Origin of the sequence: Treponema lecithinolyticum ATCC 700332 (assembly GCA_000468055.1) — a bacterium.
Lineage (GTDB): Bacteria > Spirochaetota > Spirochaetia > Treponematales > Treponemataceae > Treponema_C > Treponema_C lecithinolyticum.
Map to the genome: position 1 here is coordinate 251,218 of KI260554.1, position 57,671 is coordinate 308,888.

The 57,671-nt window shown below is 44.1% G+C and carries 51 protein-coding genes, 2 tRNA genes and 1 other RNA gene (1 of these 54 running past the window's edge); 21 read left to right on the forward strand and 33 right to left on the reverse strand.

Going from position 1 to position 57,671, the window contains the following annotated elements; genetic code table 11:
* The first annotated feature begins 113 nt into the window (after nt 1–113).
* Both HMPREF9193_RS01780 and ffs read left to right on the forward strand, forming a co-directional pair.
* A tRNA-Ser gene (locus HMPREF9193_RS01780) sits at nt 114–198 on the forward strand.
* A gap of 35 nt (nt 199–233) precedes the next feature.
* Nucleotides 234–331, forward strand: an RNA gene (gene ffs, locus HMPREF9193_RS10665) — signal recognition particle sRNA small type.
* 58 nt (nt 332–389) lie between these two features.
* On the opposite strand, the gene HMPREF9193_RS01785 is transcribed toward ffs, so the two are convergent.
* Genes HMPREF9193_RS01785 through HMPREF9193_RS01795 form a run of 3 tightly spaced genes read right to left on the reverse strand, consistent with a single transcriptional unit; the run spans nt 390 to nt 3,114 of the window.
* Complete coding sequence (locus HMPREF9193_RS01785) at nt 390–1,751, reverse strand: PFL family protein (RefSeq protein WP_021686329.1); 1,362 nt, start codon at nt 1,749–1,751, stop codon at nt 390–392.
* A 3-nt stretch (nt 1,752–1,754) separates the two neighbouring features.
* On the reverse strand, nt 1,755–2,855 hold the full coding sequence (locus HMPREF9193_RS01790; protein ID WP_021686330.1) for a glycosyl hydrolase family 18 protein: 1,101 nt from the start codon (nt 2,853–2,855) through the stop codon (nt 1,755–1,757).
* The gene (locus HMPREF9193_RS01795; protein WP_021686331.1) at nt 2,836–3,114 is read right to left on the reverse strand and encodes an ACT domain-containing protein; all 279 of its coding nucleotides are present in this window, start codon (nt 3,112–3,114) and stop codon (nt 2,836–2,838) included. Before HMPREF9193_RS01795 ends, HMPREF9193_RS01790 begins: the two co-directional genes overlap by 20 nt.
* Before the next feature lie 179 nt (nt 3,115–3,293).
* Between HMPREF9193_RS01795 and HMPREF9193_RS01800 the strand changes: the two genes are divergently transcribed.
* The gene (locus HMPREF9193_RS01800) at nt 3,294–4,364 is read left to right on the forward strand and encodes a formylglycine-generating enzyme family protein (RefSeq protein ID WP_021686332.1); all 1,071 of its coding nucleotides are present in this window, start codon (nt 3,294–3,296) and stop codon (nt 4,362–4,364) included.
* Between the two features lie 154 nt (nt 4,365–4,518).
* Here HMPREF9193_RS01800 and HMPREF9193_RS01805 read toward each other — a convergent pair.
* The 4 genes from HMPREF9193_RS01805 to HMPREF9193_RS01820 all read right to left on the reverse strand — a co-directional run bounded on the left by HMPREF9193_RS01805 (nt 4,519) and on the right by HMPREF9193_RS01820 (nt 7,092).
* Nucleotides 4,519–4,591 (reverse strand) — tRNA-Ala (locus HMPREF9193_RS01805).
* Nucleotides 4,592–4,703: 112 nt separating this feature from the next.
* Nucleotides 4,704–4,925 (reverse strand): SlyX family protein, encoded by a 222-nt coding sequence (locus tag HMPREF9193_RS01810; RefSeq protein ID WP_021686333.1) that lies wholly within the window; start codon nt 4,923–4,925, stop codon nt 4,704–4,706.
* A gap of 11 nt (nt 4,926–4,936) precedes the next feature.
* Nucleotides 4,937–6,256 carry an MATE family efflux transporter gene (locus tag HMPREF9193_RS01815; RefSeq protein WP_021686334.1) on the reverse strand — a complete coding sequence of 440 codons (1,320 nt, stop codon included), beginning with the start codon at nt 6,254–6,256 and terminating at the stop codon, nt 4,937–4,939.
* Nucleotides 6,257–6,336: 80 nt separating this feature from the next.
* Nucleotides 6,337–7,092, reverse strand: a complete 756-nt coding sequence (locus HMPREF9193_RS01820; RefSeq protein ID WP_040847219.1) for an N-acetyltransferase — start codon at nt 7,090–7,092, stop codon at nt 6,337–6,339.
* A gap of 52 nt (nt 7,093–7,144) precedes the next feature.
* On the opposite strand from HMPREF9193_RS01820, the gene HMPREF9193_RS01825 reads away from it, so the two are divergent.
* The 3 genes from HMPREF9193_RS01825 (at nt 7,145) to HMPREF9193_RS01835 (ending at nt 8,522) form a co-directional block, all read left to right on the forward strand.
* Complete coding sequence (locus HMPREF9193_RS01825; RefSeq protein WP_021686336.1) at nt 7,145–7,636, forward strand: hypothetical protein; 492 nt, start codon at nt 7,145–7,147, stop codon at nt 7,634–7,636.
* Nucleotides 7,637–7,734: 98 nt separating this feature from the next.
* Entirely contained in the window at nt 7,735–7,965 is a 231-nt protein-coding gene (locus HMPREF9193_RS01830) for a NifU family protein (protein ID WP_021686337.1), read from the forward strand.
* A 17-nt stretch (nt 7,966–7,982) separates the two neighbouring features.
* Nucleotides 7,983–8,522, forward strand: a complete 540-nt coding sequence (locus tag HMPREF9193_RS01835; RefSeq protein ID WP_021686338.1) for an FKBP-type peptidyl-prolyl cis-trans isomerase — start codon at nt 7,983–7,985, stop codon at nt 8,520–8,522.
* On the opposite strand, the gene HMPREF9193_RS10660 is transcribed toward HMPREF9193_RS01835, so the two are convergent.
* Entirely contained in the window at nt 8,519–9,208 is a 690-nt protein-coding gene (locus HMPREF9193_RS10660) for a shikimate kinase (RefSeq protein ID WP_021686339.1), read from the reverse strand. The genes HMPREF9193_RS01835 and HMPREF9193_RS10660 overlap by 4 nt on opposite strands.
* Nucleotides 9,209–9,266: 58 nt before the next feature.
* Between HMPREF9193_RS10660 and HMPREF9193_RS01845 the strand changes: the two genes are divergently transcribed.
* Nucleotides 9,267–9,896: a PrsW family glutamic-type intramembrane protease gene (locus tag HMPREF9193_RS01845; RefSeq protein WP_169720445.1), complete on the forward strand. Its 630-nt coding sequence runs from the start codon at nt 9,267–9,269 to the stop codon at nt 9,894–9,896.
* A 50-nt stretch (nt 9,897–9,946) separates the two neighbouring features.
* Here the strand turns inward: HMPREF9193_RS01845 and HMPREF9193_RS01850 are convergent, their stop codons facing one another.
* From HMPREF9193_RS01850 to HMPREF9193_RS01865, 4 genes are read right to left on the reverse strand one after another with little or no spacing between them, the layout of a single operon-like run.
* Nucleotides 9,947–10,984, reverse strand: coding sequence for a PASTA domain-containing protein (locus tag HMPREF9193_RS01850; RefSeq protein WP_021686341.1), 1,038 nt, complete (start codon nt 10,982–10,984; stop codon nt 9,947–9,949).
* A gap of 22 nt (nt 10,985–11,006) precedes the next feature.
* A complete protein-coding gene (fmt, locus tag HMPREF9193_RS01855) occupies nt 11,007–12,017 on the reverse strand; it encodes a methionyl-tRNA formyltransferase (RefSeq protein WP_021686342.1) in 1,011 nt (336 codons plus the stop codon).
* Entirely contained in the window at nt 12,011–12,568 is a 558-nt protein-coding gene (def, locus tag HMPREF9193_RS01860; protein ID WP_021686343.1) for a peptide deformylase, read from the reverse strand. The genes fmt and def overlap by 7 nt, the downstream gene beginning before the upstream one ends.
* 52 nt (nt 12,569–12,620) lie before the next feature.
* Complete coding sequence (locus tag HMPREF9193_RS01865; RefSeq protein WP_021686344.1) at nt 12,621–13,181, reverse strand: helix-turn-helix domain-containing protein; 561 nt, start codon at nt 13,179–13,181, stop codon at nt 12,621–12,623.
* Between the two features lie 318 nt (nt 13,182–13,499).
* Between HMPREF9193_RS01865 and HMPREF9193_RS01870 the strand changes: the two genes are divergently transcribed.
* The 5 genes from HMPREF9193_RS01870 (at nt 13,500) to HMPREF9193_RS01890 (ending at nt 20,326) form a co-directional block, all read left to right on the forward strand.
* Nucleotides 13,500–14,666: a CD0519/CD1768 family membrane protein gene (locus HMPREF9193_RS01870; protein ID WP_040847222.1), complete on the forward strand. Its 1,167-nt coding sequence runs from the start codon at nt 13,500–13,502 to the stop codon at nt 14,664–14,666.
* A 24-nt stretch (nt 14,667–14,690) separates the two neighbouring features.
* Complete coding sequence (locus HMPREF9193_RS01875; protein WP_040847224.1) at nt 14,691–15,608, forward strand: glycyl-radical enzyme activating protein; 918 nt, start codon at nt 14,691–14,693, stop codon at nt 15,606–15,608.
* Nucleotides 15,609–15,611: 3 nt separating this feature from the next.
* Entirely contained in the window at nt 15,612–17,987 is a 2,376-nt protein-coding gene (gene hypD / locus HMPREF9193_RS01880; RefSeq protein WP_021686348.1) for a trans-4-hydroxy-L-proline dehydratase, read from the forward strand.
* Between the two features lie 82 nt (nt 17,988–18,069).
* Nucleotides 18,070–18,864 (forward strand): pyrroline-5-carboxylate reductase, encoded by a 795-nt coding sequence (gene proC / locus HMPREF9193_RS01885; RefSeq protein ID WP_021686349.1) that lies wholly within the window; start codon nt 18,070–18,072, stop codon nt 18,862–18,864.
* Nucleotides 18,865–18,874: 10 nt separating this feature from the next.
* The gene (locus tag HMPREF9193_RS01890) at nt 18,875–20,326 is read left to right on the forward strand and encodes a sodium-dependent transporter (protein ID WP_021686350.1); all 1,452 of its coding nucleotides are present in this window, start codon (nt 18,875–18,877) and stop codon (nt 20,324–20,326) included.
* A gap of 108 nt (nt 20,327–20,434) precedes the next feature.
* Here HMPREF9193_RS01890 and HMPREF9193_RS01895 read toward each other — a convergent pair whose 3' ends face one another.
* Both HMPREF9193_RS01895 and HMPREF9193_RS01900 read right to left on the reverse strand, forming a co-directional pair.
* Nucleotides 20,435–21,754 (reverse strand): extracellular solute-binding protein, encoded by a 1,320-nt coding sequence (locus HMPREF9193_RS01895; protein WP_021686352.1) that lies wholly within the window; start codon nt 21,752–21,754, stop codon nt 20,435–20,437.
* A 151-nt stretch (nt 21,755–21,905) separates the two neighbouring features.
* The gene (locus HMPREF9193_RS01900; RefSeq protein ID WP_021686353.1) at nt 21,906–23,561 is read right to left on the reverse strand and encodes an AMP-binding protein; all 1,656 of its coding nucleotides are present in this window, start codon (nt 23,559–23,561) and stop codon (nt 21,906–21,908) included.
* Between the two features lie 210 nt (nt 23,562–23,771).
* Between HMPREF9193_RS01900 and HMPREF9193_RS01905 the strand changes: the two genes are divergently transcribed.
* Genes HMPREF9193_RS01905 through HMPREF9193_RS01935 form a run of 7 tightly spaced genes read left to right on the forward strand, consistent with a single transcriptional unit; the run spans nt 23,772 to nt 32,293 of the window.
* Entirely contained in the window at nt 23,772–25,250 is a 1,479-nt protein-coding gene (locus tag HMPREF9193_RS01905; protein WP_040847227.1) for a LysM peptidoglycan-binding domain-containing protein, read from the forward strand.
* A gap of 21 nt (nt 25,251–25,271) precedes the next feature.
* Nucleotides 25,272–26,192, forward strand: coding sequence for a hypothetical protein (locus HMPREF9193_RS01910; RefSeq protein ID WP_021686357.1), 921 nt, complete (start codon nt 25,272–25,274; stop codon nt 26,190–26,192).
* 24 nt (nt 26,193–26,216) lie between these two features.
* A complete protein-coding gene (locus tag HMPREF9193_RS01915) occupies nt 26,217–26,834 on the forward strand; it encodes a hypothetical protein (RefSeq protein ID WP_021686358.1) in 618 nt (205 codons plus the stop codon).
* Nucleotides 26,835–26,875: 41 nt separating this feature from the next.
* The gene (locus HMPREF9193_RS01920; RefSeq protein WP_021686359.1) at nt 26,876–27,493 is read left to right on the forward strand and encodes a hypothetical protein; all 618 of its coding nucleotides are present in this window, start codon (nt 26,876–26,878) and stop codon (nt 27,491–27,493) included.
* 39 nt (nt 27,494–27,532) lie between these two features.
* Nucleotides 27,533–28,687, forward strand: a complete 1,155-nt coding sequence (locus HMPREF9193_RS01925) for a beta-barrel domain-containing protein (RefSeq protein ID WP_021686360.1) — start codon at nt 27,533–27,535, stop codon at nt 28,685–28,687.
* A gap of 4 nt (nt 28,688–28,691) precedes the next feature.
* Nucleotides 28,692–30,083, forward strand: a complete 1,392-nt coding sequence (locus tag HMPREF9193_RS01930) for a TolC family protein (protein ID WP_021686361.1) — start codon at nt 28,692–28,694, stop codon at nt 30,081–30,083.
* Nucleotides 30,084–30,103: 20 nt separating this feature from the next.
* Nucleotides 30,104–32,293: a peptidase domain-containing ABC transporter gene (locus tag HMPREF9193_RS01935; protein ID WP_021686362.1), complete on the forward strand. Its 2,190-nt coding sequence runs from the start codon at nt 30,104–30,106 to the stop codon at nt 32,291–32,293.
* Between the two features lie 98 nt (nt 32,294–32,391).
* Here the strand turns inward: HMPREF9193_RS01935 and HMPREF9193_RS01940 are convergent, their stop codons facing one another.
* Complete coding sequence (locus tag HMPREF9193_RS01940; protein WP_021686363.1) at nt 32,392–33,546, reverse strand: iron-containing alcohol dehydrogenase; 1,155 nt, start codon at nt 33,544–33,546, stop codon at nt 32,392–32,394.
* 227 nt (nt 33,547–33,773) lie between these two features.
* On the opposite strand from HMPREF9193_RS01940, the gene HMPREF9193_RS01945 reads away from it, so the two are divergent.
* Complete coding sequence (locus HMPREF9193_RS01945; protein WP_021686365.1) at nt 33,774–35,159, forward strand: aldehyde dehydrogenase; 1,386 nt, start codon at nt 33,774–33,776, stop codon at nt 35,157–35,159.
* Nucleotides 35,160–35,190: 31 nt separating this feature from the next.
* On the opposite strand, the gene HMPREF9193_RS01950 is transcribed toward HMPREF9193_RS01945, so the two are convergent.
* The 14 genes from HMPREF9193_RS01950 to pepF form a co-directional block, all read right to left on the reverse strand.
* Nucleotides 35,191–36,405: a DNA recombination protein RmuC gene (locus tag HMPREF9193_RS01950; protein ID WP_021686366.1), complete on the reverse strand. Its 1,215-nt coding sequence runs from the start codon at nt 36,403–36,405 to the stop codon at nt 35,191–35,193.
* Complete coding sequence (locus HMPREF9193_RS01955) at nt 36,402–36,851, reverse strand: NanQ anomerase/TabA/YiaL family protein (RefSeq protein ID WP_021686367.1); 450 nt, start codon at nt 36,849–36,851, stop codon at nt 36,402–36,404. The genes HMPREF9193_RS01950 and HMPREF9193_RS01955 overlap by 4 nt, the downstream gene beginning before the upstream one ends.
* Before the next feature lie 15 nt (nt 36,852–36,866).
* Nucleotides 36,867–39,272 (reverse strand): helix-hairpin-helix domain-containing protein, encoded by a 2,406-nt coding sequence (locus tag HMPREF9193_RS01960; RefSeq protein ID WP_021686368.1) that lies wholly within the window; start codon nt 39,270–39,272, stop codon nt 36,867–36,869.
* A gap of 125 nt (nt 39,273–39,397) precedes the next feature.
* Complete coding sequence (locus tag HMPREF9193_RS01965) at nt 39,398–40,270, reverse strand: carbohydrate ABC transporter permease (RefSeq protein ID WP_021686370.1); 873 nt, start codon at nt 40,268–40,270, stop codon at nt 39,398–39,400.
* A gap of 15 nt (nt 40,271–40,285) precedes the next feature.
* Nucleotides 40,286–41,203: a carbohydrate ABC transporter permease gene (locus tag HMPREF9193_RS01970; RefSeq protein WP_021686371.1), complete on the reverse strand. Its 918-nt coding sequence runs from the start codon at nt 41,201–41,203 to the stop codon at nt 40,286–40,288.
* A gap of 114 nt (nt 41,204–41,317) precedes the next feature.
* Nucleotides 41,318–42,568 carry an ABC transporter substrate-binding protein gene (locus tag HMPREF9193_RS01975; RefSeq protein WP_040847229.1) on the reverse strand — a complete coding sequence of 417 codons (1,251 nt, stop codon included), beginning with the start codon at nt 42,566–42,568 and terminating at the stop codon, nt 41,318–41,320.
* A gap of 116 nt (nt 42,569–42,684) precedes the next feature.
* Nucleotides 42,685–43,824, reverse strand: a complete 1,140-nt coding sequence (locus HMPREF9193_RS01980) for a phosphotransferase enzyme family protein (RefSeq protein WP_040847325.1) — start codon at nt 43,822–43,824, stop codon at nt 42,685–42,687.
* On the reverse strand, nt 43,805–44,605 hold the full coding sequence (locus HMPREF9193_RS01985) for an alpha/beta hydrolase family protein (RefSeq protein ID WP_021686374.1): 801 nt from the start codon (nt 44,603–44,605) through the stop codon (nt 43,805–43,807). Before HMPREF9193_RS01985 ends, HMPREF9193_RS01980 begins: the two co-directional genes overlap by 20 nt.
* 165 nt (nt 44,606–44,770) lie before the next feature.
* A complete protein-coding gene (locus tag HMPREF9193_RS01990) occupies nt 44,771–46,000 on the reverse strand; it encodes a cation:dicarboxylate symporter family transporter (protein ID WP_021686375.1) in 1,230 nt (409 codons plus the stop codon).
* Between the two features lie 111 nt (nt 46,001–46,111).
* A complete protein-coding gene (locus HMPREF9193_RS01995) occupies nt 46,112–47,848 on the reverse strand; it encodes an AMP-dependent synthetase/ligase (RefSeq protein ID WP_021686376.1) in 1,737 nt (578 codons plus the stop codon).
* Between the two features lie 70 nt (nt 47,849–47,918).
* Nucleotides 47,919–48,521 carry a rhomboid family intramembrane serine protease gene (locus HMPREF9193_RS02000; protein ID WP_021686377.1) on the reverse strand — a complete coding sequence of 201 codons (603 nt, stop codon included), beginning with the start codon at nt 48,519–48,521 and terminating at the stop codon, nt 47,919–47,921.
* A gap of 1 nt (nt 48,522) precedes the next feature.
* The gene (locus HMPREF9193_RS02005; protein WP_021686378.1) at nt 48,523–49,293 is read right to left on the reverse strand and encodes an exodeoxyribonuclease III; all 771 of its coding nucleotides are present in this window, start codon (nt 49,291–49,293) and stop codon (nt 48,523–48,525) included.
* 3 nt (nt 49,294–49,296) lie between these two features.
* A complete protein-coding gene (locus tag HMPREF9193_RS02010; protein WP_021686379.1) occupies nt 49,297–50,205 on the reverse strand; it encodes an amidohydrolase family protein in 909 nt (302 codons plus the stop codon).
* Nucleotides 50,206–50,263: 58 nt separating this feature from the next.
* Complete coding sequence (pepF, locus tag HMPREF9193_RS02015) at nt 50,264–52,042, reverse strand: oligoendopeptidase F (RefSeq protein ID WP_021686380.1); 1,779 nt, start codon at nt 52,040–52,042, stop codon at nt 50,264–50,266.
* 53 nt (nt 52,043–52,095) lie between these two features.
* Between pepF and HMPREF9193_RS02020 the strand changes: the two genes are divergently transcribed.
* Nucleotides 52,096–54,315 (forward strand): MFS transporter, encoded by a 2,220-nt coding sequence (locus HMPREF9193_RS02020; protein ID WP_040847230.1) that lies wholly within the window; start codon nt 52,096–52,098, stop codon nt 54,313–54,315.
* Between the two features lie 71 nt (nt 54,316–54,386).
* Here HMPREF9193_RS02020 and HMPREF9193_RS02025 read toward each other — a convergent pair whose 3' ends face one another.
* The 4 genes from HMPREF9193_RS02025 to HMPREF9193_RS02040 form a co-directional block, all read right to left on the reverse strand.
* Nucleotides 54,387–54,701, reverse strand: a complete 315-nt coding sequence (locus HMPREF9193_RS02025; protein ID WP_021686383.1) for an HMA2 domain-containing protein — start codon at nt 54,699–54,701, stop codon at nt 54,387–54,389.
* A 3-nt stretch (nt 54,702–54,704) separates the two neighbouring features.
* Nucleotides 54,705–56,789, reverse strand: coding sequence for a heavy metal translocating P-type ATPase (locus tag HMPREF9193_RS02030; RefSeq protein ID WP_021686384.1), 2,085 nt, complete (start codon nt 56,787–56,789; stop codon nt 54,705–54,707).
* A gap of 38 nt (nt 56,790–56,827) precedes the next feature.
* Complete coding sequence (locus tag HMPREF9193_RS02035; RefSeq protein WP_040847231.1) at nt 56,828–57,073, reverse strand: hypothetical protein; 246 nt, start codon at nt 57,071–57,073, stop codon at nt 56,828–56,830.
* Between the two features lie 88 nt (nt 57,074–57,161).
* On the reverse strand, nt 57,162–57,671 hold the 3' portion of the coding sequence (locus HMPREF9193_RS02040; RefSeq protein ID WP_021686386.1) for a flavocytochrome c. Its footprint extends 1,251 nt past the window's final position; 510 of the gene's 1,761 nt are visible here — the last part of the coding sequence; its start codon lies beyond the right edge, outside the window; its stop codon occupies nt 57,162–57,164.

The following is a 57,671-nucleotide window of genomic DNA, read 5'->3' on the forward strand; positions in this document are numbered from 1 at the left end:
GGTACCGGGGGTTCGAATCCCCCTCTCTCCGCTCATCAGCGTACTTTACCCGCACCGTTTGCTTATTATTGTGTGTAGGTAAAGGATGCTTGTTTGTTATGAAGTTTTGTTTTGGAGAGATGTCCGAGCGGTCGATGGTGCAGTCTTGGAAAGGCTGTGTACTGAAAGGTACCGGGGGTTCGAATCCCCCTCTCTCCGCAGCGTGAGCTTTTTTATGCAGGCTCTTTCAATGAGTCCAGGTCCTATGCAAGGAACGTTTTCAAACCCCGTCAGATCCGGAAGGAAGCAGCGGTAGAAAGTCGCTTTCTGTGCCGTAGATCGCCTGGGCTCTTTGGAAGGGCTTTTTTGTTTTGCGCTGTGTTATGCTGCGCACGCACGTACATGCATTGTCAATTGCGGAAGCTGTGGATGGGGGCGGGAATTCTTCCGCCGCGCTTTATAAAGCCGTCGCAAGAAAAAGTATTTACCGCCATAACCGGAGCGCCTCCCAATAACCCGCCAAACTGAGCCCAGTCTCCGACTTTTTTGCCCGGAACCGGAATGACGCGGACTGCCGTCGTTTTATTGTTTACCATGCCGATTGCAGCTTCGTCTGCTATTATACCGCTTAAGGTTGCCGCCTTTGTGTCTCCGGGAACGGCTATCATATCCAAGCCGACAGAACATACGCACGTCATCGCTTCAAGTTTTTCAAGGTTGATGGCGCCGTCTTTAACCGCTGCAATCATACCTTCGTCTTCAGATACGGGAATAAAGGCACCGGAAAGTCCGCCGACATTGGTGCTCGCCATTACCCCGCCTTTTTTTACCATGTCGGTTAAAAGCGCCAAAGCGGCTGTTGTGCCCGGAGTTCCGGCGCGTTCCAAACCCATGTGTTCCAAAACGCGGGCAACCGAATCGCCGACTTCGGGTGTCGGTGCAAGCGAAAGGTCGAGTATGCCGAAATCGACACCGAGCCTTTTTGCAGCTTCGCTTCCGACCAGCTGCCCCATACGAGTTATTTTAAACGCCGTTCTTTTTATACCGTCCGCCAATACGTCCAGCGGGCAGCCTTCATATTCTTTGCATGCGGCAACAACAGCACCCGGTCCGGACACACCGACCGACAACACCGCATTTCCTTCTCCCGGTCCGTAAAAAGCTCCCGCCATAAACGGATTGTCTTCCGGTGCATTGCAAAACACAACCAATTTTGCACAAGCTAAACCGTTTTTATCCGCACTGCGTCGCGCTGCTTCGACAATAATTTCGCCCATATCTTTTACGGCGTCCATATTGATACCGCTTTTGGTTGATCCTATATTAACCGAAGCACACACCCGGTCGGTTACAGACAATGCTTCCGGTATGGACTGCATAAGAATACGGTCGCCGTCGGTTATACCCTTGTGTACAAGCGCCGAAAATCCGCCGATAAAATCGACATTCAGTTCTTTTGCAGCTTTATCCAGCATAACTGCCCATTCAACGTAGCTTTTTTCACCTGAGCTTTCGGCAACGAGCGCAATCGGAGTTACCGCTATGCGTTTGTTTATAATGGGAACGCCGAATTCGTTTTCTATGTCTTTTCCCGTTTGTGCAAGCTTTGCACAGTATTTCATTAGTTTGTCGTATATTTTTTTGCGGCTTTCTTTTCCCGACGTACTGCAGCAATCGCGAAGCGATACTCCCATAGTGATCGCGCGCACATCGAGTTTGTAGCGCATAAACATATTTACCGTTTCTTGAATTTCTCCGGGTGAAAACAGCATACTTTATTCCTTTTTAATACTTATATAATCCCACACGGCAGGGTCTTCTTGTCCCAAACACCAAAAGCCTGTCGATACAACGCCCATATCTTTGTACAGCTTTGAACGCTCGGCAATTGATTTTGCATCGTCAAAGTAGCCGGTTACGGTAAGCGGAACGGTGTACGAAAAACGCGACACACCTTCGGTTCGTTCAATGCCGGTTATTTCGAATTCCTGCAATTGCCGCTGTATGCCTGAATAAAAAAACGCTTTATTGGGATTTACGTTTCCCCACGTTCTACCGTAAAAAGGCTGTCCCATAATCAATTTTTCCGTGCCGACGGAAGTAAGTGCATATTCTGCAATATTTTGACACCATTTAAAAGAAGCTACCGGACCGGGAACACCTCTGCTCCAGTGTTCGTCATAAGCCATAACGAATACTCGGTCTACCAAAGCGGTGATTTTTGCGTAATCGTATGCGTCGCGCGACAGTTTTTTTGTACGTGCCGGAAGTGCCGCCGATAAAACCATTCGTTTGCCGGTACTTCTTTTTTTTGCTTTGAGCGCATGTTTTAAATCGCTTAAAAAACTTAAAAAGTTTTCTTCATCGTCGGCAAGTACCATTTCAAAATCGATTTGGATACCGTCGTATTTTTTGTCGTATGCTTCTTGTATTAAGTCGGCTATAAAAGCGCGCCGCAGCGGGTAATCGGGAGACAGTACGATGTGGGTCATGCCGTAGTGATTGCATGTTACAACCAAATGCATGCGCGCCGGAAAAAAACTTAGTTTGCGTGCATCCGGAACGGCGGAAAGCGCACCGCGGTAATTTATTTGTGCGCCGAAATAACCTATATCCGTTACGGGAATATCGTTTTTTAAATACTGTTCTTGCCCGTTGTGAATATACGTCCACACTTCGCCAAAAGCTATGCTTTCAAAAAAATCGGTGTAGCCCGGTTCGTATATATCTTGTTCTTCTATTTCTTGTTTTTCGGCAAGTGTTTGTTCGCTGTTTTTTTCGACTTCAATCTGCGTTGTATGCGGTGCCGATATGCATGAAAATAAAATAATACAGCTTAAAAAAATGCCGTATTTTTTAAATACGGTGCATTGCATTGAATACCCGTTCGTGCATAATGTGTATGTCTACGCCTAAACTTTCTCCGAGTGCGTTCATGTTTGTGCGTAAATCTTCAATAAGAATGGAAGAAGCCGATAGATCCGCAACCATCATCATAACAAAATTGCCCGACAAAACTGTTTGACTTATATCGGCTATATTGATGTTGTAGGATGACAAGGAAGAACTTACTTTTGAAATAATACCGACTTGATCGGTTCCCGAAACGGTGATAATAACGTTTGCAGCATTCATGCGTTTATTGTACCCGTTCACTGCTTGCCGGTCAATGGTGTGTTTCAAAACTGTGCGAACACAGGGCAAAGGCTTGCAGAAGAATCGCGTTGAGAAAATAAAAAAATAAGTTTACAAAAAGTATTACATATTGTATGCTGAGGGTGTGAAAGTTAAAAAAGCAAAATAGGAGAATCGTTATGAAAAAATTAAAAATATCTTTGTTATGTGCTTTAGCACTTACCGCGATCTTTATCACAGCAGCCTGCAACCACGGAACGCAAGCCGGAGGCGGGTATGCCCCCGTTCCTTATGAATTTGCGCCGGTACCTGCCGGTGTCATTACCGGTACGGACCCTACATATCCCATGCCCGGAGCACAGCCCTTTTACAAAGGCGTATTTATTGCAGGACGCACGGTAACTTTAAGCGCCTATAGCATCGGCAAAACAGAGGTTACGTATAATCTTTGGAAAGCCGTGTACGATTGGGCAGTGCAGCCCGAAAACGGGTATAGGTTTGCAAATGCGGGACAGGCGGGCAGCAGCACAAGCGGCAGCGGCAGAGAGCCGGTAACAAATGTAAACTGGCATGACTGCATCATTTGGTGCAACGCATACACCCACAAAATAAAAGGTGAAGCCGAATGCGTGTACCGAAAAAGCAGCAGCGACAGCGCCGTCTTAAAAAACGCAACCGATACAACCGCATGCAACGCAGCCTATGCCGATATGGCTAAAAAAGGCTTCCGCCTGCCCACTGAAGCCGAGTGGGAATACGCTGCCCGTTGGCAGGGAAGCGACAACACAAATGCCGAACAATACGGAAGCGTATGGCTTACCAAATTGAACAGCGCCAGCGGCGCAAAAAAACCTGCCGGTTTTCAGGGACAGAATCTTCCCTCAGGCGAAAGTTGGGGAAGTTTACGGGATGAACTTGACAGGGTTGCCGTATATAAAGAATGGTATAACGGTACCGGTTGGGTATCCCGACCGGCAAAAACTGCTGCCGTTGCACGCAAGGCAGCGAATGCTCTGGGCTTATACGACATGAGCGGGAATGCCTATGAGTGGTGCTGGGATTGGAACGGAACGATAACGGCCGTTGCTGAAACGGATCCGCAAGGTCCCCCTTCGGGTACCAACCGTGTTAAACGCGGCGGCCGTTACTCCGACAGAGCAACCGGCTGCACGGTAGGCTCTCGGGGCAACGGCAACCCCGGCGGCACCAGCGACAACACGCAAGGCTTTCGCCTGGTGTACCGCCCCTAATCTGAAGCGCCCGTAGTCTATGGGCGCTATCTGTTTTCTTCAAAGATCGGTATCGGCTAAAATATATCGCTTAGTTTATGCCCATTTTATTCACTTCAATACTGAAACAAAGAGGGAAAGGAGATGTAAATGTTTACATTACAAGCAATTAAATTGGAGTATATCGGACTCGAACCGACCACCTATTGATTGCGAACCAATCGCTCTACCAGATGAGCTAATACCCCAGATAAGCATACTATAGCGTATACGGGCGTTTATGGCAAGGGCTTTTAAGGTATTGGCTCCGGCTTATTTTTTTACAAAAAATCAATTTTTTGCATGTTTTTTTCGTAAGTGTCAATAGTGCGGAGGGCGGGCGTCGGGGATGTTTTGTGAGGCGTTTTCCGTAATATCGGCTATTTTTTGCTGCAAACGACGCTGTTCGTATTCCAAAGATTGCAGGGTTTTATCCTGCTTGAGTGTCACATCCTGCAGTTTATTTATAAAGTCCTCAAGGTATGCAATTTTTATTTCCAAAAGGTTAAAGCGTTCTTCCGTTTGGTTTTCACACTTGTTCATCGAATATTCCTTTATAAAAGATTTTCTTTTGCGGCAAGGTTTTTTACCCAGCGTTCTTTTTTTAACCAGCTGTGCGCAATAAAAACTTTGGCAAAGTCGGTTGTTTTTACAAGCGCATACATACTTACCGGTCCGAGCGATGTAAAAAAGGTAAGCAAAACCATTCCGGGTAGTACGGCAAATACATTGATAAACACATCGGTAACAATGCCCATAACTGTATCCCCGCCCGTACGCGATACGGCAAATTGTGCGTTTAAATATGTCCACAGCGGCATATAGGCGGCTGTCATAAAAACCAAACTGCGGGTAACCGCATGCGATTGTGCGCTTAAATTGGAGAACACAATCGGAATTAAAAGTGTGGTAAAGCTGCCCATAATTCCCATTGCGCTGCCGAATAAGAAGGCACCGGTTAACAGCCAGTTTTTTTGCAGTTTGGCTTTTTCCAATTCGTTTGCACCTAAAGCGCTGCCCATTATAACGCCGATTGACGTGTTGATGCCGTTAAAGCATACAAAAAATAAATTTGCAATTGCAAAGCCTGCCGACATACCCGAAACGATTTCTGCTCCGCCGCGGCTGTTATATAATGCGCTGACCACCGTTTCGCTCATAACCCATGCCATATCGGACAATAAAATCATTCCCGAGCGCGATAAAATCGAAAAAAACAATTGTATGCGGACTTTTAATATATCGCACCAGCGCGAGTAAAACGGCGGTTTTTTAATTCGAATGTATACAATAAAAGTGAGCGCTTCAAAACAGCGGGCAATAATGGTGGCGATGGCAGCCCCTTGCACTTCCAATCGGGGAGCCCCTAGATTGCCGTAAATAAAAATCCAATTAAAAAAAGTGTTAACGAGCGTTGCAAAAACGGAAATGAGCAAAGGCTGGCGGACTTTCCCGATTTCTCGCATGGAAGTACCGATGGAAGTTGCAATTGCAGCGGGAATCCATGTAAATGCGGCGATTTTCATATAAGCGGAAGCTTGCACGACGATTTGTTCGCTTTGCATATTGCCGCGTACCATTAAAGCAAGCACGCTTTGCGGTTTTAAGTAACAAAACAGCGTATATAAAAAAGCCGCCGATACGGTGATGATTATTTTAAAGCGGAAGGCTTGCTGCATGCCGGCTGTGTTTTTTGCACCGTTATATTGCGACATAAAAATACCGCCGGAAACGCACAGCGAAGCTATGAATATTAAAAAAACAAAATTGATTTGTCCGGCGATGTTTACCCCCGACATTTTAACGTCGCCTAATCCGGCAACCATAAAATTATCGATAAGAGAAACCATGTTTTGAATAAGCACTTGCGCCATAACCGGCAAAGACAAGCAAAGCGCTTTTTTATAAAAACTGAGCGGTCCTAAAAGACGGAGACTTTTTGATGAAGCGTATGTCACAATTGTTTCCCGTATAAAAAAATAAACGCCGTTTTATCCGCATGCGTACGGCAAAGATCCGTATCGGAAGCGGACACTTTTTTTTCAATTTGTTGTGCAGGACTTTTTACTGTAGGTTCTGCAAAAATGCCCAAAGTTCCTTTTATTTTTTTTAGCAGGGTAAAACCTTGCGAATCGTAAAAAGCGTAATTGCAATCAGTGTCCGTTATAAGCACGGTGCGGTGATCATTTTTGCTTTGTGCGCTTGCAGTATCTGCAGTATCGGCAGCGCAGGCGGTACAATGGGAATAAAAACGCTCTAAAAGTTTTTTGGCAATTCCGTTACCCTGTTGCGCCGCATCTACAAAAAGGGCTGTAATTTCGCTGTTGTATGCACAGGATCGCAGCAATATTTTTTGAATGCGTTTATAGTCTTTAAAAACGCGGTAAGCCGTACTCCGCTTTCCGAAAGCGCCGAACAGCCATAAAAAAGCGTTTTTTACTGTAAAGCCTGCGCTGTACCCAAACTCGAGTAATTTGCACAAAAGCCCTTTTGTTTTTATCCGAGCAAATAAAAAGCCTATGGGGTTTCCACTTTTTTGTACTGCAATATCGGTGTAGTTACTGTGAAGGCGCAGCATATCGAAAACAAAGTTGTTTAACCGGCTCGTATCGATTTGAGGAAAATAAAAATCAAAGCGCCACGTGGGAGCGCTGATTGCGCTGCACGGAATGCGGTCTTTTGCCGTGTACGGACGAAAGCGGTAATCCATCTTTGTACTATATATCTTTACAACAAAAAAAGCTATCATTATACTTACTTGCGTGATATGCTATAAAAATAAAAAAGGGCACTTGATTTGGACAATCAATCCTGCAATTCGGCTTGCAGCAGCTTTTATTGCGGTTTTGGTTGTACCTTTTTCTTTTGGGTTTTTCGATGGCTTTTCCGGTAAAACGCTTTCGCCTGCTGCCCTGTGTGTTGGTGCGGCGGTGTTTTTGTTGTGCCTAAGCGCGTGTATATACCGCGATTGTTTTATATTTGACGATACGGAAAAAAAATTAGTGCACAAAAACGGTTTTGCCTGTTTTTATAAAAAAAAAGAAATCCCCTTTGCCGATATCGGCTGTGTGCGCCTTTTTCTTTTGCCGCGCGCCGGTGTTCTTTTTGCCCTGCGTTGCTCTTTGTGTTCTCGAGACGCAAGCGTACTGTGCGATATGGACTTTGTAAAAAAATCAAAACAGCATGCGCTTGAGCGTAAAGCCCAAAAAACGGCGCAATACTTACACTGTCCTTTGGAACGCGAAACGGTGTGACTTGACCCGATTTCCGGCAAAAGTGTATATTAGTTAAAGCTAATAGTTATTAAAAACCGAAAAACGAGAATGTTTTTGATAACTGCAGGAGTTAAACGATGACGCTTGAAGAACAGGTAAAAGAAAACCTCGATTACATACGGCCGCAGTTGCAAGCCGACGGCGGCGATATTGAATTTGTAGAGTTGCTTGAAGGCGGTAAAGTTGCCGTCAGATTAACCGGTGCGTGTGGCGGTTGTCCTATGGCAACGATGACGCTCAAACAAGGGGTTGAACGGTTTTTAAAAGATAAAATTCCTGAAGTAACGGAAGTAGTACAGGTTTTTTAAAGGATATTTTAAAGATTATGCAAATTGAAAAAAATAAACGGGTTTCCATCGACTATACGTTAAAAGATGAAAACGGTGAAATACTTGACAGCTCGGAAAACGGAACTCCTTTGGAGTATGTGCACGGCTACGGTAATTTAATATACGGACTGGAAAAAGAGCTTGAAGGAAAACAAGCCGGCGACAGTTTTTCGCTAAGCGTTGCTCCTGCCGAAGCTTACGGAGAATATTCTCAGGATTTGGTGGTTACGCTGCCTAAATCGAATTTTGAAAGCAATGCCGATATTACGGTTGGTATGAAGTTTGAAGCGGGAAGCGGTTTACATAACCGCGTTGTAACCGTAACAAAAGTTGACGGAGATAATATTACTGTCGATGCAAACCACGAACTGGCTGGAAAAACTTTGTTTTTTGACGTAACGGTAAACGATGTACGCGATGCTTCTGACGAAGAAATCAATGAATGTATCGGCGGCTGCTCATGCGGTTCCTGTTCGTCAGGTTGCGGCGGTTCCGACGGCGGTTGTTCGAGCGGCTGCTGCGGATGCGGTTTTTAAGGTTTTGTTTGGCGGACGCCTAAAAGTAAAGCTTGTGCAGCCTCGTATACGGCGAGGCACACTTTTGTTTTGTTTAACTTCGAAACGTCAATAATACTGTCTGCGTTTTGTTTGTACAAATTATCTCTGCGTGTATACACGCGGTGAAAGTTGTCAATGTAAGCAGGGAAACTTCCCGTTTTTTTGCTTTCGCTTATAATTCGCTCAAATAAGATTTTTTCCGTCGATCTTAAATATATAAAAAAACCGGTTTTATGCAAAAGTTCAAAAGCTTTTTTGTTGTCGCATATACCACCGCCGGCAGCAGCAATAGCGACAGCGCTCAAAGAATAGCCGGTTTTTGCCGATCCGTTTTGATGTACCGACTGTGTATCGAAGCCGTTTGTGCTTTCTTCGCTGTCTGTACCCTCTGCGCCGACTATATATTTTGCACTGGCTGTACTTTCTGTGCCCGTTGTCCCGTACTTTTTTACCGCTGTGCAAAAAAGGCGGCACGCTTTAAATTCTTCTTTTTGAAACGCAGCTTGTCCGTGCGCTGCGTATAGCTCGCGACAGCTCATTTTTACAGACTTTTCTATCAATTCGTCGATATCAAAAAAAGGTGCGTTTACATGCAGTGCCAATGCACGGGCTGCGCTTGTTTTTCCCGCGTGTTTTATTCCGGTTAAAATAATGCAGCGTTTCACGCTGAGCAGTATACGCTTTTTTATTGCCCATGTACAGACTTTTTGTTATGATAGGGTAATGAAAATGTATATAACGCTTGCTTTGTGTTTTGCTCCGCTGATTGTGGAAATTGTTTTTTCGCTTATAAAAATATCGTCTTTTCGGCTGTCTCAAGCCGGCTGGGCGGTTGCCGCGGGTTTTGCGGCAATTGTTCCTATTATTATCGTTCAGTATATTTTGCAGCAAACGGATTGGTTTTCCGTATCGAGTATGCCGTCTTTGCTTGCCGAAGCTTTGATATTTAACGGTTTAATCGAAGAAGCGGTTAAAATGCTTTTTTTATTTTTTTTGCCGGCAAAAAAAATAAAGCTGTCGGTTTTTATTGCTTGTGCCGTTATTGCAGGCGGAACGGTCGGTTCTTTTGAAGCCGTTATGTATTTTGTTGCCGGTACCCATTACAGCGCTTTGCGTTTGTGCACGGCAGCTGTTCTACACGCGTTGTGTGCTGGTTTGTCAGGTATTTTTGTGTGGACAGCAAAAAATAAAACACGCAAACGAAAAGCGCAGTTTGCCGCTTTTTGCGCAGCGGTATTTTGTCACGGCATATACAATTTTTTTGCCGGTTTTAACGGGTTTTTGTGGTGGTTTTCGCTTGCAGCTTTGTTGTTTGCCTTAATACAGCTGCGCTCGTTTTATACCGAATCTTAAGCGGTTTTGATAAGCGCAGCGTATTGCCGTAAGCGAGCTTCGGCTTTACTCTAGTCTGCCGTGTAGTGTTTTATCGGGTTGCCCGAAACTTTAAGTGTAAGGCGGCTGTGTCTGGGTACGGCATACGGAACGGTAAAATGACCTCCGATATGCTGCAGCGTAACCACTGTATAGGGTGCGCTGTCCGGCGGCTCTGCCGTTAATTCAACCGGAAGCGCATAGGGATACGGCGGCAAATTTTCTTCTATTAAGCCGTATACGGTGCCGTTTATTACCGTTTCCGGAAGTGCAATAACGGCTTCAATGCGCGAATATGCGCTCAAGCGCTCCCGTTCTTTCGGCGTTTTTTGAGAAAGCACGGTTCCCGCTTCCTGTTCGTTTTGTGTGCTTTGCACGGTAAAGTCAAAAATAAGTTTTGTACGGCTTATAGTTAAAAGCACATCGTTTAGCGAAATCCCGGTAATGTCGGGCACGTTTACTTCTTCGCCGCCGGGACCGGATGAAACAACCAATTGCAGCGTAACCGGTCCGGTTAATGCGCTGTTCGGCGCGGGGTTTTGCTCTAAAACTGTTCCCGCTTCTGCCGCATTTGTTTTATAGATAGGGGCATCGGACAACTTTATTATGGGTGTAGTCGATGCTGCAAACAAGGTTTGCAATTGCATACGCACGTCGTCGATTTTCATACCGACGTAGTTTTCCACGCGGTCGATAACAGCGCCCTGACTGACAGTTAACTGTATGCGGCGTCCTGCTTTTACGATAGTGCCGCCTGCAGGGCTTTGTTCAAGTACAGTGCCTTTTTCTTCCGGGCTGTTTGAATAGCGCATTTGTATTTTGGGGTACAGCTGCTTTACTTGCATTTCCTGAAGCGCTTCGGTAAGTTCGGTTCCGGTAACGTCGGGCACCATAACCCGTTCGGGGCTTTTAACGCTTATAAAAAAAGCGGCAGCTGTGCCCAAAAGCATTATGGCAGCCATTATTAAAACGATTGTAAAAATCAATGTGCGGTTTGCTCTGAGGGCTATTTCGGTTTTGTCGAGATTTACTCCGAATTCAATTACTTTTTCATACCATTTTGATTTCATATTTTCATTCCTTTAATTGCCGTTAATTATTTTGTGCTTCGGTACAGCGGCAGCCGATAAAGGTACGGCAGCCGTTTAAAAAATCTTTCCACATAAGACTTTTTTTTGATTGACGCTGCAGTTCTTGTACGGCAAGAATTCCGTCTCCTGTTTGTACCAAAATTCCGATGTTTTTGTCTATACCGACTACAGTTCCCGGCTCAAGCTTTTTTTCTTTTGCGCCGTTTTGAGTTTTAGCGCTGCTTTGTACATTGTTTTGCCGTAAAGGCATGTCCGCTTCATACACACAAGCTTTTTTTATATACAAAAGGGAATTTTGTGCATATGTGTAGGTCCCCGGCCACGGCTGCAAAGCCCGGACTTGCCGGCACAGCGAACAGGCGCTGTTTGTCCAATTTAAAAGACCGTCTTCTTTTTGTATCATGCTGCAATACGATGCGTCTTTTTCCGTTTGGGCGACTGCGTGTACCGTTCCGTTTTCTATGCCGTTTAATACGTCGAGCAATAAATGGCTTCCCGTTTCCGCCGCTTCGTTTAAAAGGGTTTGCGCTGTAGAATTGTCGCGTATAAGCAGTTCCGTTTGCGCTAAAATATCGCCTGTATCCATTTTTTCCGCTATGCGCTGTACGCTTACGCCCGTTTTTGTTTCTCCTGCAAGGATGGCAGCCGGTATCGGCGCGCAGCCGCGATATTTAGGTAAAAGAGAAGGGTGTAAATTTATTCCGCCATGTGCAAAAAGCGAAAGGAATTTCGGACCGAAAATTTTTCCGTATGCAAAACATACCAATATGTCCGCACGAAAAGCGGCAACTTTTTCGCGAAGCGCAGCATCAAGTTTTTCCGGATCCAGTACGCGGATGTTTGCTTTGTGCGCCGCCTGTGCAACCGGTGTCGGTTTACATGTGCCGCTTCGTCCTGCAGGAGCTGGGGCATTGGTTAGCACGCCGACAATATCGGTTTTTCCCGATGCGATAAGATTTTCCAAAACCGTTGCCGAAACTGCGGGGCTTCCCGCATAAAGAATTTTTAGCACAGGCGCGCTGCCTTTTTTGCCGCGATTTTTGCTTGTTTTGCTTTTTTTTGGCTGTCTTTAAGCGCTTTTCGTATTTCTCGGCGTTTAAACGCTTCAACCGTTTTTTGCTTAAAATCGCTGTCGCCGCGGTCTATAAACAGTACGCCGTTCAAATGATCGTATTCGTGTTGAATAACCCGCGCCAAAAGTCCGTCTGCTTCAAGTGTAAAAGGTTTGCCCTGTTCGTTAAAAGCTTGCACCCAAACTTTTTTAGGGCGTTCGATTTTTTCGTATATTTGCGGAATGGAAAGGCAGCCTTCTTCATAAAATTCGGTTTCAGACGACGTTTGCGTTATTTGCGGATTTATAAATACGTGTTTAACGTCATCTCCGATGTCGGCTACAAACAAACGTAAGCTTATACCGATTTGAGGAGCTGCCAAACCGATACCGTTGCTTTTTTTCATCGTATCGAACATTTGGACGGTTAAACTGCGGATATCGTCATTTATCTGTTCAACGGGAAGCGCTTTTTTGCGCAGCACTTCTTCGCCTAAAAGAAAAATCTTCATATACTTATATAGTATATAAATCTAAAAATCGGGTCAAGGAGCGCTCAGGTTTTTATTTTGCGAGCGGATTCGGTGTGCTTACGCACAAAAATTTTACCACGTTATTTGTTTTATTCGTCCAATTATGTTTTTCGGTAGATGCATAGTGTGCCGAATCTCCCGGATAAAGTGTGTATTCTTGATTTTTGTGCAGTAATGTAAGAACACCTTCCAAAACGTAAATAAACTCTTCCCCTTCGTGAGTATATGTTTTTATCGGTTCGTTTTCCGGGAGCGGCAGAATTTCAATTAAACGGGGAAAAAGCACTTTATCCGTAATATTGTTGTTGATTGCACGGATTATAATATTTGAACTTATAATATCGCTGACGTTAAGTGCATAACTTTTTAATATAACCGATGGCTGCGTTTTTTTAGGAGAAATAAAATAATCGATGGTAACATTGAACACCGAAGCTATTTTTTCCAAAGTGTCTATCGCAATCGATGTTAAACCTCTTTCAAACTGAGATAAAAAACCGACAGACAATCCCGTTTTTTTACTCAATTGTTCCAAGGTTATTTGTCTTTCCGTGCGTAGTTTTTTTAGCCACTTGCCGGCTTCCTGTTTCATAATTTATCCTTTTGATTTTTTATATTATACCCTTTTTGTATTTATTTCAATAAACAAATATTATTTAAAACGGAAAAGCAAAATTGAACAATATAGAAGAGAGCTGCGATTTTGCGTTAACACGTACGTATACGCTGTATGATACGGTTTATCGAAATTTCATAAAAATGAATTTGTTTATAAAATTTTATTTAAATTTTTCATTTTTATGATTGCGTAATTTACAATGATGTGATATACTCTTTTTTATAGATACAATTTTATTGTAATGCTATTGCACTTTGTGCTATGCGTTACGCAACAAAGGAGGCGCTGAACATGGCAGATGGATCGGCGGAAGCTAAAACCGGCTTAAAAAAAGCTATCGGTGTGGAAGCCTTTATAACCTTGGCAGTTATCGGCTTGCTTTTCGGTTATTTGGGACACGTTATGGGAATGGATATCGTTTTCAGCGTTATGATGAAAACGGGTCATGACGTATTGATGAATACGTCTTTTTACATTATGGCGGTTGCTATTTTAGCGGGAGCCGTTGCCAGCGTTATGGCAGAATTCGGTGTTATAGCTTTGGTAAATAAAATCATTTCTCCGGTTATGCGCCCGCTGTTTGGCTTACCCGGAGCGGCAGCTCTCGGTGCGGTTACTACGTATATTTCCGATAATCCTGCAATTTTATCTTTAGCAGCCGACGAAGAATTCGACCGCTATTTTACCCCCGCTGAAAAAGCTACGTATACAAACTTCGGCACAACGTTCGGTATGGGGCTTATCGTTACCGCTTATATGCTTAGCTTGGGAAAAGAATATTTTTCTGCCGTATTGATCGGCAATATCGGAGCGATTATCGGCGGTATTGTTTCGGTGCGGGTTATGCTTCTTATTGCAAAACGCTACTACAAGGAAGACAGAAAATATAAGATAACGGCAAAAGATGCCGGTTTAAATATGCGCAAAGTGCGTGCGGGCGGCAGTTTTGAACGTTTTATGTCGGCATTGATGGAGGGAGCAAAATCCGGCGTTTCTTTGGGTTTGGCATGCGCTTCCGGAACCGTTTTAATTTGTACTTTTGTAATGATTTTAACCTTCGGACCTGCAGGGGAAAACGGCGAATATATCGGAGCTGCTTACGAAGGGGTAAAACTGCTTCCTAGAATCGGTGCATATTTTTTACCGGTTGCCCGTTTTTTGTGGGGCTTTAACGTTCCCGAATTGCTCGCTTATCCGTTTACTGCGCTGGGTGCAGTAGGAAGCGCAATGGGTTTAACCAAAGGCTTTTTAACTGCCGGTTTTGCCAACGCCGGTACCGTTGCAACTTTTACCGGTATGGGAATTTGCATGAGCGGTTTTTTAAGCACGCATATCGGCATGCTCGATACGCTTAAACAAACGCAATTTGTAAAACCCGCTATTTTGTGCCAGCTTTTGGGCGGTTTGACGGCAGGTATTGCTGCAAACTATTTGTATAAATTGATTTGTTTGTTTTAATTTAAGAGGCAGCTGCAAACATCTATGGCGCAAACGGCGTTATTGATAAACATACAGCGTTTTTCGTTACACGACGGACCGGGTATACGGACAACCTTTTTCTTTAAAGGCTGTCCGTTACATTGCTTGTGGTGTCATAATCCGGAAAGCCAATCTTTCCAACCTCAAGTTATGCACTACACGGAGCGCTGCACGGGCTGCCGATCTTGTATCCGCGTATGTGCCGAACAGGCAATTTACTGCGAAAACGGTATTGCCGAAACGGACAGCACAAAATGCATACGCTGCGGCGAATGTACCGATTTTTGCCCGAATAATGCCCGCGAAATAAGCGGAAAACGGTATACAGCCGATGAATTGCTTAAAGAAGCGGCAAAAGACGAAATACTGTACGAACAATCCGGCGGAGGGGTAACTCTTTCCGGCGGAGAGGTTATGTCGCAGCCGATCGATTTTTTGGAAGATTTTTCGCGCCGGCTGAAGGACAGGGGCTTTAATGTTGCAATCGATACGTGCGGTTATACCAGCTTTTCAAATTTTGAGCGGATTTTACCCTATGTCGACTTGTTTTTATACGACATGAAGTGCATTGATGATAATCGGCATATACGTTTTACCGGTGTGCCGGCTTCTCCTATATTGGATAATTTAAAAAAATTGTACGATGCAGGTTCTGCCGTTAATGTCCGCATTCCGGTTATCGGCAATGTAAATGCGGACGACGAAGAGCTTTTACGTATGTGCTCGTGGATGCAAGTGCATAATGTACAACCGTGTAAAATTAATTTATTGCCGTACCACAATACCGGGTCGGTAAAATACGAGCGGCTGCGCATGAGCTACGACGATGATTTGATGGTTCGTCCGTCCGATGAACGAATGGAAGAAATAAAACATATGTTTGAAACACAAGGTTTTCATAATATCACAATAGGAGGTTGACTTATGGAAGCAAGAGGAATGAATGAACGTATTCAAAAATTGAGAAAGCAAAGCGTTGAAACCGATCCGCGTTTGTATATGGAACGTGCCGATTTAATGACCGATGCTTATTTAAAATACGAGGGTTCGGTTTCCGTACCGGAAATGCGGGCTATAGCGTTTAAGCACTTCATGGAACACAAAAAATTGTGCATAAACGACGGTGAATTGATTGTCGGAGAAAAAGGCGACGGTCCCCAAAAAGCGCCGACCTTTCCCGAACTGTGTTGTCATACCCTTGAAGATATGAAGGTTATGAACGATCGCGACTTGATCAGTTTTAAAGTCAGCAAAGAAGACCTTGAATTGCAAGAAAAGAAAATCATTCCGTATTGGAAAGAACGCTCCATCCGCAGTAGAATTTTGCGTTCAATGAGTGAGCAATGGAAAGATTGCTATGGAGCCGGTATTTTTACCGAATTTATGGAACAGCGCGGACCGGGACATACGGTCGGCTCAAATAAAATTTACGAAAAAGGCTTTGTAGACTATAAAAAAGACATTGCCGATGAAATGGCAAAACTCGATTTTTTGCACGATAAAGAAGCCTTTTCGCGCCGAGAGCAATTAAAAGCGATGGATATTGCATGCGACGCAATCATTATTTTGGGCGAGCGCTATGCGCGCTTGGCAGCGGAAATGGCTGAAAAAGAAAAAGATCCGGTACGCAAAGCAGAACTTGAACAAATTGCCCAAAACTGTTCTGTTGTTCCCGCACATAAACCCGAAACCTATTGGCAAGCAATACAAATGTACTGGTTTGTTCACTTGGGCGTAACGACCGAGTTAAATCCATGGGATGCATACAGCCCCGGCCGTTTGGATCAGCATTTATTTCCCTTTTACGAAAAAGATTGTGCAGCCGGCACTTTGGACGATACCAAAGCGCTCGAATTGCTGGAATGTTTGTGGGTTAAATTCAACAACCAGCCGGCGCCGCCTAAAGTGGGTATTACCTTAAAAGAAAGCAGCACGTATACCGACTTTGCCAATATAAACACCGGAGGCATAACCGAAGACGGACAAAACGGCGTAAACCCGGTCAGCTATCTTATTTTGGATTGCATGGACGAAATGAAATTATTACAGCCTAGTTCAAACGTGCAAATAAGCCGTAAAACACCGCGTAAATTTCTTAAACGCGCGTGCGAAATTTCGCGCAAAGGCTGGGGACAGCCGGCTTTTTACAATACCGAAGCAATTGTGCAGGAATTATTAAACGCGGGAAAATCTATAGAAGATGCACGCAAGGGCGGAACCAGCGGCTGCGTTGAAACCGGAGCCTTCGGAAACGAAGCTTACATTTTAACCGGCTATTTTAATTTGCCCAAAGTGCTGGAATTAACGCTTAACAATGGATTTGATCCGGTAAGTAAAAAGCAGTTGGGCTTAAAACTTGGTTACGCCGAAGATTTTAAAACGTATGAAGAGCTGTTCGACGCGTACAAAAAACAAGTTACGTACTTAATCGATATTAAAATCGAAGGCAGCAACATCATCGAAAAAATCTATGCCGAATATATGCCGGCTCCCTTCCTTTCAATAATCACGAACGATTGCATCAAAAAGGGCAAGGACTACAATGCCGGCGGTGCGCGCTATAACACCAATTATTTGCAAGGGGTTGGAATCGGTACCATTACGGACTCTCTTGCAGCGATTAAATACAATGTGTATGATCATAAAAAATTTACCATGAAAGAATTGATGCAAGCTTTGGAATCGAATTTTGAATCATCTCCGGTAATTGCCAATTTGGTACGCAACAAAACACCCAAGTACGGCAACGACGACGATTACGCCGATTCGATTATGAAAGACGTGTTCGAATTCTATCAGGGAACGGTTACCGGCCGTCCGAATATGAAAGGCGGTACGTATCGCGTCAACATGCTTCCGACCACGTGTCACGTGTATTTCGGCGATGTAATGCTTGCCAGTCCGAACGGACGGCTTGCACGCAAACCCGTATCGGAAGGTATTTCTCCGGAAAAAGGCGCCGATACGCACGGTCCTGCGGCGGTAATAAAATCGGCTGCAAAAATGGATCACCTTAATACGGGCGGCACTTTGTTAAATCAAAAATTTACCCCGAACGTAGTTGCCGGCGAAGACGGATTAAATCACTTGGCTGATTTTGTTTCTTCTTATTTTACTATGGACGGGCACCACATTCAGTTTAACGTTATTGACCGTTCCGTTTTATTTGAAGCACAAAAGCATCCGGAAGAATACAAAGATTTAATCGTTCGTGTTGCAGGTTACAGCGACCACTTTAGAAACTTAAGTAAAGTGCTGCAAGACGAAATTATCGAGCGGACCGAACAAACCTTTGCATGATGTTTAACGGTGGATATAAAGTGCCGGTCGATGTTAAACCGTACCGGCGCTTTGCAAATTTACTACTTACAGGAGTTTTACTATGAAATTGGGATTTATCGGCTGCGGAAATATGGCAAAGGCTATGATTTCCGGAATATTAAAAGGAAAACTTGTTGACGCGCAAGATGTTGCAGCTTTTGACGTATATCAAAGTGCGGTAGATGCTGCTCAAAAAGAGATGGGCATTAAAGCGCTTGCAAGTGCCGATGATGTGGTTTCTTTTGCCGATATTGTTGTGCTTGCCGTTAAGCCGCAGTTTTATGCGGACGTTATCAACGGCATAAAAGACAAAGTCGGTCAAAATCACGTTATCGTTACGATAGCCCCCGGACAAACGCTTGCAAAACTTCAGGGCATGTTCGGAAAACCGGTTAAAATTGTACGAACCATGCCGAATACGCCGGCTTTGGTGGGCGAGGGTATGAGTGCTTTGTGCCGCAGCGAAACGGTAACCGAAGAAGAGTTAAAAACAGTACGCTCTTTATTTGACAGTTTCGGAAAAACGGAAACGGTTGCAGAATACATGATGGATGCGGTTGTTGCCGTCGCCGGCAGTTCTCCGGCTTATATTTTTATGCTTATAGAAGCGATGGCGGATGCTGCCGTTATGGGAGGTCTTCCCCGTTCTGCAGCCTACACCTTTGCAGCGCAAGCCGTGCTCGGCAGTGCAAAGATGGTTTTGGAAACGGGAAAGCACCCGGGTGAGTTAAAAGATATGGTGTGTTCTCCCGCCGGTACAACAATCGAAGCGGTAAAAGTTTTGGAAAAAGACGGATTTAGAAGTGCCTTAATTGAAGCTATGGATGCTTGTATAAAAAAATCAAAAAGTTTGTAAGGGAAATACTATGCAAGAACGAGAACAATGGACTTCCCGTTTCGGCTTTATTATGGCTGCCGTCGGTATGGCGGTCGGTACCGGAAACATGTGGCGCTTTCCGCGTGTGGTCGGTATTAACGGCGGCGGCAGCTTTTTAATAGCTTATTTTATTGCAAATATAACATGGGTTGTGCCGCTTATCATTACCGAAATGGCGATAGGCAAACAAACAAAGCTGGGAACCGTCGGAACGTTTAAATTGTTTGCCGGAGAAAAGCACACGTGGCAAGGTTTATGGATCGGCTTTGTATGTGCTGCCATTACGTTTTATTATGTTATTGTTCTTGCATGGGCTTTGCGCTACGTAGTGTATGCGTTAAACGGAACTCTGCGACGTATTGAAGATACCGAACAGCTGTGGGAAGCATTTATTCATAATCCGAAAGAAGGGATTCTTTTTCAGCTGCTTGCATTAATTCCCGTCGGTTTTATTTTGTATCGCGGGGTAAATAAAGGTATAGAAAAAGCAGGAAAATATCTTATTCCGCTTTTGTGTGTATGTTTATTGTATTGCATGGTTGCTGTGCTGACAAAGAGCGGGTCTTCGGTCGGTTTGCGATATTTATTTTTGCCGTCTTGGAATCACTTAAAGTCTCCGTCTACTTGGCTGAATGCGTATACTCAAGCGGCGTGGTCTTCCGGTGCCGGATGGGGTATGATGCTTACCTATGCAAATTACATGAAAAAAAACGAAGACATTACGCTCAACGGCTTTTTAATTGCCGGAAGCGATATTGCCGGAGCTTTGATTTCCGCTATGGTTGTGCTGCCTGCCGTATTCGCTTTTTCCGCTTCGGAAAATCTTGCCTTGGATGCGCTTAAACAGGGGAATGTCGGGTTAACCTTTATTTGTCTTACCAAATTGTTTAATGCCATTCCCGGCGGAACTATAGTTGCCTCGCTCTTTTTTATAGCTCTTTCTCTTTCGGCGCTGACTTCTCTTTTGCCGCAAACGGAAGTAATTGTAAAAAATTGTATCGATTTCGGAGTTTCACGGGAAAAAGCGGTATGTGTGATTATGGCTGCATGTTTTGTATTCGGACTTCCGTCAGCAATCGATATTCGTATTTTTAATAATCAGGATTGGGTGTGGGGAATAGGACTTTTGATATGCGGCTTGTTTTATGCGCTGGCAGTGTATCGGTTCGGTATTAAAAAATTCCGCAAAACGTGTATAAATCCTACCAGCGATTTAAAAATAGGCGGATGGTACGATTGGTGTATCGTCGTGTATCCGTGTTTTCTTGCAGTGATTATTGTATGGTGGCTTGTTCAATCATTGCAGTGGTCTAAAAATTGGTGGACGGTGTTTGCCGTAGATAATCCGGGAACGGTCATTGTGCAGTGTGCGCTGTCGATTTTTATATGTATGGCGCTAAACAATAAAATGAATAAAAAGCTGAGTTTTTTACATCAGTAGGATGTGCACAAAACGGACTGCGCTGCGGCTCGCTCGGCGCATACACACGGGCGGCTTAAAAACCGGCTTTCGGTAATTTGCCGCCGTGTGTTTGATTTATCAAATCAATTACATTTGTTCGTCTAAAAGAGCTTGTGCACTTTTTTTAAGTTTTGCAACAGCGTCTTTGGGCGAAACGTTGTTCATCATAACGTTTTCAATAGCTTCTTTTATCAGCTGATTTATTTGCCAGCTTGCAGCTCCGTAGTACACGGGTTCTGCGTGTTGCAAGTCGTCCATAAATACTTTGCTGTACGGCATATTTTTAAACAAATCGCTTTCCACCAAGTCTTTTCTCGGCTGAACTAAAGCAACTTTTTCAAGATAATCTACCGGATGGCTTAACAAAAAGGCGATAAAGCGCCACGCTTCTTTTTGTTCGCGCTCGGGAATTTGCGAGTTTACCATGTAGTACTGGAAGTAATAGTTGTTGGTTACGTTTTTTCCGCCTTCAAATATCGGGTAGGGGATTACCATCCAATCGCTGCTGTTGTAAAAGTCGGGATTGGCTTTAAGCATGCGGGCTTCTTGGTATATACCGGACAAGTGCATGGCGATTTCGTTTTTGTCGTTGTCGAACAATTTGCGTGCTGCAGTGTATGTAGGAGAACCGAGGTTTTTACCGTTCGGACCCCACTGGCGCATATATTCGAGCGCTTTTTCCCACGCTTCAGTATTTACAATCGCTTCTTTTCCATCGGCGGATACAACTGCGCCGCCCAATTGAGTTACCATAGGAGTCCATGTAATAAGATAATCGCCGTAGCGGAAATCGAAACCGCGCCGTGTAATAATATCGCCATTTCGTTTAACTATTTTTTCGGATACGTTCATTACGTCTTCCCAGGTTTTCGGATAATCTTTGTCGGGGTCAAGACCTGCGTCGCGGAAGATTTTTTTGTTCAGATAAATACAAAAGTTGTTCAATTCAAAGGGCAATCCGTATACTTTGCCTTTTTTACCTAAAAGGGATCCGTCCGCGTCGGTAACGGGGGCAAGCATATTCGGCATATATAAAGAGGCGATTTCCGAATCTTTTTTTAAGCCGAGTGCTTCCGGGTCTACCGGGGCTACCAAACCTTGTGCCAAAAGCGGAAATGCTTTTTGCAATTCCATATTCCAAATGGACGGAGCGTTTTTTGCCGCATATGCGGTAGGAATTAAATCCTGTATTTTGGTTGAAGGATACACGGAATACTTGATGGTTACGTTGGGGTGCTGCGCCATGTATTCGGCAGCATAACCTTCTTCAAGTTTTTGCCTGTTCGGATCTTCGTGTGTCCACATAATGAGCGTAACCGGTCCGGTTTCTTCTTTTTTGCCGCATCCTACAAAGAGCGCGCATGCGAGTAAAACACTTGCCGTTAACAATATTGTCAGCTTTTTCATAGCTGCCTCCTGAAAATGAAAATTACAGTATAGTATACTCTCGCACGGCGATAAAATCAATGCGCGCTGTGTGCTCTGTGTGTCACTGTGTGTCTACACAGATCTACACAGCATGCAGTGCACGATAGCACCGTTTTTTATGCGTGCACTTTTATTTACCGAGCGAGCGGATTTGTGCGCGGCTTATTTTACCGTTGTGTGTTTTAGGCAATTGTTCTACGAATTCCAAAGAACGCGGGGCTTTGTATAAGGCTGCGTTTTTTTTGGCAAAAAACATCAGTTCTTTTTCCAGATTTTTACTCGCCGTATAGCCGCGGTTTAATACTACAAAAGCTTTTACCGCTTGTCCGCGTTTGGGGTCGGGAACACCGGTTACCGCGCATTCGCAAACTGCCGGATGCTGCGACAGCACCGATTCGACTTCAAAGGGGCTGATACGGAATCCTGAGCTTTTGATTAAATCGTCGGTACGCCCTACAAACCACAGATAGCCGTCGCTGTCGCGGTACGCCGAATCCCCGGTGTGATACACACCGCCTTCGAATACTTCAGCCGTTTTTTCAGGATTTTTATAATAGCCTGAAAACATACCGAGGGGGTGCCCTTTGTCCAGCTGCAAAACGATTTCTCCGGTTTCTCCGGTTTCGCATACGCTGCCGTCGTTTTTAACGATGTCGATACGGTAGCCGGGCGACGGCTTTCCCATAGAGCCGGGTTTTATGGGCGTCCCCGGAAAAGTTCCGGCAGCTAAAGTTAATTCCGTTTGTCCGTATCCTTCGCGCATGGAAATGCCCGTTTTTTGTTTAAAGGATTCAAAAATGTCGGCGCTGAGTGCTTCTCCTGCAGTGGTGCATTCTTCCAGAGAGGATAAATCGTATTCTTCGATGGGCTCGCGAATAAGGTACCGGTATACGGTCGGCGGTGCGCAAAAAGAGGTTAGGCGGTAGTGCGCCATTTTTTCAAGCAATTTGCGCGGAATAAACATGTCCATATCGTAAACAAATACGGCGCAACCGCACAGCCACTGTCCGTAAATTTTACCCCACATGGCTTTTGCCCAGCCTGTTTCGGCTATGCTTAAATGACGGCCGCCTTCTTTAACGTTTTGCCAAAATTTTGCCGTTGCGATATGCCCTAAAGGATATAAAAAATTGTGTGCAACCATTTTCGGATTTCCCGATGTTCCCGACGTAAAGTACAAAAGAGCGGTATCAGTGCCGCAAGGATATTCGTCTTCCTGCGGGGCGGTAAATTCTTCGCTCATATTTTGTCTGACTTTTTCGAATGAAATCCATCCGTCCATTTCGTCGTGCACCCACACCAAAAGCGGTTTTTTGTATACGGCTTCCGCCGCTTTTTGAATTTCCTGCTGCAGTTGTTTTTCCTGTACCGCTATAACCATTTTAATTTGAGCCGATTGTATGCGGTATTCAATGTCGTGGGCAGCGAGCTGTACGGTTGCAGGAACCGCAATGGCTCCGATTTTATGCAGCGCGGGTAAAATAAACCAAAACTCGTAGCGCCTGCGCAAAAACAGTAAAACGGCATCTCCCCGTTCTATGCCCATCGCTGTAAAAAAATGAGCGGTTTTATTGATTTCTTTTGCCAATTGACCGAACGTAAAAATTTTTTCTTCACCGTTGTCGTCGCACCATACCAGCGCTTCTTTACCGGGTGCTTCGCGTGCATACCGATCGATAACATCATAGGCAAAGTTAAAACGTTCGGGCGCTTTAAGCGAAAAGGTTTTTTGTACGGTATCCCAACCGCCGCTTTCGTTAAATGCGGCATAATCTTTGTAAAACATTGTACAACTCCGTTATTATTTAGACAAAAGCTGCAGCAGAAAGTTGCGTATTTGTTAAAATTTAACAAATTTGCGTACCGTTTTGGGCTTTTGTGTAGCATGGCGAAAATTTTTTGAAAAAATTTTAAAAATTTTCCAAATTTTTGTATAACGTGAGCGAATAATATATATACCCGGCACAAAGTGCAGGGCATAATAGGAGGCTTTAAAATGTTCGTAAAGAAAAAGTTGGATTACGCATCGTTTATGATGCCGACAACAGAAAAGCTGGCCAGACACGGCATAAAAGAGCTGAGCTACGAAGAGCTTTTGTTGGTAAACGGCGGACGGCGAAAAAACAGCTGTTCATCGAGCTCAAGCGGTTCGAGCAGCGGCTCAAGTTCCGGCCGTTCGTCCTGTAGTTCTTACAGCGCAGAAAGGCGGCAAAGAAGAACTTATTCGAGCGGGTCACGTTCAAGCGGCAGTTCGAGTTCTTCCTCTGCTGGTTCAAGCTGCAGTTCGTTCGACAGCTGCGGTTCATATGCGAGAAGGAGTTCAGACAACGAAAAAAAGATTTCTTCAAGCAGCCCTTCTTCCGGCGGCTCAAAGGGATGGGGGAGATTCAGTTTTCGTCGCAAAAAAAGTACTTGTTTAAGTTCAAGCGCTTCGCAAGCTTCCGCAACTTCCCAGGACAGTCAAAACTCATCGTTTGGTTCATCTAAAAAAAACTTTTTGAGGGGTTGGGGGAAAAGCTTGTTTGCTAATAAAAACAAAGAAACCTCTTCAAGCAGTGCCCTTCCAGAGTATACGGTACAAAAGGGCGATACGTTAAGCAGCATTGTGCGCAGGCAATATCCGAATGCAAGTGCGCAAGAACTTCAGCAAAGAATAAAAGAAGCGGCGCGGGCGAGCGGCATAAAAAACCCTGACTTGATTTATCCGGGACAAAAGATAATATTCGAGTATGCAACACCGAAACGAGTATATGAAAGCCTGTCGCTTAAGGATTCGGCTCTGAATCTTTTTGGCATGAAAGTGTATAAAAAACATGCAACGACTTATACGGCAGGTTATGTTACCGACAAGCAAGCTGTTTTCGGGGCAGGGCATGCGGGGTGGTTTGTTTCGCGAGGAGACGGGAAATATTCATTTTTTGAAGTAACAGGCTTTAAGAAAAGACTGGAGGCACCGCAAAAAGATTATGCGGGTGATGATAAACGAAGCGGTGATGTTCTCAGTTGTAAACCTCTTAAATTTCCAACTCCCGGCAGCGCAGAGTCTATGGGTAGAGAACCTTATGCTGGTGTTTTACGTAGAGATTTTGACAGTAGAGAAGAAATGATTGACTATCTTGCGAGGGTCGGAAAGTACGAGGGTTTTGATAAAATAGTAGAGTTTGATATAACGGAAGAACAAAGTAAAACTATTTTGGCTAGATCTGTTGCTTACGGAGAGCAATACGAAGGCTACGAACCGAACACAAGCTGCGGTGTTTTCGGACGAGAGCTATTGACTTCTTCGGATGCCGGCATAGGCTATGCGGATGGAAAATTTTTACAAGCTGCGGCAAATGCAATGGTGCACTTGTCGCCTCTTGGACCGGCAACGGCAGCTGCCGTGTATGCTGGAAGAAGTGCTTTTAATACAATGCCGAATACGATAGGATGGGGGTTGCAGCTTGCAAATACTTGTACCGTAACGGAATTTTAAAAAATAAAAAGGGGTTGTATTATGAAGTACCGTAATTTGCTTTGGGTAATAGTGGTGAGTGTATTGTTTGTTTCATGCCGGCACAAAGAATATCCGCGTGAAAGCGGTATGATTTTTTATGATGGCTGGACAGACGGCTTATGGATCGGCGATCAAAAAGTAGATATGGAACCCTTAGAACAGCAAAGCGAAGAAAAGCTTTTTAAGAATTTATTTTTTGATACCGGAGCTCAAAAACTATGGGCATGGTTTTTAACAAAAGACAACACTACGCTTTATCTAGCAAATATGACGGACGGAAAATATAGCCCGCAAAAAGAATTAACAGTTTCAACATTTGAAGGACGGCAAGCCGTATCGGTGTGTGCATATAACGATACGGCTGTCGTCGATTATTCATGGAGCAACTATCACTATACGGGGTTATTCGGCTTTATTGATTTGCGAACGGGGAAGCAAAGAATTATTGATATACGTCGGACAATGGAAAATTTGAAGCCGCATTGCTGCCTTACACTTGGCTATGACGGAAAGCGGATTTTTTTTGAATACGGCTGGTACGACATGAAACAAGAAGCATACTATAAGTATCCTGTGCTGTACCGGCCTATGCATTACTATTCTGCATTGTATGAACCATTGGTGTGGGAAATAAATCAAAGAGACGGTATAATCCGCGAGTACAATGTGGAAACGCATTCGTACACGAATAATGATTTAGTACTGAAAGAATTAAAAGGGGCAGGCTGGTGCAAAATATACGGTGAACCGGATGCTTTGTATGTCGGCATTGCGGCACGGTTTCAGTTTGATTTTTTGGCAGGCGGACCTGTAAAAATGCTTTGGTACAAATTCGACCGAACAAACAAAACGTTTACCAGAATTTATTCACCGCACAAATGGGCACTTATTTTAGGCCGCATAAAGCAAAAAAGGTTGTAAGAAAAATTGACAAACGGGAATTCTATGAAAAAAAACAGAGTATTGCTATTTTTACTTATGATGACAATGTGGTCATTTGCTGAGGATGTAAAAATAATAAGGGTAATGACCGACGGTAGGGAAGTTGCAGAATACTACCCTGCTGATACTGAAACGCTGACGATATTTGATTCGGCCAGTAACGGGTATAGGACACAGGATATTCGCGGTTTGGAAAATCTGAAAAACTTAAAAGTTTTGGATTTTCAAAAATTAGCTTTTCTTAAAAATTATAATTTCCTTAAAAAGATAACAAGTGTAGAAGAGTTGTATTTTGGTTCGGTACATTTTTCCGATTTTTCCGTTTTATCCGGTATGACAAAATTAAAAAAACTGGAACATCATGGTTATATATCGAAAGAAACTATAGAACAGATATATTCAAAAGGCTTGGATTTTTCCTTTTGCCCGGATTTAGAATTACTCGTTTTAGAGCCTGTAAAAGAGTATTTTGATTTTATACCGGATATAAAAGTGTCGTCTAAAAAGATTTGGCTGCGGATGTACAATCAACCGATAACACGTAATAAACTGAATAAACGGGAGAAAAAAATAATAGAGCGGTTTTTAAAAGTGACTCTTTTTCGTGAATGGGAAACCTAAAGATCTTTGTACCGCTTAATAAGCAATAATAGGAGCGCTGTATGAAAAAAAGTAAGATATTGCTATTTTTACTTATGATGACAATGTGGTCATTCGCGGAGGATGTAAAAATAACACAGGTAATGACTGACGGCACGGAAGTTGTTAAATACTATCCTGCTGATATCGAAAAGATAGTTATTTTTGATTCGTATAAAAACAGTTATCAAACGCAGGAAATCAGAGGTTTGGAAAACTTAAAAAACTTAAAAGTTTTGGAATTTCAAACTTTACCATCCCTTAAAAACTATAATTTTCTTAAAGAAATGACGAGTGTTGAAGATTTATATTTCGACCGCGTATATTTTTCCGATTTTTCTTTGTTAACCAATATGACAAAATTGAAAGCATTTAAGCACCGTGGCTATATAGCAAATGAGTCGGTAGAAAAAATATATTCGGAAGGCTTGGATTTTTCTTTTTGCCCGAATTTGGAATTGCTCACCTTGGATCCCTGGGAAAGATATTTTGAGTTTGTACCCGATATAAAGGTGTCGTCTGACAAGGTTTGGCTGCGTATGGAAAATCAACCGGTGACGCGTAATAGGATGAGTAAACGGGAGAAAAAAATAATAGAGCGATTTTTAAAAGTAACTCTTTTTCATGAAAATGCCGGATAATAAAGTCCGGGTAAGAATAAAAAGTAAAAGGGGCTGCCTATGAAAGAACCTGTCGTACTCATTCCGATAGACCAGTTGTCGTACAGTCAGGAAATTTTATTGTATGAAGAGCCTAAAATACTTTCGCTGACGATATGGATTATTGCGGTGCTGTTGAGTGCTGCGGTGTGCTGGGTTGTGTTCGGCAAAATGGAAGAAGTGGTACGCGGCAAAGGGCTTATCCGTCCCATATCGAATATATCGCAAGTAAAAAATGCCGTTGCAGGCGAAATTACCGGCTTGTACTATCGTCCGGGGCAACAGGTTGAAAAGGGTGATTTGCTTTTACAAATAGATTTCCGTTCTCTTCAAGCAAAAGAAGATGCGCTTAAAGTAAATTACGAAAAAACACATTTAAAAATTATCGGTTTAAAACAAATCGAAGAAAGTTTTTACAGCGGTACGGAAAAAATCGATGCGCACAATAAAGTTGCTCTTACCCGCTTTGAAGCGTACAAAACTCAAAAAGACTTGTTGCAAAAAAAATATATGCTCAGCGAAAAAACATGGCAGGAAGCTTTGCATATGCCGCAAGAATCGATTACGCCGGTAAAAGTGCGCGAACTTGAGTACGCAAAAAATATTGCCGCACTGAATATGGAAGCGCATGATAGCGCTTTTATAAAAGATATCAGCAGCGAATATACACAAAGTTTTATTGAACTTGAAGATTTAAAAAGCAAATTGGAACAAGTGCGCCAAAGCTTAAAAAATGCTTCGGTGTATGCGCCGATAGGCGGTACGGTGCAGGAAATCTCTTCGCTTAACAAAAGCGATTATCTTTTTGCCGACCAAAAAATATTAAATATTGTGCCGGCCGGAAGTGCGGAGTATCGCGCAGAATTAAAAATTCCTGCGAAGATGAGCGGTAAACTGCAAAAGGGAATGAAAGTAAAATTGCGTTTTCCTGCTTTCCCTTTTCATGAATTCGGCGGTGCGCAAGGGGTAATTACTTCAATTGACCCTGATGCGTCGGCGGACAGCCGCGGCGCTTTTTATTTTACTGTTTTGGTTGATATAAACAAAGCTTTTTTGCAGGATAAAAAAAAGAATTCTTATCCTATAAAAAGCGGTTTGGAAGTGGAAAGCCGGATTATTTTAAAAGAGCAAACGGTTTTGTGGTATATCTTAAAAAAGTTTGATTTATTGTGGTAAACGTATGATAAAAAAAAGTGCGCTTGTATGTTTGTACTTTTTATGCGCCCAATTCCTTTTTTCTGAAGAATACGACTGCGAAAAATTGATTGAAAAAGTTTTTGAAAAAAGTCTCGTGTATAAAAGCGCCGTGCTGCAGTACCGCAGTGCACTTCTTGCACTTGTTCCCGAACGTTACGGCAAGGCGATGCAGCCCTTTGCCGATTTAGCTTATAAAAGCGGCGTACCGTCGGGAGACGAAACTTCGCGCCAATCGCATACTTTTAAAACAGCGTTTGCCGTAATTCAAAACATTCCGGGAGGAATTTCGATACAGGGAGAAGCCACCAATTTTTTTCAAATCGATACCGCACTTGAAAAACCTAATCAATATGAATTTTCAGCCTCACTGGGCGTAACAAGTCCGCTTTATCCAATTGCTCCGGATATACTTCCGTATGCCGTAGAAAGCGAATTACAAAAAACAAAAGTCGGTACCGATATTGCACAAACCGAATTCGCCCTTGCCGAAAAGCGCATACGGGCGCAAGCAGTGTCGGTTGTCGGCACCTATATGCTTTTAAAAGAGCGGCTTGCTTTGGAAGAAAAGCGGCAAGAATTAACCAAAGCGCAAGAAGAAGCCGACGGGAAATTGTGGATTATGGGAGCTTTGTCAACATTTGATATGTCTGAGCGAAGCACCAAACGTTACGAAGCTTATCTTGATGTATTGCGTTTAAAGCAAAATTTTTACAATGCAAAATATGCTTTGTATGAATTGGGCTTAAGCGAAACCGATGTTCCCGAAGATATCGATGTGTGGATACGATTTTGGGAAAACTACGTAGCAGAAAAACAAATACAAAACGGTTTGGAAGAGCGCCTTGAAAACAAAAAACTGACGCTGAACTTTTATACGGCATCGCAGCAGCATTTAGCATCAATTCCTAAATTAAACTTTTCCGCATCAGCTTCTCCGGTGTCGCGCACATCCGGTTCTCCCGATATGTTTGAGGCAAGCGGCGAATATTGGCGCAATACCTTTCAGTGGAATTTTAATTTTACGCTGAGCGCCCGGATTGCACTTTCGCCCGTAGCACAGGAGTACCGCCTTAATAGGGTTTTTAACAATGTATACGATATGTATAAATTGTCGCAAATGCAGCAGCGCTCCAAATGGATTTTAAAAAAAGAACAGTACGAATTTAATTTTCAATTACTTGCCGATTTAAAAGAAAAAGCAGACCGGGATAAATTTGATAAACGCAATAAACTGATTACGGCGAATACTCTTTTAAAAGACGGATATGTAACGCAAAACGGGTTTGAATACCAAAAACTGAATGCCGAACTTGCCGAAAACGCATACCGCGAAGTACGCTTGCGTTGTATTGTGGCGGCACTGAACGGGTATTAAAAAAGTGTAAAGGGGACTATATGGAACTGGTGCAGGTAATATTAAGCCGGCGCACGGTTGTGTTGCAGCACGATGAAAGCGATTGCGCCGCCGCATGTCTTGCTTCCATTTGTAAATACTACGGCAAGCGAATTCCCATAAGTACTATCCGCCGCCTTGCCGGTACCGATCGGGAAGGGACGTCCGGCTGCGGTATTATGCGCGGTGCAAAAGAATTGGGTTTTTCCTGTAAAGGTGCGGCTTGTCCTGACAAAGAAGTGGGCTCAAACATTATGTATCCTTTTATTGCACACGTAAAAGCAGACCGTTTGGACCACTATGTAGTTGTGTATAAAATTAAAAACGGTAAAGCATATATCGGAGATCCTGCGTTCGGTTTTAAAATCATTTCGACGGAACGCTTTAAAGCATTGTGGACGGGCGTGTTTTTTATTGTAATGCCGCTTGAACGTTTTGAAAAAAATAAAGATACGGATACGAGTTTAGTGCGCTTTTTTAAGCTTTTGCTGCCGCATAAAAAAACGCTTGCCGAAGTAATTGTCGCTAGTATTTTTTTAAGCATATTGGGAATTGCCAGTGCTTTTTATTTTCGGTTTTTAATAGATGAGATTTTGTATACGGGCGTAAAGCTTACTTTAACTCTTTTTTCGTTAGGCTTTGCGCTGATTATCGTATTTCAAAGCTTGCTTACCTTTGCGCGTAATCAGCTTATGCTGTTTATGGGCAGCAAAATAGACGCGGCGCTGATGTTCACTTATTTTAGACATATACTGCGTCTCCCGATGGATTTTTTTACGTCCAGAAAAACCGGTGAAATTTTGTCGCGTATAAACGATACTTCTACAATTCGTCATGCCGTTTCGTCGGCGTCGTTGTCGGTGGTGATGGATTCGCTGATGCTGGTAATCGGCGGTGTTTTTTTATTTATATTCGGCGGAAAGTTACTGATAGCAGCAATTATTCCCGTTGTGCTGTCGGCAGTTTTAGCGTGGCTTTTTTTTAATCCCTACGAACGGATGCTCAGGGTAAAAGCGGTTATAGATGCGGACAAACAGTCGGTTATGGTGGAACACATTAACGGGATTGCAACGATAAAAATACTTTCAAGCGAAAAACTTGCCTTTGAACGCACCGAAGTAAAAATCGTCGATTCGGTTAAAAAAGGTATAACGCTGGGTACTTTGGGAAATACTGAAAACGTATTGCATACGTTTTTGTCGCAAAGCGGTACTCTTGCCGTGTACTGGCTGGGAAGCCTTGCCATTTTAGCAGGCACTATGAGCTTGGGACAGCTTATTTCGTTTGTGCTCTTGTCCGGATATTTTTTAAATCCTTTGGGGCGTTTGTTGACTTTGCAGCCGGCATTGCAGGAAGCGGCGGTTGCAGCAAATCGTTTGGCTGAAATTTTGGATATTCCCGAAGAAAATGTCAATTCCGGAACCGTTATAAAAGAAGAATTGAGCGGCGTTATAAAAATCAATAATCTTTCTTTTGCGTACGGTACAAGGGGTAATACGCTTGAAAAAATAAACATGGATATTCAAGCGGGGCAGCGCGTAGCCTTTGTCGGCTCTTCCGGTTCGGGGAAAACAACGCTTACAAAGCTGTTGATGAAATTTTACAATTACGACAGCGGCGAAATTTTTATAGACGGTATTAATTTAAAAGACTTTGAAACTTCTTATTACCGCAAAGCAATAGGGTATGTGCCGCAGGATATTTTATTGTTTTCCGGCACTGTAAAAGAAAATATCCGCTTCGGCTTGGCACACCTTAGCGATGAAGAAGTGTATGCTGCAGCGAGAGCTGCTTTAGCTGACGAGTTTATATCGAAATTACCCGATCGGTACGATACAATGGTCGGTGAACACGGGGCGACGCTTTCCGGCGGAGAGCGTCAACGGATTGCCTTAGCCCGTATTTTGCTGCGTAAACCGCGTATTTTGATTTTAGATGAAGCTACGGCGAGCCTCGATTCGGTAACCGAGCGCTCGATTATGAAAACCGTAAATGAATTAACCAGGGATATAACAACCGTCATCGTTGCGCACCGTTTGTCTACGATAGCGCACTGCGATAGCATTTTTGTTTTTGAGCAGGGACGTGTTGTAGAAAGCGGTACGCACGAGCAGCTTATAAAAGCAAACGGTGCATACAAAAAACTGTGGGATGCGCAGCAAACGGAAAGCGGAATTAAAGAGCTGCGATAATATAACAGCTTTTAATTCCGCTTTAGATGGTTTAGCCGGTTTAAGGCAAGCCGTTGAACGGCTTTGTTTAGCGCCTTAAACTGCGGTTGCCGGACGCTTTAAAAGTCGATTTCTTTTCCGTAGTAGGAAGCAAGGTAAATCTTTTTAATGTCTTCCGGAGAAGTTTTTCTCGGATTGGTTAAAGTACAGGCGTCTTCAAAGGCGCGCTTGCTCATTAAGTCCAATACGCTTAAGAATTTATCTTCGGGGATTACCGTGTTTTTTCCTTCTTGGATGGTTTTGGTAATACCGACTTTTCTATTCAAATCCCAAATAGCGCGCGGCAAATTGTCGATACCTAAAGCGCCTTCCAATTTGCTGTACCGGTCGGTTCCTTTCCGGTTGTATTCAATGATGTACGGCAGCATAATGGCATTCGCTTCTCCGTGCGTTAAATGGAATTCACCGCCGATTTTATGTGCCATAGAGTGGACAATGCCCAGCGAACAATTGCTGAATGCAATGCCGGCAACGGTTGAAGCAGTGTGCATTTTGCCGCGCGCAACCATATCGTTTCCGTTTGCAACAGCCCGCTCCAAGTATTCAAATACAAAGCGGATTGCTTCCAATGCGTAAGGGTCGGTATAGTCATCATGGGCTGTGGAAACATAGGCTTCTATAGCGTGCGTCATAACATCCATACCTGTTTGAGCGGTTACTAAAGGCGGCATTTTTGCAGGAATTCTGTCGTCGACGATGGCAATATCCGGTATAATGTCGGGACTTACCAGAGGATATTTGATGTTTTTGTCCGGATCCGTAATAACCGAAAAAGCAGTTATTTCCGAAGCCGTGCCCGAAGTTGAAGGAATACCGATCAGCTTTGCTTTGGTGCGCAGTTTGGGAAATTTAAAAGCTACCAAATCGTCGAAATTATAGTTCGGATATTCGTAATATACCCACATAATTTTAGCGGCATCCATAGCCGAACCGCCGCCCAAAGCTATAATCCAATCCGGACCGAATTCCGCCATTTTAGCGCCGCCGTCTTTACATGTTTTAACGGATGGGTCGGGTTCCACCCCGTCAATGATTTGCACTTGCATGCCGGCTTTTTCCAAATGTGTTTTAGCTTCATCGATAAAGCCGAAACGTTTCATCGAACTGCCGCCCGTTACAATTGAAGCTTTGCTGCCTTTTAACGTCGATAAAAATTCCAGTGCACCTGCTCCGTGCACAATCCTGTTGGGAATGCTGAATGTTGCGTAACTCATAGAGTCTCCTTTAGCTTACGCTGTATAAATTTTAAAATAGCGGTTTGTGCGTGTGTTTTATGCCATATCCGCTATAACTTTATCGATAGTATTATAACTATATTTTTTGATTTAGTAAAGCCCTCTGCGGCTTTGTTTTTGCCCGCTTCTTGCCGCGCACTTTCGATGTGTGCCGCACCGCCGTGTCGCACTTGACTTTGCAGCGCGTACGGTATTATGCTTGATTTATGAGTAGAACAGCCGAGTTAATAGAAATGCAAAAAGCGTATTTTGCCTCAGGCGAAACGCTGGACATTGAATTCCGTAAAAATCAGCTTAAAAAGCTGTACAACGCAATAAACGAAAACAAACAACAGATTATCGGCGCTTTGTATACCGATTTGCACAAAAGTCCGTTTGAAACATATGAAACCGAAATCGGCATCGTGCTTGAAGAAATACGGTTTTTAATTAAACACCTTCGTGCTTGGGCAAAACCCAAAAGAGTGCGCACGCCGATATCTCTTTTTCCCTCGTACGGTACAACCTACTTTGAACCTTACGGGCGTGTACTCATTATGTCGCCGTGGAACTATCCGTTTCAGCTGGCAATGGAACCGCTTGCCGGCGCGCTTGCGGCAGGAAACTGCGCATTAATAAAACCGTCGAATTATTCTTATGCAACGTCGGCAGTAATACAAAAACTGATACGTTCGATTTTTCCTGAAAAATATGTTGCTGTTGTTGAAGGCGGGCGTGAAGCCAATGCGGATTTGCTTGAAAAGCAATTCGACTACATTTTTTTTACCGGCGGTACAACGGTAGGCCGTTTGGTTATGGAAGCCGCAGCGCGCCATTTAACGCCGGTGAGCCTTGAATTGGGCGGAAAAAGCCCGTGCATTGTGGACGAAAGCGCCGACATCGACTTGGCTGCCCGTAGAATTGTGTGGGGTAAATATTTAAATGCCGGGCAAACCTGTGTGTGCCCCGATTACGTGCTTGCTCACAAAAGTATAAAAAAACAGCTTGTGAAGCGCATGAAATATTGGATTTTTAAACACTACGGACAAGATCCGCTGGGAAGCGACGATTATCCTGCCATAATTACCGAAAAACATTTTGATCGCTTATGCACTTTAATTGACGGAAAAAATCCTGCAAACGGAAAGCGTGTGTGCGGCGGTGAATATAACCGGCAAAGCAGAAAAATCGCACCTGCAATACTCGAAGATCCGGATCCTGCTTCCCCGGTAATGAGCGAAGAAATATTCGGTCCGGTTATGCCGGTTCTTGAATTTTCCGATTTGGAAAGTGTGCACAGTTTTGTAACAGCGAGGCCGCGCCCGCTTGCGCTGTACTTTTTTTCTTCAAATAAAAAAAATATACGTTTTGTAGTAAAACACATTTCTTACGGCGGAGGCTGTATAAACGATACTATCGTGCATTTGGTTCCGCCGCGTTTGCCGTTCGGCGGAGTGGGTAACAGCGGCATGGGGCAATATCACGGTAAAGCAAGTTTTGATACGTTCAGCCATATTAAATCGGTTTTAACGCGCGGCACGGCAATCGATGTTCCGGTGCGCTATCCGCCTTACGGTACAAAACTTTCGCTTTTGGAAAAACTGATTAAATAAAGTTTGGGGCTTGGCACACACAAATGCCGCTTTATTCGCCGAGTGCCGCATTTGTGTTATGTAGTACCGCGCCGTTTGCACGCGGACTGTCCGGCAGTGTTTCCACCTTTTTTAAACTGCGCTCTATTTCCCGCGATCTTATACCCGCTTTGTCAAGCTCTTGACCTGCTTGATCTATTTTTTGGCGGGTTTTTTCCAGTACCGTACCGAATTCGCCGAATTCTTTTTTTACCGAAGTTAAAAGCTTCCACACTTCGCTCGTGCGTTTTTCTACGGCGACGGCGCGAAGCCCTATTTGCACACTGTTTAAAAAAGCCGACATAGTGGTAGGTCCGGTAACGGTTACACGATATTCGCGATGAATATATTCAAACAAACCGTCGATGCGCAAAACTTCTGCGTATAAATCTTCAAAGGGTAAAAACAACACGGCAAAATCGGTTGTTTCCGGCGGGTCGATGTATTTTACTGCAATATCTTTTGCGCACTGTTTTACCCGTTTGGCAAGTTCTGCCGCGCAAACTTCGGCTTTTTTTGCGTCGCCTTGTTCGTATGCGTCTTTTAAGCGCTGATAATCGACGGTCGGAAATTTTGCGTCTATGGGCAGCCACACAAAGTCTTTGGAAATTCCGTTTGTGCGCGCCGGAATTTTTACTGCAAATTCCACCATAGCGTCGCTTGCGTGTTTGGTTTTAACGTTCTGTGCGTATTGAACGTTTGTTAAAAGCTGCTTTAAAATATTTTCCAGCTGATATTCACCCAAAACTCCTTTTGTTTTTACGTTCGACAGCACTTTTTGCAAATCGCCGACTCCTGCGGCAAGGCTGCTCATTTCTCCCAAACCCTTTTGCACTTGTTCAAGCTGCTCGCTTACCAGTTTAAAAGATTGTCCCAAACGGGTTTCAAGTGTATGCTGCAGTTTTTCGTCTACGGTAGCCCTCATTTTGTCCAGCTGCGCGCTATTGTCGGCTCTGATAGCTTGCAGCGCTGCAGTTAATTCTTGTCTGCTTGCCGTAAATTCCTGCCGTGAGTCGCGTGATGAAACATGGATTTGGTTTTGTAAAGCTTGCATACGTGCGTCCATAGACGCCGAAAACGTATGTATCGTATGCGAAAGTTCTTCTCTATTTTCGCGGGCGGCTTTGCCGAATGCGTCGGCAGGATTGCGCAGTACAAGCACTAAAAGAAGCAAAAGGCTTACTGCTTGCAATACGAGCAGTGCCGCCCACAGAAAGTTCGGGTTCACTCGGCTGTAATTTTAAAGATAACTTTTTTTATTTTTTCCGGATTTTGTGCGCACAAACCCGGTCTGTGCGGTTCTCCCGGAAAAAAGATAACAAAAAATCCCGGTTCGGCGGTAAAGCTTAACGAGCCTGACGCTTCAAAAAACGCAACGTCTTTTTTTTCGTCGTATTCGCCGGCGCGGGAGGCAAAAGAGCGGGGCAGATATTCCATTTTTTCCGTGCCGCTCAATACAATTTGTATGTCTGCCGCTTTTTTATGAATTTCAAAACGCTTGTCGTTTGCACTTGTGTATTCGTTAATATTGTACTTACAGCATTTGTTTTGCGTTTCGTACGAACCTTTTTCCAAAGATTTTAAGTCCGTTTCTTTTAAAACGCGTACCGCTTCTTTTACTCCGCTCAACACGGCTTCGTACTTACTTAAGTTTTCCAATGTGTCAAAAATCATAAGGGTTTCTCCTCTTTAACGTTTTTTTAACAGTTCTGCAAAGGGATTATAGCTCATGCCGTCATCGGTGCGCGAAAAAGCTTTGTTTTTAGCATCGCCGTTTGCGTCGTACCGCTGGCCGGTTTTAGAGCGGTTGTGTCCGTCATATCCGCCCGCATCTTTGCGCTGAACAACCCGAATTGCTGCTTTGTGAGTATGACTGTGAGCCTGCTCGGAAGCGGTTTTTACGCCGCCGTTTGCCGATAAAGCGCCGGCAAGCGGACGCGCCGAGCGTTCGCTTTTAAGCGAAAGGCTTATACGCCGGCGCACCGGGTCCAGTGCGATAACGGTACATTCTTTTACATCTCCTACTTTTACCACATCCATGGGATCTGCCACATAGGAATCGCTCAATTCGGAAATATGGAGTAAAGCCGTTTCTTTAAGTCCCAAATCCACAAAAGCGCCGAAATCGACAACGTTTTTTATTTTGCCGGTTACTTTCATACCCTCTTTTAAATCTTCAAATGCAACTACTCCTTTTTGCATAATCGGTTTGGGGTATTCGTCGCGCGGATCGCGGTTCGGTTTTTTTAATTCATCGATAATATCGTTTACGGTTTGTTCTCCGATACCGTATTTTTCTTTAAGCGATTCTTTAAAAGAAGAAGAAATGTCCGACTTTTGCTTTACCAATTCGAATACGGCACGGGCGGCTTCATAGTTTTCCGGATGTACCCACGTATTGTCCAGCGGCTCTGCGCTTTCGGGTATTTTTAAAAAGCCTGCACACTGTTCATAGGCTTTCGGTCCCAAGCCTGCAATGTTTTGCAATTCGCTTCGTTCGGTAATTTTTCCCTTTTGCTCGCGGTATGTTACAATACGCTTTGCTACCGAAGCGCTTATTCCCGACACGTATTTTAAAAGCGAAGCCGATGCGGTGTTCAAATTAACGCCCACATTGTTTACCACCGAGCCTACAACTTCATCCAGCATGTCGGATAATTTTTTTTGATTTACATCGTGCTGGTACAAGCCGACTCCAATAGATTTCGGGTCTATTTTAACCAATTCGGCAAGCGGGTCTTGCAAGCGCCGTCCGATGGAAATAGCGCCGCGTATGGTAAGGTCAAGTTCGGGGAACTCTTCTCGTGCGGTATCGCTTGCCGAATACACCGAAGCTCCGTCTTCATCTACTACCGTATACAGTACTTCGGGAAAGTTTTCGGAAATAACTTTGGAAACGATTTGCTGCACTTCTTTTGTGCCGGTTCCGTTTCCTACTGCAATTAATTGTACGTTGTAATCTTTTACCGCTTTCCGTACCGCTGCGCACGCTTCGTCTGCTTTGTGCTGATAAATAACAAAACTACCCAAGTACTTTCCCGTTTCGTCCAAAGCGGCGCATTTGGTTCCTGTGCGGATACCCGGGTCGACTCCCAATACGCGCGTGCCTTTAATCGGCTGTGTCATAAGCAGGTTTTTTAAGTTTTCGCTAAAAACGGTTATGCCGTGATCGTCGGCTTGGTCGCTTTGGTCGCCGCGAATTTCGCGTATAACGGCAGGGGAGAGCAAGCGCACAAGACCGTCTTCAATTGCTTCGCTGTGGTACGCATTGTGAATAACTTCTTTGTTTATCAACAGTTTCGCGGCTTGCTCAATGTCGACGTCTACCGTAACTTCAAGCACGCCTTCGCGCTCTCCGCGGTTAATTGCTAATATGCGGTGCGGTTTTATTTGGTTAAGCGGCTCTTCATAGTCCCAGTACATTTGGTACACGGACGATTGCTGTGCTTGTTCGTCACCGATGCCTTTTACTTTTATAAGTCCGGTTTTAATATAAAAAGCTCTGACGGCGCTTCTGTTTTCGCCGTCTTGAGCGGTGCGCTCGGCAAGTATATCCTGTGCGCCGCAAAGCGCGGCTTTTACGTCGGGAACGTTGAGTTCTTCGTTTTCCGCGTCGGTTTTTATAAATGCTTCGGCTTTTTTTTCAATCGATGGTCCGTCAAGCTCCGTCATCGCATCGGCTAAGGGTTCAAGTCCTCTTTCTTGGGCAAGCATACCGCGCGTTTTCTTTTTCTTTTTGAACGGAGCCCACAAATCTTCAAGTTCGCTCAGCGTTTGCGCTTTTGTAACGGCGTCGTATAAAAAATCGGTCAGTTTTCCTTGTGCAAAAATTCCGCGTATAATTTCGAGTCGACGATTTTCCAAATTAAGCGCGCTTTTAAATAAATGGTCGCACTCTCGCACTTGCACTTCGTCCAAAGACCCGTGTTTTTCTTTTCTGTAGCGGGAAATAAACGGAATAGTGCAGCCTTCGTTTACCAGTGATATAACCGCTGCAACTTGCTGCGCCCGTATGTTCATCGTTTGTGCAATACGTTTTGTAATTTCGTCCTCATTTACGCTGAGGGCATCGATAGCTTCTTGTGTAAATTCCATAGAGCTGCATTGTATGGGAAAACAGCAAAAATGTAAAGTTTAGCTTTTGTTTTTTTTTGTTGTGGACAAAGCCGCCTTTTAAAGCAAGCCGTCGAAAAACGGCTTTGCCGCACATACTGCACCGGTCAGCCTTTTATAGCGCCGCCGGTAACTCCGGTAATGATTTTTTCGGATAAAAACAAATACAGTACAAAGGTGGGTAAAAAGATGATAACGACGCTGGCAAACATTCCGCCCCAGTCGCCCGTGTAGCGCATAGCCGAAATCATATTGTATAAGCCGACGGCAACCGAACGTACCGATATTTTGTTTGCAAAAATCAAAGACATAAAGTATTCGTTCCATACGGTAATAAAATTAAAAATGGAGACGGTTATTATACCCGGCTGTACGAGCGGAAACATAATAGTCCAAAAAGTGCGTATGGGCGGGCAGCCGTCGATTGCAGCGGCTTCTTCGTATGTTGTGCTTAAGTTTTTAAAAAATGCCAAAAGATAAAACAATGTAAACGGTACGTTTACGGCGATGTATAAGAAGATAATTAATGCACGAGTGTTTGTTAGTTTGAACATCGACGCCAAGCCGAAAAGCGGCATAATGATCATAATAATCGGAATGCCGAGTGCCGAGGCAAACATATTTTGTAAAAACATATTGCCTTTGAATTTAAAGCGCGACAGCACGTAAGCTGCCGGAGATGCAATCAATACGATGAGCGTACAGGAAACGAGAGTGTACAAAAGCGAGTTCATAAAAAACACCGACACTTTTTGTGTTTTCCACGCTTTTATGTAATTTTCGAAGTGAAAACCCGTTTCGAATTTGAACATGTGCTCGGAAAATATTTCGCTAGATGTTGAAAGAGAGGCAAACAAAACCCAGCCTATCAGCATAACGGTAAATACTGCCCACAAAGTAAGTAAAAGGTATGCGGGAGCTTTGCTTAATTTGCTTCGTGCCGAACCTTGCCTTTGCTTAAAACTTAGAACAACTGCCACTTGCTACTTCTCCCCTTACGTTTCTATGTCGTCGTTGGCAACGATTTTGTTTGTGGTAAAAAACACTGTTACAACGATTAACATCATAACAACACCGATGGCCGCACCCGCGCCGGTATCCCGAACGGTTATTGCCGAAGACGAAGAGCCGAATACCAATTCGTACATATAGTTCATCGGAGCAACCGTGTCGTTTGATAAATTGATGGGACTAAACAGCTGTCCCCACACAAAAAAGCCGACCGTATATACGGTCCACATAACAATGTTTGTTCTAAATACGCCGCGCAAAAAGGGCAGCGTGACGTTTTTAAAGCGCTGCCATACATTGCAGCCTTCAAGATATGCGGCTTCGTAAAAGTCTTTAGGTATTTGTTCTATACCGCTCATAAAGATGAGCATGTGATAGCCGATCATGCCGAAGCTGTACGCTGCCAGCATACTCCAAAAGCGCGTTCCCGGTCCCGTCCACAGCGTTGCGGAAAGTTTTTCAAAGCCGATGCCTGCAAAAACGCTGTGCAGCAAACCGTAGTCGCTGTTGTATACGTAGTTTATCCACATAGTACCCATAGCAACCGCACTGACGACGTTGGGTAAATAAATAACGCTGCGGTACAAAGCTTTTAATTTGGGAGTAACAGTGCCGGTTAATGCGACTGCCATAACAAGCGCTATAATCATAACGCCCAAGCCGCCCCAAAACCACAGCCGAGCAATGTTTTTCATCGCTTGCAAAAACATTGCCGTGGTAAAGATTTTTATATAATTACCCAAACCGTTAAAAGTCCATGCGGAAACGGGGGCGGATACGCTTTCTACGGCAAAAAAACTCATTATAAACGTTCTGAGCGTCGGGTATAAAAATACCGCAGCGTAACACAAAACAGCCGGTGTTAAAAAGGCTATTATCATCGGTTTGTTTTTTCTGATCATATTGTCCCCGTTATGCCGCTTTTAAGCGGTAAGTATTCGGGGCTGCGAGCGCAAGCGCTTTGTACAAGTGTTGTTCACGCAGCCCCTTTGTATTTTGTAATTTAAACAAACGCGTTATTTTGCCATCGCTGCGGCAAATGTTTGTGCGTTAAGGTCGCCCTTTATTAATTTTGCAAAATTCTCTTTTATTTTTGCATTGATTTCCGGATCGTTTTCCATGCCGACTGCCCAATCCAAACGATTGGTGGTATTGTCTACAATAACTTTAGCTTCGGCAAGCTGTGCAGGCCATTCGGTATCTTTGCCGGCGGGAATGCCGATGCTTTCTTTTGCCAGTTTTTCATCCCATTCGCCGGTAGTCATCCAGACGATAAACTTAAAGGCTTCTTCCGGATATTTTGAATTTTTGTTTACGGCAAAACTTTGACAGCCGTAGTTGTTTGCTTCGGTCCCGTCGCCCTTTGCCGACATTGCAGGCCATGCAAATGCGCCCCAATTTAAGCGGGAAGCTTGCATTTTGATTTCGTTGGGAAGCCATGTGCCGTTTAAGTACATGGCAACTTTACCCGCTGCCATTTCATCAACTTGTCCTGCAGGCCAAATATTGGATGCCGCTTTGGGGCTGACATAGCCGTTTTTAGCCATGTTTTCCCAGATTTTGCCGAATTCAAGCACTTGTGCTCCGCTAAAGTCTTTGTTTTTTACCATATCCATAGTCGCTTTTTTGCCGACCAAGCGGTCCATGTTGTAACCGAAAAGGCATGCCATGTACGCATCGTCGACGGTAATTGCCGGAATGCCGATAGCTTTTAATTTTTCGCATGCGCTTAAAAATTCGTTCCAATCCGCAGGAACTTTTTCTATGCCTGCTTTTTTGAATAAATCTTTATTGTACAGCGTTACAAAAGCGGAAGGCTGATAGGGAATGTTTTTTACCGTACCGCCGCCGAGTTCTTTTGCCAAGTTAAACAGCGTTTGATTTACTACGCTGTTGTACGGTTTCCCGTCGGTGGTGGAATAGGTTTTTTGTACATATTCGTCCAGCGGTAAAACATAGTTTCCCCATGCGTTTAAAACGCGTTCAATATCTTCGTCGAACAAGTCGATTGTTTCGCCTGCGTCGAGGGCAGGCTGCAAGGTTTTGCGGATTTCTCGACCGTTAAAGTTAACGTCTACCGTAATGCCGGTAGCTTTGGTAAACGCTTGTGCTGCTTGTGCGATAACCATACCCTGCGGCTCGGCTTCGTTCCACATACTCCAGTACACCAGCTTTGCCTTACTCGCACTTTTTTCACAGCCGAGCATAAATAAAGCAGCGCTCATACAGCACGACAATACAACAGCTGTAAGTAATGATTTTTTCATTTTTCCTCCTGATAGCGTATGTTGCGCCCTGTCTCGCTGTGCACATGCACGCTGAACCGGCGTACAGTACGCTCAAATAAAATATGCTTACCGGACAACCGGATAGCTTACAAAATTTATAAAGATGTACGGCACAGTTTTTCCATCGTGTGCTGTACGCCGTTCCATTGTTCGTCCATAGACTGCATAAGCCGTATTTGTGTGCGGGCGCGGTCGAGGTTATGGGATTTCCGCTCGGTTTTGTAGTATACATCGCCGTTCAGATAATCCGTTAAAAAGCGGACAGCCATTATTTGAGTTAAAGCTCTGCCCGATTCCGCAATAAGGCTTTTTTCATAATCGGTTAAAAAAGAGCCGGCGCTTGAAATATAACCGGCTGCCAGCGAACGGAACAATTCCAAATCGAAACCGACTTTTGAAAGATCGCGCTCGTCTTCGGCTCCGGTATTTGTTGCGGTGCGTATAAGATCACCTGTGTCAAACAGTACCGTACCGGGCATAACAGTGTCAAGGTCGATAACGCATATCGCTTCTCCGGTTTTATCATCGAACAATATGTTGTTTAATTTTGTATCGTTATGGGTAATGCCGCGCTTAAGTTTTCCGCTTGCAAGACCGTCGGTGAGCACTGCGCCGCGTTCTCTGTTTGCCAGTAAAAAGTCGAATTCGGTACGCACTGAAGTAAGCCGCGATACACTGTCTTTTGACGCGGCGCTTTCCAGCTGTTCGTAGCGTACGCGCATATTGTGAAAGTCGGCTATAGTTTCGTGCAGCGCGGGCCCTGTGTAATCGGACAGTTGGTTTTGGAAAGTACCTACGGCTTTTCCTACTTTATACGCTAAATCGCTGTTATCCATGATATCGTAAGTCGACGCGTTTTCTACAAATAAATACGTTCTCCAGTATTCGCCATCTTTGTCTTTATAATACGGTAAACCGTTTTTTGCAGGAACAACGGTTAAAACGCGTCTTCCCGGAGTGATGCCCGCGCTGCCTTCGTTTGCTCTATCCGTATCAGCAGTAAGTTTTGCATATATGTGCGACGTTACTCTTTGGATGTTTTCCATTACTTGAGCGGGATTTTTAAATACGTTTTTATTGATACGCTGGTGGGTGTAGCGTACAAGCGTTCCGGCTTGGTTCCGCACGGAAACATAGGTATTGTTTATATGCCCACCGCCGAAACCTTTAAAAGATATTAAATCTCCGTATAATGCGAATTGGTTGAGTATGTGTTCAATATCGTTTTGTTCCATAAAAAACATCCTTTCCTTTTAATTCTTTTTCCAGCCAAGAAGCGGCATGTGAAAGCATTTGCACGCTGATGTAGTGGTTCATGCGTTCAACGCCGATAAAAGCGATTTTATCAGGATTTTTGTATAAAGCGCTTGCTTTTTTGTAAAACTGTTTTTGCACGGCGTAAGGCACAAACGCGTCTTTGGTTCCGTGCATTAAAAGCAGGGGGCGGTTTATAATTTTTTCCATATTATACGCGGGGTTTGCTTTTTTAACGGCTGCGCTGCGGTACAAAGGTTGTGTTTTTCCTTTTTTTTCCATATATAAAACGGTATTTTCCCAATCGCATGCGCCGTTAAACACAATGGCAGTTTTTACGGCACTGTTGTGTGTAAAAATGCCGGCAGCGGTAAAGCCGCCCATAGAGTGTCCCGCAACGGCTACGGCATTTTTGTCTGCGCCGCACTGTTCGGTTAAATAGTTTAACAAAAGCGGAAATTCGGCAAGGTTTTGCATAATTGTGGGAAACAAATTACGGCAAAAAGCTTTATCATAGTCGTTGAATTTGTCCCGCTCGCCGTGGTGTATTGCATCGGGTACCAGTACTTGAAAGCCCAAAGAAGCGAACAAGTGCGCTATAAGTGTTTGATTTTCTTTTTGAGACGACCAGCCGTGATAGTACAGCAAAGTTGCAAACGGGGCTTTAAAGCCTGAACTTTTTGAAGGATAAAATCTTATACACGGAACATCGCCGACGGTTATATTTTCGGCGCATATATTCCGATTTTCACAATTAAACATATCTTATATTTTAGTGTAAGTTATATTTTTATTTAAATCAAGCCGGCGCGGTAGAGCTTTTGGTATCCGAAGCGGTGTCTTAGCGTTGAGTGCCGAGCGTCATCCGTCCGGCAAAAACCGGCAGCGTTTTGCCGGATCCGGTTTTGTGTTTTTGGTCGGAATGACTTAAATATAATACTTTAGTTCTTGGGGCATAATCATTTTTTCACGCTGTGCGATGTAATATGCTGAGCACAGGGCGGCGGCGGCATCTATTGCAGCTGCAAAAGAACAAATGATAACGGCTGCGGGTTTTAAAAGCAAATAACCGGATTCAAAGCCCCGTCCATACAAGCTGCAAAGCACGGTAAGTGCGGTAAAAGCACCGCCTGAGGGGAAGGCGCCCAAACAAAAAGAAATGCCGAACGACAAAGCGGTAAGCCATAAAATGTCCGAAACATAAATATCCAAACTGGAATACGAACGCAAAACGATAATAAACGATACGGCAACAACCAGTGCAGTTCCGCTTCTTGCAAAAATTGAAAACACCGGCAAGCTTACCGTACTTATTCTGCGCCGTATGCCGAGACTGTCTTTTGCATGGCGTAAATTCAGTGCAAGAACAAAGTTTGTGTCTCCCGAAAACAGTGCACCTATAAGCGGTGCCAGAGCTGCAAATAATACTTTGTATGGGCGGTTTTCGTGTAACAACGTGCGTAGCAAAAAGGGTAAAATGCCCGCTATTATAATGAGCGTATCTGCAAGTAGCAGTAAAATAAGACCGAGAAAGCTGGAAGAAGATAAAATATCAAAAAAAATGATTGCCCACGAACAAGAAACGGCAATCATACCGATGGCAATAAAATCGGTAAAAAAACTTAAAACCGAATAGCTTATTTTTGCAAGCGAATCGAATAAAACCAAAGCGGGTTTTGCTTTTAAATTGTCTGAAGCAAAGCTTGCTCCGATAAAGCCTGCCAATACACACATCGGCAGTAAAAAAGAACCGTCCAAAAGACCCGAAATGCCGTTATAAGGAAACAAAGATAAAAGGCGTGCGGGAATATCCAGCCTTACCGGATCGGAAATTTTTTCGACAGAAATGGGAATTCTGGGCAGCTTTACAATAAGACCGGATACAATACCTAATACGGTGCCGATGAGGGTAATAACTACGCTGCACAGCGCAATACGTAAACCCGTATGTAAAAGTTTTCCTGTTTCCCGCAGTTTTGTTATGGAAATGGTCATTCCGAAGAAAAGGACGGGAATTAAAAAGTATCTGCCGGTTCTAACGGTTAATTCGTTGAAAAATCGTACAACGATTTTTACGCCGGCTTGATTGGCAGGTAAAAAAAATGCCATAAGTATGCCCAGTGAGCAGCCGATAAGGTATTTTATCCAGATTTTCATAAAAGAAAGATACCTTATGATGTAAAGACAGTCAACATACCGCCGGCATATGGCATGTCGAAAGCGCAAACTATGCCAACCGTGCGTACTGTACGGTTGGCAAGCCGGATTTTATTTATTATATCGACGTTTTACTTTACGCGTAGTGGTCATTTCCAAAGGTTCGTCCAATACGGTTATTTTGGAAATGCGTGCATAGGATGCGAGCGTTTTATTTACTTTGTCAATAATATCGCTTACGGCATCGTATACGGGGTCTGCCGCATCGTCGGAACCGCGGATAAGGTTTAACCGTTTGAATAAATCGTCGGAAGGGTATACCAATGCTTCTATGCCTTCGGACTTTACGGCAGCGTCTTGTATATAGCCTTGGATAGTGATTTGTTCTATGTCGGTATACAGTTGGAATGCGTTTTCAATTTCTTCGGGGAAGACATTTTTTCCGCCTTCGGTTACGATAAGGTTTTTTGCGCGTCCGGCTAAATACAAATAGCGCTCGGAATCGAGTTTTCCCAAATCGCCGGTTTTAAACCATCCGTCTTTTGTAAATACGGCTTCGGTTTCTTCTTTCATGTTGTAGTATCCCTGCATAATCATCGGACCCTTAACAATAACTTCACCTATGCCGTTTTCGTCCGGGTCGAGGATTTCCATTTCCATGTAGGGATGAAAATAGCGGCCGACGCTTTCAATTTTAAAATGTTCTTTCGGGTTTAACGCGATAATGGGCGAAGTTTCGGTTAATCCGTAGCCTTGAATAAAATCTATGCCTAATTCTTGGTACATACGGAATACGCTGGCTGCAAGCGGACCGCCTCCTGAAATAGCTATGCGGATAGTGCTGATGCTTGCTTTTTCCAAAACGGCTTTGAACATTTTTTTACCGGGGTTTATACCCGTCAGTTTTTTTATTGCGTACGAAATACCCATCAGCATTTTTATAATGCCGTATACAACAATGCCTTTTTCGCGGATGCCTTTTAATATACCGGCAAGCAGTTTATTAAATAAAAGCGGAACGCCTAAAAGCATAGTGATTTTACCTTCGCGTAATTCCCGCAGCATGCGGCTTACCGCCATGCTTTTTGCAAACACCAATTCCGCACCGACGGAAAGCGCTTCTATAAATACGGCTTGCATAGTGTAAGAGTGGTGTATGGGAAGCAAAGCATAAAAAATATCGGTTTCAAAGATTTTTAAGTGTGTTTGTGCAATATAGCAGTCGGATACGAGGTTTTTATGCGACAGCATAACGCCTTTAGGATTTCCCGTTGTGCCGGATGTAAATAAAATAGCTGCAGTATCGTTTTCTTCGCAGCGGATGACTTCACTTTTTTGGGAAGTGTTTAAATTGTATACGTATGTGTCATTAAATTTTGGACTGAGCGAAAAAATTTTAGCTTTTGTTTTGGAAGCGCTGCCGGTAAAATATTCATAGCGTTCTTCGTCTACAAAAAAGAATTTGGGCTGCGAAGCGTTCAAAAGGTTTTCCATTTCTTTTTCGTGCAAAGCGTAGTCTATGGGAACGATAATTGCGCCTGCGCTCAAAGCTCCCAAATACACCGTTGCCCATTCCGGCGAGTTTTTTCCGGAAACGGCTATACGGTCTCCTTTTTTTACGCCTTGAGCATAAAACCACGAGGCAAGCTGCTCCAGTTTTTGCGCAACTTGCACATAAGTGAGCGTTATTTTTTCGTTTTCAAAAACGGTAAAACAAGGGCGGTTTGCGAACCGTTTTACGGTAATGCCGAACATTTCCGGCAAAGTAGGCCATTCGCCTTTAAATTCGCTTCCGCGGTACGCATCCAAAAATGCCCACGGTTTTGCATTTTCTGCGGATTTTTTCATAGTGCATCCTCTTTAATTTTGCAGTATTTTGTGTATTATACACGCTTTTTCGGTTTTTGTCATTATAAAATTAAGAGGCATTTCTTTTGCGTTTTATGGGAGCAGCGGCAAAGCCGAATATACTGCCGCACAAACCGCCTGCGATGTGGGCAAAATTGGATATGTTATCGTCGACAAAAATTGCGGCGACTTCGCGCCCCAAATAGATTATTAAAGCGAGTAAAAAGGTAAGCGGAATTCCGTCTTTTTGTACCGAGCCGAACGAAGAAAGCAAAATCATCATAAAAGCGATACCGCTTGCGCCCATTAAACCGGTGCTTAAAAAAACGGCGTTTAAAATACCGGTAACAAATGCGGTTACCATTATCATAAGCAAAAGCAAGCGGCTGCCGTAGCGTTCTTCCAAGAGCGGTCCTAAAAGCAGTATAAAAGCTAAGTTTCCGACGAGGTGATTCCAACCCGCATGACCGAACACGTGGGTAAACAAGCGTAAATAGTGTATGGGGTTTGTCCAATTAAAGGCTCCGGGGCAGCCTTGCCGTGCCGGTGCGCTAAATAAAACTAAAATCAAATGAGGCATAATTAGCCTGCTCATTATCAGTACAAGGGCGCACACTAAAGAAAAATTTAAAGTTACCGGTGCATTGTAAGTAATACGGACTTTGTTTGCCATTTTATAAATCGCCTTTAAAAACGAGTTCTATGGGGCAGTGATCCGAGCCGGTAACGGTGTTTAAAATGCGCGAAGACAACAGTTGGGGGGCAAAGCGTTCGTTAACGCATTGATAATCGATGCGCCATCCGATGTTTTTTTCGCGCGCGCGGAAGCGGTAGCTCCACCACGTATATTGGTTTGCTTCGATACAAAAACGGCGGAATGTATCTATATAACCGTTTGAAGTAAACATATCCATCCACGCGCGCTCTTCGGGTAAATAACCGGGATTTTTTTCGTTTGCTTTAGGGTTCGCTAAATCGATCGGTTTATGCGCAATGTTGTAGTCTCCGCACAGCACAATGTTATATCCGCCGGCTGTCAATTTTTCGCACATATCGAACATAGCTTTACAATAATCCAGCTTGTAAGCAAGGCGCGCACCGGCATCTTGGCTATTGGGAAAATATGCGCTGATGATAACCGTTTTGCCGAAAAAGGCGGCAAGAGTGCGTCCTTCGCAATCAAATCGCTCTATGCCCATATTGCTTATCTTGTCCGGCTCTTTTTTCGTATACAAAGCTGTTCCCGAATAACCGGGACGTTGCGCTTCCATCCAATAGGAGCGGTAGCCTGCAGGGGATAATAGGTTTTCTGAAAGCTGGGTTTGTTTGGCTTTGGTTTCTTGAATGCACACGGCGTCTGCTTTGGTTGAAAGCAGCCAGCCGATAAAATCTTTTTTTTCTACGGCACGTATACCGTTTACGTTCCACGAAACAATGCGAGCCATAGGTTATTTTTTTACGCTTCGGTCTAAAATATCGAATACTTGTTCTTTCGAAAGAACTCCGGCGTTAACCAAATCGGCGCACTCTTCACTGATGCTTTTGTTAAAAAACAAGAGGTCATCGGTTGCTATGGTTACATCCACGCCGTTTTCGCACAAGATTTTTATGGGATGTTCTTCAAGAGAGGGTACGGCGGACAGTAAAACATTGCTTGCAGGACATACGTGTAAGCGCAGTTTTTCGTCGCGTAAAAATTTCATAACGGCTTTATCGGTTGCGGCGCCTATGCCGTGCTGTATTTCGTCAAGTCCAAAAAATTGAGCAAAGCGTTGAACGGATCGGGCATTGGAAAACTCTCCTACGTGCGCCTTTTTTTTCAAGCCCAATTTTTCTGCAAGTTTGTACAACGGTTGAAAATCTTCTATGCCGTCTTCCACTTCCGGTCCGTACAAATCTATGCTTTTAAAAACGCCGCTTTCTATACATTCGGGCGCCCATTTTTTTATTAAATTTTTGTCGAACAGTTTACCCATGCCCAGTTCGGGACGGAAGTCCAAAGATTTTTTGAATTTTTCTTTGAGGTGTTTTACCATGTCTAAAAAACGTTGAACGTTGTTTCCGCAATGACGGATAAACCCAAGGTCGATGCTTCCTTCCAATACGGTTACTCCGTCAGCTACGGCATCTTGAATGGATAAATCGAGTAAATCTTGAACGTCCTTTTCGCAAGCACAACGGACGCCTGTATAATTTTTTATGATTACATGCATCTCGTCCAAACCATTTAATTTTCGCGGAAAGTCGGGTATGTAAAACCCCGCCCACGAAACATACGACGCATAGCGCATTCCCAAGTTGAGATGATTGTGTGCATCCATCTTTGCTCTGTTTTTGAATTCGCTTACAGAAACCATAAATAATTCTCCATTATGTGTTAATTATCGGTAAAAATATAGGTTTTCATCAGCTGTGTTAAAAATATTCGGCAATTTTTTGTACCAAATCTGCAAAAACGTCGGCGGCGGTTTCTATCGGTTCGGTTCGTTCCATGTCAACTCCGGCAAGGCGCAGCGCTTGTACAGGGTATAACGTACCGCCCGATTTTAAAAACTTAAAGTAATCATTACGTTCGCTTTCGCCGCCTTCGCTTACCCTTTTTGCCAACGTAAGCGCTGCCGAAATACCGGTTGCATATTTATATACGTAAAAAGCGCTGTAAAAGTGAGGAATGCGCAAGCATTCAAGGTCGCTTTCGTTTTCAAGCACCATATCCGTGCCGAAATAATCTTCAAGCAATTTGCGGTATATCGAGCGGCAATGCTGTACCGTAAGAGGTGTACCCCGTTCTACCGATTCGTGGGTTTGCAGTTCGAATTCGGCAAACATTGTTTGCCTGTATAGTGTTGCCGCAATATCCGCCGCGCGCGTACACAAAAGGTATAAGCGTTCTTTGGGGTTTGTTGTTTTTTTAAGCAAATATTGGAATAAAAGCTGTTCGTTAAACGTAGATGCAACTTCGGCTTCAAAAATCGTATAATCGTAACACATAAACGGGTTATTGCGCGCGGCGTACCATGAATGCATGGAGTGTCCGCCTTCGTGTGCCAGTGTAAATACATCGCGGATAACGTCTTCTTTATAGTTCATTAAAATATAGGGGTAGCCGGTATAAGAGCCGGAAGAAAACGCGCCGCTTCGTTTTCCTTTGTTTTCGTAGCGGTCTACCCAGCCTGCCGTTAAGCCCGAGCACAGTGTGTCGGTGTATTCATTTCCCAAAGGAGAAAGCGCTTCGCGCAGCATTTCTACAGCTTGAGTGTACGGGGTAATAAAACGTACGTTTTCGCTCATCGGCATGTATACGTCGTAGTGGCGAAGCTCATCCAATTGCAGTGTTTTTTTCAAAAGCGAATAATAGCGGTGCAGCGCCGGCAAGCGACTGCGTACCGTATCGATAAGGCGGCGGTATACCGTTTCGGGTACGTTGTCGGGGAACAAAGCTTGCTCAAGCGACGAAGCGTAGCCGCGGGAACGGGCACAGTATATGTCTTGGTTGACGCTTCCCGCATACAAAGCGGTGAGCGTGTGTTTGTTTGCATCAAAAAAGCGGTAAAATTGGCAGTACGCGTTTTTACGTACTTCACGGTTTTCGTTAATCATAAACGAAGACCATGTCGTTTGACTGAGCGGCATTTTGCCTTTTTCGGTAAGCACATAACCGAATTCCGCATCGACATTGGTAAGCATGGAAAAAGCGGCGGCAGGCGTTTGCATACTTTCGCTTTGCAAGGCAAAAAGCCGCTCTTCTTTTTCGCTTAAAATATGATCTTTAAGGCGGAACAGTTTTTTCAGCCATACTGCATAATTTTTGTATTCGTCTGTGTCTAATAAAGGTTCAATGTCCGCCGCCGCTTTTTGCAATTCCGGAATTAAAAAACTGGTAAGCGCTTCGGCAGCGCTTGCGCACATCATATAACGGCCCATTTTGTTTTGTGCTTCGGTATCGCTTTCGTCTTGAGCCGTTAAAAGCGATGCGTAGTTTCCGGTTTTTTCGCTTAATTGTTCCGTGCTTTCGTAAAGAGCAAGCACTTCAAGTAAATTTTCTTTAACGCGTCCTTTAAAAGAAGCGAGCTTTTGCGCACCGTCGGTTATCGTTGCAAGCGCGTTTTCCCATTCTTCAGCTGTTTTAAATAAACTACTTAAATCCCATTTATCTTCGGGTTTAACTTGCGCTCGTAAGGGTATATCGTTCATATATAACAATATAACACATTGCAGTTTTTAATGCTACGTGCTACAGTAAAACTATGTCTCCTTTGTCAAAGTATCAGATTTCTGCAGGCAGACGTTTATACGGAATTTTTTCCGCTTTGAATTCGGCTTCTTTTACGCTGGTTACCGGTAATATTATAGTTGTGTACGCAATGTATTTAAAAGCCGGCAGCGTTACGATAGGTTTAATAACCGCGTTTAATTTTTTATCTTTTTTTGCATTGCCGCTGGGAAAAATGTTTGTGCGCCATCGCCCCATTATGCGCGTGTACGCATCTTCGTGGGTGGCGCGTAATGCCAGTTTATTGGTTATGCTGCCCATTCCTTTTTTTGTAAAAGCGGGGATGGCGCAGTGGGCGCTGCCCTGTGTTTTGCTTGCGTGTTTCGGCTTTAATTTTTTTAGAGGAATCGGCATGGTTGCCAACAATCCTGTTATAAGCGATTTGGCGCCGGGTAAAGACCGCGGCAGTTTTTTAGTGTTTTTATCGGTAACGAACAATACCGCCGCTTTAATAACGACGCTGCTTTTGGCTTTTGCATTGCGCTTCGGCAATTCGCTGGTTGTTTTAAATGCAGCCGTTATAACGGGGATTGTACTCGGCTTTATTTCTTCTTTTTTGCTGTACAAAATGCCTTCAAGCGACCGTGTTGCGCACGGTACGTCAAGCAGTTTTTACGAACATTTTATAAAAGCCGTACACGACCGGAATTTTAGAATTTTTATAGCGGCTTTTTGGGTGGTAGGCTTGGCGGTCGGTATGTCGCGCCCTTTTATTATCGTGTACTGCCGTGAAGTATATGAACAACCGGACAGTATTATTACTTTTATTACATTTTTTACCACATTGGGTGCGCTGTGCATGGGGCTTATGTCCCGCGTGTTTATAGACAAAATCGGCGCAAAGCCTATGTATTTGATTTTTACCGCTTTGTCATTTTTAAGCCTTATTCCGGCTGCCGTTTCTCCGGTATTTGCTTCGGCTTTACCGGTGTTTTTGTTTTTAAGCATGATTTCTTTTGTTTCGAATTTGGGATTTTCCGGTGAAGAAAATGCAGGGCAAACATACTTTTTTGGTCTTGTGCCGCCCGAAGCGGTTATGGATATGAGCATTGTGTACTTTTTGGTATCCGGAGCATCGGGAGCGGCAGGCTCGCTTTTGGGCGGTATTATTCTTGAAGCATTTAAAGACAGCGCTCTTTCGGCGGTTTCGGCATACCGCTTATTTTTTGTAATACAAATAGCGGTTATTGCCATTGCGCTGTATTTGCAGCTCCGCTTAAAACCGCTGGGAAGCTACAGCTTAAAAGAAGCGCTGCCGCTGTTTTTTTCGCTGCGCGATATACGCGGCTTAAGTTTATTGTACAAGCTTGACCGAAGCCGTAACGCAAACGAACAAACCGCTCTTTTAAACGAACTGTGTTCGTCGAATACGGCTGCCGCAGCTTCGAATTTAGCAGAGCATTTGAATTCTCCCCGCTTTACCGTAAAAAGTCATGCACTTAAAGGCATAGAAAGTTTACCCGCTTTAAACGCTCCGTTGGAAGATGCGCTTATAAACGAAACAATGCAGGGAAGTTTTACAACTGCGGCAAAAGCGGCACATATTTTGGGGATGTTTAAAGTTAAACGCGCCGCTTTTTGTTTGGAAAAAAGTTTGGACAGCCCCGATTATCTTTTAAGCGGCGAAGCGATGGTTGCTCTTGCCCTTATGGGAGAAACCAAAGCGCAAACGCTTATTGCACGAAAACTTGCGGATACCGGCAACGCGTACGTACTTTTAAGCGGTATACATGCTATGGAAATATATGCAAACGCCGCTTCCGTTCCCGTTCTTTTGGATATTTTGCGCGCTCATCCGGAAAGAAGTGATGTGCAGCACGAAGTTATGCTTGCCCTTGCTTCGGTTATGGGTATAGGCAATTCTTTTTACCCCGCTTATTGTCAGTATATTGAAAGTTCCGACAGCGCTTCCGTTATTTTGCACGATTTGTTTGACGAAACCGCCGCGCGCAAAAAACTGAAAAACGGCGTGTTTCCCCCGCTTATCGGCGTTTTTTTAGCCGACCCGCACACCGCCGATGAGTTTTGCCGCAACGTGCACGTGTACGCAAAACAACAGGGCGCCGGAGTGCTTTCCGGTTTGCTTATAGCAAGCATTCACGACACCGATTTGATCCGCTCGCAGCGCTTCCGCTTTTTTTTGTGCTTTTGGGTAATCGCTTTGTTTGCAGAACCGAAATTGTTGGCAAGGTAACGCGTTTTATCTTCCGGCGTACGTTTTGCCGGTGCGCACCGCTGCAGCGGCAGAAAATCAAACGATGCCGTTTATTCGCACGCGGCGGACAGCTGTGCGGCAAAACTGCGGATTTTTTTTAAAACAACAGGCTTTTGTTTTTCGCTGTAAGCGTCGCACAGCAGTTTTAATTCGGCAAGTTCGTCTTTGAGCGCATGCAGTTTTTTTATGGGCAGTTTATCGCTTTCGTATTCAATTAAAATGCTTCCCGTGTGGGTGCTGTATTCAACTTTGTGCACCGCAGGCTGCTGTTCGAGCGCGGTTTTTAGAGCAGCGCATATATCGGCGTCTTGTAAAAGCGGCGAGCGCAAACGGATTCTTCCGGGAAAAAAACTTGAAACAACCATAACTTAGTTTTTCCCGAAAGAGCGCATTGCCGCCATACCGATGGCAAGCGTTGAACCGTTGTGCAGCAAAGCTGCAGAGGATGCGCTTACCGCCGAAGACAATTCGGCGGCTATTAAAGCCGAATTAATACCGACAATCAGCGCGTTGTTTATTTTTATGCGCTCGATTAAACGAGAGCCGATGTAATGCAAGTTCACAAGCGCACGTAAACCGTTATCGGGTAATAAAATATCGGCGGTTTCGCTTGCAATCGATGCGGCTTGTCCCATAGCAATTCCCACATCGGCAGCAGAAAGTGCCGGCGAATCGTTTATACCGTCGCCTATCATCACTACCCGGTGTCCTTGTTTTTTTAATTTTTCAATAAACTGAGATTTTTCATCGGGCAGCACTTGTGCTCTATACGTGCGTATGCCTAGTTTTTCGGCGATGGTTTTTGCGGTTTTTTCTCCGTCTCCGGTGAGCATAATGATATTCTGAATGCCGGCATTATACAGCGTTTGTATAACTTGTTTTGCTTCGGTGCGTACGGGGTCTTCTATGGCTATAATTCCTGCAAGCGTACCGTTTACCGCTAAATACAGCAAAGAACAGCCGGTTTTTGCTAAATCGGATTCGTCGCGTTTAACTTCATCGGTTTTAGGGATTTTTTCGTCGTCAAAAATAAAATGAGCGCTGCCGATACGAAGCTGAGCATCGTTAAGCGTAGAGGCAAGTCCGTGCGCGGCAATGTACGAAACCGTAGTGTGCTCTTCTCGGTGCTTTATTCCGCGCGACGCGGCCTCTTTTACTACCGCCCGTGCCAAAGGGTGGGGAAAATGCTCTTCCAAACATGCGGCTATTTTTAATACCTCCCGTTCGTTTGCACCGCCGAACGTAGTTATTTTTTTTACGGCAGGGACGGATTCGGTTAGCGTTCCGGTTTTGTCAAAAACGATTGTATCGGCGCGGATAAAATCTTCAAGAAATTTACCGCCTTTTACCGTTATGCCCGCTTGCGCGCAGGACTTCATTGCAGCAAGAACCGCAACGGGAGCCGCAAGTTTCATTGCGCACGAATAATCCACTAAAAGGGTTGAAGCGGCTTTGGCAAAATCGCGTGTTACGGCATAGGTAACAGCGGCGAGCATAAAATTGTAAAACACAAGTTTATCCGCCGTGCGCTCGGCTTTTATTTGTATGCCCGCTTTTAAAGATTGAGAATGTTCTATCATTTGTGCGATTTTGCTTATACGGGTTTCACTGCCGCATGCTTTTACTTTTACGTAAATCTCTCCTTCTTCTACAATGGTAGAAGCAAAAACGGAACTGTGCGAAGCTTTACGTACCGCAAGGCTTTCTCCGGTCATCGACGCTTGGTTAACAGACGCTTCGCCTGAGACAACCGTTCCGTCTGCAGGAATTACCGAACCTGAGCGTACGACAACCGTGTCGCCGGTTTTTAACATGCGGACGGGTATCGGCATTTCTTCGCCCGAACGGATTACTTGAACTTGTTCGTTTAAATTTAAAAACGAGCGGGTAAGGTTATCGTATGATTTGCGTTTGGTATAATCTTCTAGAACTTCACCCATATTTAAAAGCATAGTAATGGTGTTTGCCGTATTAATATCGCCTGAAGCATAGGACAACGAAAGAGCCGTTGCATCAAGCGTGTCGGCACAAAAAGGTTTACCCGATAAAACGGCTGCCGCTCCTTTTTTTAAACGCGGTATAATGGAAACCAGCGATAAAACGGAGCGGATGGGTAAAGGCAGCAATTTTCGGATAAAAAACTGTGCAACAAGCGGAAACAGTACGGCTGCAAGGCTTTCTTGTGCTTCGGGGACGCTTACGGCAGACAATAATTCTTCGTTTGTAAGGTAAGAATCATCTAAAGCACGTATATAAGACAGAGCCGTTTTTTCCGAAATACCCGAGTATTCGAGCAAAATGCCGCCCGACACGGGGTTTACGTTTATAAAATCGATACCTTTTTGCAAAGAAACAAGGGTTCGTACCAATTCGGCTTGCCGGGCATCTAAGCTGTGCCTATCGAAACGTAAGCGTAGTCTGCCCGGAAGCTTGTGAACAACGGAAAAAACCATACGTACTACAAAGGGTTAAGCTTTGTGCTTTGCAGCGCTTAGGCTTTTTGAGCTTTAGCGGCTTTTTTTGTAGTGGATGCCGGCTTTTTTGCGTACTTTATTTCCGCTGCAATGTCTTCGGCATCTTCTTTTACCGTTTCTACAAAAGCCGAAGCGTCGTCTTTTAATTGAAGCCCCGCGCTTATTAATTTAGCGCATACTTTTTTAAAACCTGCGCGCCGAGCTGCGGCAACCGTTATACCGCCGACGGCAACACCGATAACAAATGCACCCCATTTTGTCATATATACCTCCATATACTCACATACAAAAAACATGCGGCACCGGTTATTGTGCCGCACGCCTTTGTCCGGTTACTTTAGCACAGCATTTTTATTTTGCCGCATTTTTTCCGGCAATCCTGCCGAATACGATAATGTCTGCAATTGCATCGCTTCCCAAGCGGTTTTTACCGTGAACGCCGCCGGTTACTTCGCCCGCTGCATACAAGTTTTCGATAATCGAACCGTCGGTTTTAAGCACTTGTGCTTGATCGTTTATTTTAACGCCGCCCATCGTGTGGTGTACCGCAGGCACCGCTTTTAAAATATAAAACGGAGCTTTTTCGATGGCGTATTTCATACTGCGTTTGTTAAATTCCGGATCTTTTCCCGCAGCTACATACGAGTTGTAGCGTGCAACGCTAGCAAGCATTTCTTTTTTGTCGATACCAAAAAAGTCGGCGGCTTGTTCAAGCGTGTCGGCTTTTACAACCAAATTATTTTTCATTAAATAGGCAACTTCGGCACCGTGGTTTTCTTGCAAATGGCTTTCGTCAAAACCGCGCTGATCGATAATTTCGTAACAGCAATGACCGGTTTGTGCTTTAATCGCCATAGACAT

Bases quoted from the DNA above. Each gene is read 5' to 3' on its own strand.
- HMPREF9193_RS01865 (WP_021686344.1), bottom strand. From the start codon at position 13,181: ATGAAACAGGAAGCCGGCAAGTGGCTAAAAAAACTACGCACGGAAAGA.
- pepF (WP_021686380.1), bottom strand. From the start codon at position 52,042: ATGAACGATATACCCTTACGAGCGCAAGTTAAACCCGAAGATAAATGG.
- proC (WP_021686349.1), top strand. From the start codon at position 18,070: ATGAAATTGGGATTTATCGGCTGCGGAAATATGGCAAAGGCTATGATT.
- def (WP_021686343.1), bottom strand. From the start codon at position 12,568: ATGAAGATTTTTCTTTTAGGCGAAGAAGTGCTGCGCAAAAAAGCGCTT.
- HMPREF9193_RS01835 (WP_021686338.1), top strand. From the start codon at position 7,983: ATGCAAATTGAAAAAAATAAACGGGTTTCCATCGACTATACGTTAAAA.
- HMPREF9193_RS01820 (WP_040847219.1), bottom strand. From the start codon at position 7,092: ATGGATTACCGCTTTCGTCCGTACACGGCAAAAGACCGCATTCCGTGC.
- HMPREF9193_RS02035 (WP_040847231.1), bottom strand. From the start codon at position 57,073: ATGACAAAATGGGGTGCATTTGTTATCGGTGTTGCCGTCGGCGGTATA.
- HMPREF9193_RS01985 (WP_021686374.1), bottom strand. From the start codon at position 44,605: ATGTTTAATTGTGAAAATCGGAATATATGCGCCGAAAATATAACCGTC.
- HMPREF9193_RS02005 (WP_021686378.1), bottom strand. From the start codon at position 49,293: ATGGCTCGCATTGTTTCGTGGAACGTAAACGGTATACGTGCCGTAGAA.
- HMPREF9193_RS01975 (WP_040847229.1), bottom strand. From the start codon at position 42,568: ATGAAAAAATCATTACTTACAGCTGTTGTATTGTCGTGCTGTATGAGC.
- HMPREF9193_RS01980 (WP_040847325.1), bottom strand. From the start codon at position 43,824: ATGGAACAAAACGATATTGAACACATACTCAACCAATTCGCATTATAC.
- HMPREF9193_RS01920 (WP_021686359.1), top strand. From the start codon at position 26,876: ATGAAAAAAAGTAAGATATTGCTATTTTTACTTATGATGACAATGTGG.
- HMPREF9193_RS02010 (WP_021686379.1), bottom strand. From the start codon at position 50,205: ATGGTTTCTGTAAGCGAATTCAAAAACAGAGCAAAGATGGATGCACAC.
- HMPREF9193_RS01995 (WP_021686376.1), bottom strand. From the start codon at position 47,848: ATGAAAAAATCCGCAGAAAATGCAAAACCGTGGGCATTTTTGGATGCG.
- HMPREF9193_RS01870 (WP_040847222.1), top strand. From the start codon at position 13,500: ATGGCAGATGGATCGGCGGAAGCTAAAACCGGCTTAAAAAAAGCTATC.
- HMPREF9193_RS01955 (WP_021686367.1), bottom strand. From the start codon at position 36,851: ATGATTTTTGACACATTGGAAAACTTAAGTAAGTACGAAGCCGTGTTG.
- HMPREF9193_RS02025 (WP_021686383.1), bottom strand. From the start codon at position 54,701: ATGGTTGTTTCAAGTTTTTTTCCCGGAAGAATCCGTTTGCGCTCGCCG.
- HMPREF9193_RS01905 (WP_040847227.1), top strand. From the start codon at position 23,772: ATGTTCGTAAAGAAAAAGTTGGATTACGCATCGTTTATGATGCCGACA.
- HMPREF9193_RS01925 (WP_021686360.1), top strand. From the start codon at position 27,533: ATGAAAGAACCTGTCGTACTCATTCCGATAGACCAGTTGTCGTACAGT.
- HMPREF9193_RS01810 (WP_021686333.1), bottom strand. From the start codon at position 4,925: ATGAACAAGTGTGAAAACCAAACGGAAGAACGCTTTAACCTTTTGGAA.
- HMPREF9193_RS01830 (WP_021686337.1), top strand. From the start codon at position 7,735: ATGACGCTTGAAGAACAGGTAAAAGAAAACCTCGATTACATACGGCCG.
- HMPREF9193_RS01785 (WP_021686329.1), bottom strand. From the start codon at position 1,751: ATGCTGTTTTCACCCGGAGAAATTCAAGAAACGGTAAATATGTTTATG.
- HMPREF9193_RS01960 (WP_021686368.1), bottom strand. From the start codon at position 39,272: ATGGAATTTACACAAGAAGCTATCGATGCCCTCAGCGTAAATGAGGAC.
- HMPREF9193_RS01970 (WP_021686371.1), bottom strand. From the start codon at position 41,203: ATGATCAGAAAAAACAAACCGATGATAATAGCCTTTTTAACACCGGCT.
- HMPREF9193_RS02030 (WP_021686384.1), bottom strand. From the start codon at position 56,789: ATGGTTTTTTCCGTTGTTCACAAGCTTCCGGGCAGACTACGCTTACGT.
- HMPREF9193_RS01900 (WP_021686353.1), bottom strand. From the start codon at position 23,561: ATGTTTTACAAAGATTATGCCGCATTTAACGAAAGCGGCGGTTGGGAT.
- HMPREF9193_RS01850 (WP_021686341.1), bottom strand. From the start codon at position 10,984: ATGAAATCAAAATGGTATGAAAAAGTAATTGAATTCGGAGTAAATCTC.
- HMPREF9193_RS01890 (WP_021686350.1), top strand. From the start codon at position 18,875: ATGCAAGAACGAGAACAATGGACTTCCCGTTTCGGCTTTATTATGGCT.
- HMPREF9193_RS01940 (WP_021686363.1), bottom strand. From the start codon at position 33,546: ATGAGTTACGCAACATTCAGCATTCCCAACAGGATTGTGCACGGAGCA.
- HMPREF9193_RS01790 (WP_021686330.1), bottom strand. From the start codon at position 2,855: ATGCAATGCACCGTATTTAAAAAATACGGCATTTTTTTAAGCTGTATT.
- HMPREF9193_RS01795 (WP_021686331.1), bottom strand. From the start codon at position 3,114: ATGAATGCTGCAAACGTTATTATCACCGTTTCGGGAACCGATCAAGTC.
- hypD (WP_021686348.1), top strand. From the start codon at position 15,612: ATGGAAGCAAGAGGAATGAATGAACGTATTCAAAAATTGAGAAAGCAA.
- HMPREF9193_RS01800 (WP_021686332.1), top strand. From the start codon at position 3,294: ATGAAAAAATTAAAAATATCTTTGTTATGTGCTTTAGCACTTACCGCG.
- HMPREF9193_RS01945 (WP_021686365.1), top strand. From the start codon at position 33,774: ATGAGTAGAACAGCCGAGTTAATAGAAATGCAAAAAGCGTATTTTGCC.
- HMPREF9193_RS01845 (WP_169720445.1), top strand. From the start codon at position 9,267: ATGAAAATGTATATAACGCTTGCTTTGTGTTTTGCTCCGCTGATTGTG.
- HMPREF9193_RS01990 (WP_021686375.1), bottom strand. From the start codon at position 46,000: ATGAAAATCTGGATAAAATACCTTATCGGCTGCTCACTGGGCATACTT.
- HMPREF9193_RS01815 (WP_021686334.1), bottom strand. From the start codon at position 6,256: ATGGCGCAAGTGCTTATTCAAAACATGGTTTCTCTTATCGATAATTTT.
- HMPREF9193_RS01895 (WP_021686352.1), bottom strand. From the start codon at position 21,754: ATGAAAAAGCTGACAATATTGTTAACGGCAAGTGTTTTACTCGCATGC.
- HMPREF9193_RS01910 (WP_021686357.1), top strand. From the start codon at position 25,272: ATGAAGTACCGTAATTTGCTTTGGGTAATAGTGGTGAGTGTATTGTTT.
- HMPREF9193_RS01915 (WP_021686358.1), top strand. From the start codon at position 26,217: ATGAAAAAAAACAGAGTATTGCTATTTTTACTTATGATGACAATGTGG.
- HMPREF9193_RS02020 (WP_040847230.1), top strand. From the start codon at position 52,096: ATGTCTCCTTTGTCAAAGTATCAGATTTCTGCAGGCAGACGTTTATAC.
- HMPREF9193_RS01935 (WP_021686362.1), top strand. From the start codon at position 30,104: ATGGAACTGGTGCAGGTAATATTAAGCCGGCGCACGGTTGTGTTGCAG.
- HMPREF9193_RS01875 (WP_040847224.1), top strand. From the start codon at position 14,691: ATGGCGCAAACGGCGTTATTGATAAACATACAGCGTTTTTCGTTACAC.
- HMPREF9193_RS02000 (WP_021686377.1), bottom strand. From the start codon at position 48,521: ATGGCAAACAAAGTCCGTATTACTTACAATGCACCGGTAACTTTAAAT.
- HMPREF9193_RS01930 (WP_021686361.1), top strand. From the start codon at position 28,692: ATGATAAAAAAAAGTGCGCTTGTATGTTTGTACTTTTTATGCGCCCAA.